This window comes from Ectothiorhodospira variabilis (assembly GCF_022227625.1).
Classification (GTDB): domain Bacteria; phylum Pseudomonadota; class Gammaproteobacteria; order Ectothiorhodospirales; family Ectothiorhodospiraceae; genus Ectothiorhodospira; species Ectothiorhodospira haloalkaliphila.
Genome location: NZ_JAJNAO010000004.1, coordinates 111685 through 169355, shown reverse-complemented (window position 1 = coordinate 169355; position 57671 = coordinate 111685). Strand labels below are relative to the sequence as shown.

Here is a 57671-nt window from a genome sequence, read left to right as displayed (position 1 = left end):
ACAATTCCCATTGTAAAGAATGTGCATGCACGGCTTCATCCAACAGACCTTTGTCGGCCATGCTGCGCACAGCAAATGAACGCTTATACGTTATGTGAATGATGGATTCTGTTAGCTTCATCAACTTGGAAGAGACCGACAAGGATCTCATCCTCTCTTTTGCCCTGGACGAGGGCGATGGTTTAGTCCGTAGCTTGATTCTTCATCGCATGCTGTTTTTTGAGAGCATCTTGCCGGAGGAGGAGCGAGGCACGAAAGTCAGCCTGGAGGGTGAGGATCTGGGCGACGAGCAGGAGTACCTCAACACTTTGGAAGAGTTTCAATTTGATGGTGACGTTCTGAGGATAAAGTCAAGATTTCGGCTTTATGTGGTCGATGCCGGGAGGCTTTCTCCTGAGGATTTCGAGGTCATAAAAAAAGCTCTAGAGCGGCAAAATCATGATGCCCGTTTTCAGGTCAAATTCACATGATCGGGTAAGTCCGAGTGTTTAGACCCACCTCCTCACATCACTTGGCATGCGCGTTCGCACCAAGTGGTTCGTGAGAAGGGAGCACACGACGCCTTCACGCATAACCGTGCGCTTTCATCCATGGATCGCGGATGCTGAGCAAGCCCTGACGTCTCAGCCAGTCATTGGTTATCCCGATCTGGGTGCCGAGGGATCGGGACAAATGCCAGTAGCTTTTGGAGCTCATGCCTGTCCAGATGGCGGCGCGTTTTGGCGTTCCCAGAGCCTTGCGGCCCACTCGGGCCATCAGGATGTCGTGCTGGACCGTGTCGAAGAACTTCGCCAGGTCCAGATCGACGGCGATGCGGTAGCCATCAGCGATATGGGTTTGTATCCGCCTCAGTGCTTCATGGGCGGAGCGTCCGGGTCGGAAGCCGAAGCTCGAATCCGAGAATCATGGATCGAAGATCGGCCCCGGGGCTTGCGCCATGGCCTGTTGAATGACCCGATCCGTCACCGTCGGGATGCCAAGCAGTCGCTCGGCCCCCATCGGGTTTGGGAAGGGTCACTCGTCGCACCGGTTGTGGCCGGTACGTGCCATCACGCAAGGCTTGGCGGATGACCGGCAGGTTCGAACGTGCGAACTCAGGGAAGTCCTCGATGTGCATCCCATCGACACCGGGGGCGCCCCTGTTGGCTTTCACCCGCTTCCATGCCCGTCGCATGTTCTCGCTTGCAAGCACCCGCTCCATCAGGTCGTCGTGCAAGGCTGGCTGCGTGGTATCACGCCGCGACGCGTCTCCCCCGGACGGGTTCGACGACGCGTGCGAGCAATCCACGGCTCCGCCTTGTCTTCTCATGTTCGGCCCTTCACCGCGAGGTCCGTCCACGGGCGTGCGATGACTATGGCCTCGGCTGACCTCTGCTCCGTCACGCCAAACGTTGCCGTTGGACGCGCTGCCCGGGTCGCGGTAGGGTCCGGGGGGATGCCCAGCCCTTTCGGGCTGGCCCTCAGTCCGGCTTCCATGGCGACCACGGCCACGGTAGGGTTCGATGGCGTCTCCAGTCCTTTCGGACTGGGCCTCAGTTCGACTCCCATGGCGGCACGGGCCGCATGCGGAACGGATCTCCCCGGATAAGGACATGAACTTTCAGTGCACAACCGCCGCATTTACCCTATCCCCTGCACCTGATGGGCTTTGTCACCTTGTGCTGACTCGCCCGGGGACTGAGCCTTCTATGCGGTTTACTCACCCCATCCCTGGGGCTCGCCCTTCGGGCCAGCCTGCGGCTGTTCAAAATCGCTCCCGGCGATTTTGTCTGTCCGTCGGCTCGCACCTTTGCGCTCGGGCTTCCTCCAGACAGACCCTCACGGGGCTGCCCTTGCCGTCGGCTAGTAGTTACGTTGGTCCACAGTGTGGACATCACAGGTACTCCTACAGGGGACTTTCACCCCATCAGTTCATGCCATGCCGGGCGTACACAATCGGCTTCACAGCGGCCGATTTTCCGCTGCTTTGCAGCTCCAAACCAGCGCGTGAGCCGGGGTTATGCAGTCATTCTCATGCCTCATTGGCAAGCGTCACGTGACGCAATACGCTTTGTTTCATGATCAAATCCTTTGCCGACAAACGAACCCAAGAACTCTACTCCAAGGGCAAGTCAAAGAAATTTCCTGCGGATGTGGCTCCGAGAGCCGCTAGAAAACTTGAATACGTGGATCTGGCCGTACAGCTAGAGGATTTGAAAGTGCCGCCCGGCAATCGCCTTCACCCGCTTTCGGGAAACCGGCAGGGGCAGCACGCAATTTCAATCAATGATCAGTGGCGTATCTGTTTTCGTTTTGAAGATGGTGATGCGTATGAAGTCGAAGTGTGTGACTATCCCTGAGTGAGGTGATGATATGGCGATTCTTAATACGACCGATATGCAACGCAAACCCACACACCCGGGTGAAATGCTGAGGGAGGATTTTCTTCCAGATTATGGACTGACGGTTTCAGGGTTGGCCGAATCTTTGGGTGTCTCTCGTCAGTCAATTAATGAATTACTGCGCGAGCGTCGTGCTGTCACCCCTGAAATGGCGCTCCGGCTTGCGCGTTTGTTTGGTAATTCGCCGGAATTCTGGCTGAACGCACAACGGTCTGTTGATCTTTGGACTGCCGCGCAGTCGATCAAGGAAGAAGTGGATCGAATCAAGCCGCTACATGCTGTATAACCAAGCCGTGGTCGGTGGGATCTTCTACAATCTTGACATGGCGTATCCATACGGATACGGTATGCGATATGTATACCTTCCACCGCATACCTGAGTTCGACACGTGGCTGAAGAAACTTCGTGATCCGGTAGGAAAAGCACGCATTGTTGCGCGAATTCGGTCTGCAGAGGCCGGCAATTTTGGGGATTGTGAGTCCGTCGGAGGACCTGTACCTGAAATGTGAATACATTACGGTCCTGGATATAGAGTGTACTACGCGCGGGAAGGAGAAGTTATATATTTGCTTTAGTGCGGCGGCGATGGAGCCACTACGAATAATTCACCACGCCACGCGGAGGTTCTCGTGGCAAAAGGATGTGTCCTGTTGTAGCCTCAAGACTTACTTGAGTGCTTTGGTGCGGCGTCCCGGCCATGAACCGGGTCAGGGAGGGGATATGTCGGTAAGGTTATTCAGCTGTGCTTTTGTCCTCGTGGCAGGTCTTATGGTTTCGGGTGTGGCGGAAACCTGCACACGCGTGGTCTATCAGGGCCCGGACGATCGAATCCTCACCGGACGCAGCATGGACTGGAAGCTGCCCATGGTGAGCAACCTGTGGGTATTTCCCCGCGGCATGGAGAGAGAGGGACTGGCTGGGGATCGCTCGGTGACCTGGAACAGCCGCTTTGGCAGCCTGATCACATCCGGCTACGATATTTCCACCGCTGACGGCATGAACGAGGCCGGTCTGGTGGCCAATCTCCTGTGGGAGGTCAACGCCACTTATCCTGACGATGATGGTGAGACGCCGCGCATCTCCGTGGCGATCTTCCCGCAGTATCTGCTCGACCGCTTCGCCACGGTGGAGGAGGCGGTTGCCGACCTGAAATCGAACCCCATTGACGTCGTGACGGGGCCGTTGCCGATGGACACCAGTCGCTTCGCCACGGTGCATGTGTCCCTGTCGGATGCGACGGGCGACAGTGCGGTGATCGAGTTCATCGACGGCGAGATGGTCATCCATCACAGCCGCGAGTATCAGGTGATGACCAACGAGCCGACCTACGACAGGCAGCGGGCGATTCTGGAGTATTGGGAAAACGTGAATCCGCGGGAGTTCCTGCCCGGTACGGTACGTGCCTCCGATCGTTTCGTGCGCGCCCAGTTCTATATCAATGCCGTGGTGCAGAGTGACGACCCGCGGGTTGCCGCTGCCTCGGTGTTCAGCGTCATCCGCCAGACGTCCGTGCCCTGGGGTATCAGCGTCGCGGACGCCCCCAACCTGTCGACCACCCGCTGGCGCGTGGTCGCCGACCACAAGCAGCGGCGCTATTACGCCGAGTCGGTGATCTCGCCCAGCGTGTTCTGGGTCGACCTTGATCAACTGGATTTCAGTGAAGGCGCAGACATCCGCAAACTGGACCTGGGTGTGGACATGGAACGGGTGCTCTCCGGTGAGGTATCGGAGTTGTTTGAAGCGGCCGAGCCGTTTGCCTTCCAGGCAGCCAATCCATAGTGAGGATGTTGGATCCAAGGAAAACTTTTCGGTAGTGAGTCATTCTTACCAGGAAAGACCTCAATCCTTCCATCTCGCGACGTGGGGGGCTCACCGATGAAGGTTCTGGTATTGGGCAGTGGCGTGATTGGTGTGAGCAGCGCCTGGTATCTGGCCAGGGCGGGCCATGAGGTGACGGTGGTGGACCGGCTGGAGGGGCCGGCCATGGAGACCAGTCATGCCAATGCGGGCATGCTGTCGTTCGACCACTCCACCCCCTGGGCTGCGCCGGGCGTTCCCCTCAAGGCCATCCGCTGGCTGCTGCAGGACATGGCACCCCTGTACATCAATCCCAAGGCCCTCGATATGCGGGCGCTGCGCTTTCTGGCCAGGATGGTGGGGCAGTGCACCACCGCCCGGTTCCAGGTGAACAAGGCGCGTATGCTCCGGGTGGCCCGTTACAGTGCCGCGTGCTTTAAGGAACTGCGGGAGGAGCTGCCGCTGCACTACGATGGCCGTTGCCAGGGGACTTTGGAACTGTACCGAACGGAAAAGGATCTGGCGGACGCTGATGCGAATGTGGCCATCCTGAAGCGCTACGACATCCCCCATGCATTGCTGGACGTGGATGCCTGCATCCGCCAGGAGCCGGCGCTTGCCAACGTGCGCGAAAAAATCGCCGGCGGCGTGCTGCTGCCCGGGGATGAGACCGGCGACTGCCACAAGTTTACCTGTGCCCTGGCCGAGGCCTGTGAAACCATGGGCGTGACCTTCCAGATGAACACCCGGGTGGACGCCATCGCCACCGACAACGGAAAGGTCACCGGTGTGAGGACTTCCAACGGCACCCTGACCGCAGACCGCTACGTGATGGCACTGGGCTGTGAGTCTGCCCGTGTGCTGAGTGGGGTCGGGATTCACCTGCCCATTTACCCGCTCAAGGGCTACTCCCTGACCATGCCGGTGCTGGATGAGGACCGGGCCCCCCAGTCCACCTTGATGGACCAGAAGTACAAGGTGGCCATCACCCGCTTCGACCACCGCATTCGGGTGGGTGGGGTCGCGGAGATTGCCGGCAACAACAAGGACCTGCCGCCACAACGCCGCGCGGCCATCGAATACGTCGTGCGCGATCTGTTCCCTGGCGGCGGCGATGTGGAGGCGGCGGAGTTCTGGACCGGACTGCGCCCCATGACCCCGGACAGCGTGCCCATCCTGGGCCATACCCGCTACAACAACCTGTTCCTGAACATCGGTCACGGCACCCTGGGCTGGACCATGTCCCTGGGCTCCTCAAGATTCGTGGCCGACGTGGTCAGCGGACGGACACCGGAGATCGACCCGGAGGGGCTGGGCGCGGATCGATACGCCTGAGCGAGCCGACGTTACCGCCGTCCCGCTATCCGACTCTCCGTGCCATGTATGCGCGATTGAAACCTGGTACGTGGCGGGTTACATTCGCAACATGATTCGAAGCTTCAAGCACAATGGCTTGGCCAGATTTTTCAGTTCCGGCAGCACCGCCGGGATCCAGGCCGCTCATTCGGCGAGGCTTCGGCTGATTCTCGGTAGGCTGAATGCGGCGTCGGACGTCAGGGATATGGATCTGCCGGGTATTCGACTGCATCAGCTTTCGGGGAATCGAGCCGGAATATGGTCAGTAACGGTCAGTGGTCACCGGCGCGTGACCTTCCGGTTCGAGGATGGAGATGCCGAGATCGTGAACTACGAAGATTACCACTGAGGTGTCGCCGATGTTGATGCACAATCCCCCCCATCCTGGTGAAGTGTTGCGTGAGCTTTGCCTGGAGCCCTTGGGCCTTTCTGTAACGGCCGCTGCAGAAGCATTGGGGGTCAGTCGAAAAACCCTGAGTGCTGTGTTGAACGGCAGGGCGGGCATTAGTCCAGAGATGGCCATTCGGCTTTCCATTGCGTTTGGTGCTTCGGCAGAGAGTTGGCTGAATCAGCAGTCACAGTATGAACTCTGGCACGCTGAGCAGCATCGTGAAGAACTCAAGGTCAAGCGGCTTGTGGCCGGCTCAAGCAATACATCATCAGGCCATTCGCCGGATTCGACTAACCAGAACACAGGACAGTGAATGTTTGCAGAATCCACAACAAGGAGGAAGTTGCATGACCGCTGAAACCCAAGCCCCCATCATCATTTTCGAGGACTCCGGCAAGGCCGTCGAGGTGCGGCTGGATACCGACCGCGAGACTGTCTGGCTTAGCCAGGCGCAGATGGTCGTGCTGTTTGGGCGGGATCAGTCGGTGATCTCGCGCCATGTTGGTAATGCTTACCGGGAGGGTGAGTTGGATCGGGAGACCACTATGCAAAAAATGCATAGTGCAAACTCGGACAAGCCAGTGGAGTTCTACAACCTGGATGTGATCATTTCAGTGGGTTACCGCGTCAAGTCTCATCAGGGTACCCGCTTCCGTCAGTGGGCTACCCGCATCCTGCGCGAACACCTCACCCAGGGCTGGACCCTGAACCGCCAGCGCTTCGAGGAAAATGCCCGGGAACTGGAGGCGGCCCTGGCGCTGGTGCGCAAGGCTGCGCAAAGCCCGGCGCTGGACGCGGGCAGCGGTCGTGGTCTGGTGGATATCGTCAGCCGCTACGCCCAGACCTTTCTGCTGCTGCAGCGCTACGACGAGGGCCTGCTGACCGAGCCACGTGCGCAGCCGGGTGGAAGCCTGCCCACACTGGAACAGGCGCGGGCCGCGCTGGACAGTCTGAAATCCGAGCTCATGGCGCGCGGCGAGGCGACCGATCTGTTCGCCCGGGACCGGGGCGACGGTCTGGCCTCGCTGCTGGGCAATCTGGATCAGAGCGTGTTTGGCGAGCCCGCTTACCCCAGCGTCGAGTCCAAGGCCGCGCATCTGCTGTATTTCGTGGTCAAGAACCACCCGTTTTCCGATGGCAACAAGCGCAGCGCGGCCTTCTTGTTCGTGGACTTCCTCCACCGTAATGGCCGTCTGCTGAATGCGGCAGGTGAGCCGGTGATCAACGACGTGGGCCTCGCGGCACTGACCCTGCTGGTGGCCGAGTCCGATGCCGCCAACAAGGAAACCATGATCCGCCTGATCATGAATATGCTGGCTGGAAGGGGAGTACGTGGATGCGTGGCGTGATCGCGGCGGGCCACCCGGATACGGTGGAGGCCGGGGCCATGATCCTGGAGGCGGGGGGGAACGCCTTTGATGCCACCGTGGCCGCCGTGTTCGCGGCCTGTGTGGCCGAACCGGTGCTGGCCTCCCTGGGCGGCGGTGGATTTCTGGTGGGTCAGGAGGGTGAGGGTGAGCCCCTGGCGCTGGATTGTTTCGTGCAGACGCCGCGGCAGCGGCGGCCGCTGGAAGAGCTGGATTTTCATCCCATCACGGCGGATTTCGGCACGACCACCCAGGATTTTCACATTGGTCTCGGGTCCATGGCCACGCCCGGGCTGGTGGCCGGTCTCTTCGGGTTGCATGGCCGATATGGCCGCCTGCCCATGACCGAGGTGCTGGCACCCGCAGTCCAGCTGGCCCGGGAAGGTGTGGAACTCAACCCGCTTCAGGGGTACATCTTCTCCATCGTCGCACCCATCTATGTAGCCACCCCAGGGGCCCGCGACCTGTTCACGTCCGATGGGGCGGCCATGCTCCGCTCGGGGGATCGATACCGTAATCCGGCCCTGTCCGACCTGCTGGACAACCTGGGTCGAGAGGGGCCGGATCTGTTCTATCGGGGCGATGTGGCCCACCAGATTCATGAGGCCAGTCGGGAGCAGGGCGGGCATCTGCACCGGGATGACATGGCGGCCTACCGACCGGTCTGGCGTGAACCCATCGCCCGGATGTACCGGGGGGTGGATCTGCTCATCAATCCGCCCCCATCCTCCGGCGGGCTGCTCCTGGCCTTTGCCCTTCATCTGCTGGAGTCGCAGGATCCGGCCATGGCTGTGCCGGGTTCGTTGTCCCATGTGGAGCGCCTGTCGCGGGTCATGGAACTCACCGAGCGCCTGCGGGCGGACTGGTCAGGCCCCCTGGACGAGAGCGTGCTGGCCCCGGAATCCCTGCAGGCCTACGCGAGTCAGCTCGCCGGCCTGCCGCCGGCCCATCGGGGCACGACCCATGTGAGCGTGCTGGATGCCTCGGGCAACGCGGCGGCCATGAGTCTTTCCAATGGTGAAGGGTGTGGCTGGGTGGTTCCCCATACGGGGGTGATGATGAACAACATGCTGGGGGAGCAGGATCTGAACCCAGAGGGGTTCCACCGGTGGCCCACGGACAGCCGCATGACCTCCATGATGGCCCCCACCGTGGCCCGATGGCCGGATGGCCGCCTGCTGGCCCTGGGCTCCGGTGGGTCCAACCGGTTGCGCAACGCAATCCTGCAGGTGCTGGTGCACTGCATTGATCATGATTTGCCGCTGGACTCGGCCGTGAGCGCGCCTCGCGTGCATTATGAAGCCGGATTGCTGAACCTGGAGGGCGGGCTGGCGCCTTCCGTCTGCAAGGCCCTGGTGGATGGCGGCCGGTCCTGCCAGGTGTGGCAGGACCGTAATCTCTTCTTCGGCGGCACCCACTGCGTGGAGCGTCATGAAGGGGGATTCCGGGGGGCGGGGGACCCCCGGCGTGGTGGTGTTTGCCGCGTCGTCTGAACGGCCGTCCAGGCCATCCGGGTCAGAACCGATACCCATAATTCACCCGATACACGGTCTGGCTGTGGGAGATCCGCGTGCCCTCAAAGGCCGGGCCGGACTGGGTGACGGTGACCTTGGGGGCGTAGGTGAGGGAGGCGTGCAGGGCGCTCTGGGGTGAGAACCGGTAGCTGAAGCCGCCGCTGAAGTGATGCTGCACGATGGCGGGGAACAGCGGGTTGACGGTCTCGTCGGGGATGGGATTGCTGGCGTAGTTGGTGCCGCCGCGCACGGTCCAGCGGTCGTTCACCCGGTAGGCGGCGCCCAGGGCGATCACGGTCTGATCCTTCCAGCGCTGGGTGAGGGATGCGTCCAGTTCGGCCCCGGCAAAGTCGCCGTTCTCGGGTGTGTTGTCGGCGGTGAAGGTCATGTCCAGGCTCTTCATCACGTCGGACCACAGCACGTGGCGAACGTCACCGGCCAGCAGCAGGCGGTCCGTGGCCTGGAAGGCCACGCCCAGGTGATAGCTTTCCGGCCACTGGAAGTCATTGATCCGGATGCGGCCCGAGACGGGCTGGGTCTGGAACTCCGTACTCCCCTGGGGCAGTACCCCGAGGCTCAGTCTGGCGCTGCTGGTGGACAGATCATCCAGCCGGGTGCGGGTGTGGTAGCTGGCGCCCAGGGTGACGCGATCGGTGGCCTGGACCACGATGCCCAGCTTGCCTGCCAGGCCGTCGCCGGTGGCCTCGCCCCGGAAGCGGTCGTCCCGGTTGAAATCGAAGCGGGCATAGCTCACGTCCTGGATCTGCCCCGCCTGGAATGCCGGCTGGAAGCGTTCCGTGATCATGCTGCCGCTGGCCGAGCCCAGGTTGGGCGTGCCGCCCGGTTGCGCCATCATGCCGAAGGTCTGGCCGTCCAGATCCAACTGCAGGTCCAGCGCCGCCCAGACGTAATCCAGCTGCGCCGCCACGGCCACCCGGTCGCTCACCCGGAAGGCCAGGGGGAACATGACGCGGCCCATGCTCAGCTCCGATTTGATGGGCTCGCCCGATAGGGGCACCATCTCCCCCATCATGGATGTTCCACCGGAGAATAGGGATGACCCGGTGCGGTAGTCGGTGCCCATGCCGCCCTGGGCCATCACGGCGGCGCCGAAGCTGAAGCGATCCTGGGTGCGGATGTAGGATACGGATGGCATGTGAAAGCTGCGAGCGCGGCTCTTGTCCTTGCCCGCGTCAGGGTGCTCAGCGGTCACCCGCGGGGCCAGCAGGGCGTAGCCCAACCCTACGGTATTCACCTCGCCACGGCGCATGCCCAGGGTGGCGGGGTTGTTCATCACGGCGGAATTGCCTGTCTCGTGGGCCACGCCGGCTCCGCCCATGCCGCCGGCAATGGCCCCGTAGGCGTCCATGTTCATGGCGTTGGTGGCCTGTGCGGTGGCGGATGCGCCCATGATGCCAGTGATGCACAGGGCGAGCGTGGCACGTTTGAAAAGCACGGTCATGTGGGACTCCCTTGGTGGTGTGTGCCCCTGGTGTCCATGGAAGGCCGCGCCGGGGCTTTATAGTATGTTGTGCAGCCAAACTATCAGACCCTGGAAATCCGTATCCCAAAAGATATCGATACCCACATGATGGGTGTGGATGGCCAACCGTTTCCGCCGCCCCTCATCGTTCCCCAGGAGACCGCGATGTCCCGTTCCACTCGATCCCTCGTCCTTCTGATCTGCCTGGCCTGTGCCGGGCCGCTGCTGGCGGATGCGCCGCCCCATGGGGTGGCCACGCCCCATCCCCTGGCGACCGAGGTGGCCCTGGAGGTGCTGTCCCGGGGCGGGAATGCGTTCGATGCTGCCGTGGCAGTGGGCGCGGCGCTGGCGGTGGTGGAGCCCTATGGGTCCGGTCTGGGCGGGGGTGGCTTCTGGCTATTGCATGAGGCCGCCACCGGGCGTCAGGTCATGGTGGATGCCCGGGAGCGGGCGCCGCTGGCCGCCGATGCAGACATGTTTCTGGATGATGAAGGCGAGGTGGATAGGGATCGGGTAATGAATGGCCCCCTGGCAGCCGCCATTCCCGGCACGCCCGCCGCCCTGGATCATATCGTCCGGGAATATGGGGCGCTGCCTCTGACAACGTTGCTGGAGCCGGCCATCCGTCTGGCCCGGGAAGGGTTCCCGGTGGACCCGGTCTATGAGCGGTTGACCTCCTTCCGGCGCGACACCTTGCGAGCGTGGCCGGCGTCGGCAGCGGTCTTTCTGGATGATGGCGAGGTGCCGGAAGAGGGCTTCGTGATCCATCAGCCGGACCTGGCCCTCACCCTGGAGCGACTGGCGGATTCGGGGCGTGATGGGTTCTACCGGGGGCCCGTGGCCGAGCGGCTCGTCGAGGCCGTGAGCGAGGCCGGGGGGATCTGGACCCAGGAGGATCTGGCAAGCTATCAGGTGGTGGAGCGCGAGCCGATCAGCTTCGATTACCGGGGCATGCGGGTGGTGTCGGCGCCGCCGCCGTCCTCGGGTGGCATCGCCCTGGCCCAGGCCATGCAAATGATGGAACGCTTCGATCTTGAGGCCATGGACGAGGCGGATCGGTTGCATCACGGGGTGGAGGCGATGCGCCTGGCCTATCACGATCGGGCCCGGTATCTGGGGGATGTCGACTTTGTGGAGGTGCCGGTGGAGCGTCTCATCGATCCGCGCTACGCGGCCGGGCTGGCCGCCACGGTGCACCCGGGCCGGGCCCGGCCCAGCGAGCAGTTGCCGGGGCCGGCGGGCCTGCGGGGTGGGGAGGATACCACCCATTTCTCCATCATTGATGCGCAGGGCAACCGGGTGTCGGCCACCCTGTCGCTGAACTATCCCTTTGGCTCAGGGTTCATGCCTGCCGGGACGGGGGTGGTCCTGAACAACCACATGGATGATTTCACGGCCGCACCGGGTACACCCAATGCCTATGGCCTGATCCAGTCGTCGGCCAATCGCATCGAGCCGGGCAAGCGCATGCTGTCGAGCATGTCGCCCACCTTTCTGGAGATGGATGATCGGGTGGCTGCGCTGGGTACGCCGGGCGGCAGTCGGATCATCACCATGGTGCTGTTGTCGGCCCTGGATTTTCATGCCGGTGGTGGTGCCGATCGCCTGGTGTCGTCGCCCCGTCATCACCATCAGTACCTGCCGGACTACATCGAATATGAACCGGATGCCTTCAGTGATGAGCTCAAGGCGCAACTGGAAGCGTATGGGCATGTACTGGAGGCCCGGTCTCGACCCTGGGGCAATCTGCAGGCGGTGGTTGTGGAGACGGATGGCCGTTTCGAGGCGGCGGCAGATCCCCGGGGTGTGGGCACCCACTCAGCAGCAGGCCTCCTCCACCCAGGTGAGTAGGGCCTGGGCATCGTCGTCGCCACACTCCTCGAACAGTTCGCGGATCTGATTGATGTTGGCGTGGATCAGGAACAGGTCGTCGGGCTTGGGGCCGGATTTGGGATTGCGCTTGCCCAGGAAGTAGTCCCAGAAGGGGGATTTCTGGTCGGGGTCGGCGGTGTATTCCTCGATCAGGTTCATGACCAGTTTGGCGTTGCCGTCACAGTCCAGGTCCTTGAAGCTGATGTAGCGGGCGTTGGCGGCGTCGGGGTGGAGGTTGGGGCGGGTCACGAAGGGGCTCCTTGAGTCGGTGTTGTGCCGAATCTTTAGCAAGGAGCGGGCCAGGAGGCCGTGGTTTTCAAGTGCTTGTTTTTTTTATGGATATATTTAAGGGTAGGGGGTGGGTTGCTGAGGATTGTGGGAAAGCTGACAAGGAGGGGAGGGCGCTCGGGCCCTCCCCCTCATACACCTCACAACCGCCGAATCTTCTCCAGCTGCCCTTCCAGTTCCCGCAGGCTGGCGCTCATCTCCGCCACCCGGGTGCGTTCCTTCTCCACCACCTCGGCGGGGGCGCGGTCCACGAAGCTGGGGTTTTCCAGTCGACCCCGGCACTGGGTGAGGTTCTTCTGCACCTTGGCCACTTCCTTTTCAAGTCGGGCGATCTCTGCCTCCTTGTCGATCAGGCCGGCCAGGGGGATGAGCAGGTGCATCTCTCCCACCAAGGCCATGGCCGACTCCGGGGGCTCCTCGCCGTGCAGCCACTGCACCGACTCGGGCTTGCCCAGGAATTCGATGAAGGCGCGGCTGGACTGGAAGCGGGTCTGATCCTCCGGTTGCCAGTTGTGCAGCAGCACGGGCAGGGGCTTGCCGGGGCTGATGTCCATTTCGGCGCGGATGCGGCGCATGCCCAGGATGAAGTTCTTCACCCACTCGATTTCCTTGTCCGCCTGGGCGTCCCGTGCACTCTCGTCCACCTGGGGGTAGGGCTGGTGCATGATGGTGGCACCCTCGCGACCGGCCAGCGGGGCCACCTGACGCCAGATGGCCTCGGTGATGAAGGGCATGATGGGGTGCATCAGCCGCAGCAGGGTCTCCAGTACCTGGACCAGGGTCTGGCGGGTGCCGCGGCGGGCGGCCTCGCTGCTGTCCTCGCCGGTGAGCACCGGCTTGCACAGCTCCAGATACCAGTCGCAGTAGTCGTGCCAGGTGAATTCATACAGGGCACGGGCGGCCAGGTCGAAACGGTATTCACCCAGTTGGCGATGCACCTCGGCAATGGTGACCTGCAGGCGGGAGGTGATCCAGCGGTCGGCCAGGGAGAGCTCCACCTGGCCGCCGTTCACGCCGGTGTCCTGCCCCTCGGTGTTCATGAGCACATAGCGGGCCGCGTTCCACAGCTTGTTGCAGAAGTTGCGGTAGCCCTCGATGCGGCCCAGATCGAACTTGATGTCCCGACCGCTGGAGGCCAGGGCCGCCAGGGTGAAGCGCAGGGCGTCGGTGCCGAAGGCGGGGATGCCATCGGGGAACTGCTTTTTCGTGGCCTTGGCGATGCGCTTTTCCATCTGCGGCTGCATCAGGCCCTGGGTGCGCTTGGCCAGCAGGTCATCCAGGGTGATGCCGTCGATCAGGTCGATGGGGTCGAGCACGTTGCCCTTGGACTTGGACATCTTCTGGCCTTCGGCGTCCCGGATCAGGCCGGTGACATACACCTCCCGGAAGGGCACATCGTCCATGAACTTCAGGCCCATCATGATCATGCGGGCCACCCAGAAGAAGATGATGTCAAAGCCGGTCACCAGCACCGAGGTGGGGTAGAAGGTCTTGAGCTCGGGGGTCTTTTCCGGCCAGCCCAGGGTGGAGAAGGGCCACAGGGCCGAGCTGAACCAGGTGTCCAGCACGTCGGGATCGCGGGTGAGGGTCACATCCGAGCCCAGGCCGTACTTGCTGCGGGCCTCTTCCTCGCTGCGGGCCACGTAGATGTTGCCGGCATCGTCGTACCAGGCGGGGATGCGATGGCCCCACCAGATCTGCCGGGAGATGCACCAGTCCTCGATGTTGCGCATCCATTCGAAGTAGGTCTTGTTCCAGTTTTCCGGCACGAAGCGGATGCGGCCATCCTCCACCGCCTGGATGGCCGGCTCGGCCAGCGGGCCCGCCTTCACGTACCACTGGTCGGTGAGGAAGGGTTCGATGACGGCGCCGCTGCGATCGCCCCGGGGCACCATCAGCTTGTGGTCATCGATGCGCTCCATCAGGCCCTGGGCGTCCAGATCCTGGATCACCCGCTCACGGGCCTCGAAGCGGTCCAGGCCCCGATAGGCCTCGGGGGCCTCGTCGTTGATCTTCGCGTCGATGGTGAAGATGTTGATCATGGGCAGGTCGTGCCGGGTGCCCACGGCATAGTCATTGAAGTCGTGGGCGGGGGTGATCTTCACGCAGCCGGAGCCGAATTCCGGGTCCACGTAGTCATCGGCGATCACCGGGATGCGCCGGCCGGTGAGCGGCAGTTCCACTTCCTTGCCGATCAGGTGCCGGTAGCGCTCGTCCTCCGGGTTAACCGCCACGGCGGTGTCGCCCAGCATGGTCTCGGGTCGGGTGGTGGCCACCACCAGATGGCCGGAGCCGTCGGCCAGGGGGTAGCGCATGTGCCAGAGCTTGCCCTGTTCTTCCTCGGAGAGCACTTCCAGGTCGGAGACGGCGGTGTGCAGGACCGGGTCCCAGTTCACCAGGCGCTTGCCCCGGTAGATCAGGCCCTCGTCGAACAGTTGCACGAAGACTTCCGTCACCGCCTCGGAGAGGCCGTCGTCCATGGTGAAGCGTTCCCGGCTCCAGTCGATGGAGGTGCCCAGGCGACGCATCTGCTGCTGGATCTGGTGGCCGGAGTGCTCGCGCCACTGCCACACCTTGTCCAGGAAGGCGTCGCGGCCCAGGTCGTGACGGGACTGCCCGTCCCGGGCCAGTTGCCGTTCCACCACCATCTGGGTGGCGATGCCGGCGTGGTCGGTGCCGCCCTGCCACAGGGTGTTGTCGCCGCACATCCGGTGGTAGCGGATGAGGGTGTCCATCAGCGTGTCCTGAAAGGCGTGCCCCATGTGCAGGGTGCCGGTCACGTTGGGTGGCGGCAGCATGATGCAGTAGGGGTCCCCCTCGCCACTGGCGGCGAACCAGCCATGGGTTTCCCATTCCTGGTAGACGGTTTGTTCGATGGCGCGGGGGTCGTAGGTCTTTTCCATGGGGCCTGTATCGGATGCGGGGCGAAAGTGACGGATTATATTAATCTTTTTTTGGGGTGCCGGTCACCTGCCCAAGGGGTGGTGATGCAGGTCGCAGCCCTGCTCCCGGTAGTGCCGGAACCGCGTCCGGCCGCTGTCGCGGATGGCGGGGTCCTCGTTGACCACCTCGGCCACGCGCTCGAAGCGCTCGAAGTGCTCAGGCACTTCGGCCGCCAGATTCACCAGCACCTGGGCCGTCTCAGGGGGGTTGGGGCCGATGCTCACGGGCACGCGGACATCATCCGGGTTGATGCCGTGGGGGATGAAGGCATCGTCCTTGAAGGTCCACAGCAGGTCGTCCAGTGCCCGGGCCTCGTTTTGCGAGCGGGTGTGGATATGCACCCGATGCCCAAGGCCGAAGGCCTTGTGCACCAGGCGGCAGACGGTGGTGAGGCGCTGCTGGGCGTGGGTGCCCTTGAGGAGGTAGAAGTCGACCCGGGTCATGCCTCCTTCACCCGGTTGAACAGGAACTGCATCACCAGGGGCACCGGCCGACCCGTCGACCCCTTTTCCTTGCCACTCTTCCAGGCCACCCCGGCGATATCCAGGTGGGCCCACTTGTACTTCTTGGTGAAACGCGACAGGAAGCAGGCGGCGGTGATGGTGCCTGCCGGGCGGCCGCCGATGTTGGCCATGTCGGCAAAATTGCTGTTGAGCTGCTCCTGGTATTCATCCCAGAGGGGCAGCTCCCAGGCGCGGTCCAGGGTCTGGCGGCTGGCGGTGAGCAGGTCGTTGGTGAGGGAAGCGCTGTTGCCCAATACAGCAGTGGCCTGGTGGCCCAGGGCGATGATGCAGGCGCCGGTGAGGGTGGCCATGTCCACCACCACCTCGGGATCGAAACGCTCCACGTAGGTCAGGGCATCGCAGAGCACCAGGCGGCCCTCGGCGTCCGTGTTGAGGACTTCCACGGTCTGGCCCGACATGGTGGTGATGATGTCGCCGGGCTTGGTGGCGCGGCCATCGGGCATGTTCTCGGCGGCGGCGATCACACCGATCACGTTCATGGGCAGCTTGAGCTCGGCGCAGGCCTTCATGGCTCCCATGACGGCCGCGGCGCCGCCCATGTCGTATTTCATCTCGTCCATGGCCTCGCCGGGCTTGAGGGAGATGCCGCCCGTGTCGAAAGTGATGCCCTTGCCCACCAGGACCACGGGCTTGTCATTCTTCTTGCCGCCCCGGTAGTCCATGACGATCAGCCGGGCCGGCTGCTCGGAGCCCCGGGAGACGGACAGCAGGGCGCCCATGCCTTCCTTCTCCATGGCCTCCTCGTCCAGGATGTCCACCTTGAGGTCCTTGTAGGCCTTTTTCAGGCCCTTGGCCTGGTCGGCCAGATACACCGGTGTGCACACATTGCCCGGGCGGTTGCCCAGGTCCCGGGTGAACTGCATGCCGATGGCGGTGGCGGTGGCCCGTTTCAGGATCTGTCCGGCGGTGTCCAGCTCCCCTTCGGCCTCCACGTTGAGCACCATCTCCTTGAGGGCTGTCCGGTCCTTTTTCTTGTTGCTCTTGAGCTCGTCAAAGCGGTAGAGGGCGTCTTCCACCACCAGCACGCTCTGGAAGATCTTCCAGGGCAGGTCGCGGCCCTTGACGGGCACATCGGTGAGGAAATTGTGGGCGGTGGCCGCGCCGCTTTGCTTGAGGGCAGCGATCATGTGGGAGGTGAGCTTGCGGAAGGAGGCTTCGCTCAGGTCCCGCTCCTTGCCGCAGCCCACCAGCAGGATGCGCTCGGCCAGATCGCCCGGCACATGATGCAGCCAGAGGGTCTGGCCCAGTTCGCCATCCATGTCGCCGCGCTTGAGCAGGGCGCTGATGGCGCCATCGGTGGCCTGATCCAGGGCCTTGGCGGCGGTGGACAGCTTGCGACGCTCGAATACACCCGCAACGATGCAGGGGCTGCGCTGTTCCTGGGGTTGACCGCTTGCGACTGAGAATTCCATGCCATTCCTCGAAATAGACTGGGAAAGCCCGATGATGCAGCAATCCGGGCCCTGGGTCACTGGGGTAGGGGGCGGGTGGTTGGCCTACCCGATGCCGGGGCTAGTAGTATAGGGAATCTTCTTCCACCGTTAACGCACCCCGTGCCGGGGTGATTCGAGATGCCGTTGAAGGTCCTGGACCGTTACCTGATCCGCGAGATGCTGCTCACGCAGATGGCGGTGATCCTGGTGCTGCTGCTGATCATCCTGGGCGGCATGCTGGCACGCCTGCTGGGGGAGGTGGCCGAGGGGCGCATTCCCGCCGATGTGTTGCCGGTGATCCTGGCACTGGGGTCTTTCCGGGCCCTGATCCTGTTGTTGCCGGTATCGCTGTTCCTGGCGGTGATGCTCACCCTGGGGCGGTTGTACAAGGACAGCGAGATGGCGGCGCTCAAGGCCTGCGGTGTGGGTTACGGGCGCCTGTTCGTCACCGTGATGGCGATCACCCTGCCGCTGAGCGCGTTGCTGGCGGTGCTGTCGTTGTATGTGGGGCCCTGGACCACCCTGCAGGTGGACGAGATCCGCGCCGAGACCGCGCAGCGTTCGGATCTCATGGGCATCACCCCCGGGCGCTTCCTGCAGGCTGGCAGCGTGGGTGGCACGGTCTTCTTCGTGGAGTCGTTTTCCGATGATCGTGAGGTGATGCACAACGTCTTCATCCAGCGGCGCCAGGGCGAGGACACTGAGGTGGTGGTGGCCCGCAGTGCCGAGCAGCAGGTCGATCCCGGTAGTGGCCAGCGCTTTCTGGTGCTGCGTGATGGCCATCGTTACGAGGGCAGCCCGGGAGATGCGGACTTTCGCATCATTCAGTTTGCCACCCATGGCGTGCGCATGCCCGATCCCAGAGCGGTGACCGTGCGCAGCCGCACGGACAATGTACCCACTGCCGATTTGTGGGGGTCGGACCGCCTGGAGCACCGGGCGGAACTGCAATGGCGCCTGGCCGCACCGTTGTCCATGCTGCTGCTGGCCGTGCTGGCCCTGCCGCTGTCCTACACCTCGCCGCGCCAGGGTCGGTTCGCCAAGCTGGCTGCGGGGGTGGGGATTTATGTGGTCTATGCGCAGATGCAGATGGTCTCCAAGGACTGGTTTGCCGATGGTGACACACCGGCCTGGCTGGGCATGTGGTGGGTGCACCTGGGGCTGGTGGTCCTGGCGCTGGTGCTGCTGTGGCGACAGTACGGCAGCTTCTGGATCTTGCGTGGCTGGCGCCGGGCGAAACTGGCATGAAGATCCTGCGCTTCTACATTGCCCGGCAGGTGATTGGCGGGACCCTGCTGGCCCTGCTGGTGCTCACCGCACTGGACGTGGGTTTCGCCTTCATTGCCGAGATCGACGATGTGGGGGAGGGTGCCTACGGCTGGATTCAGGCCCTGATGTACACGGCGTTGACCGTGCCACGCCGCCTTTACGAACTCTTCCCCACCTCGGTGCTCATCGGCGCCCTGCTCAGCCTGGGCACGGTGGCCGAGAATAGCGAGCTTACGGCCATGCGGGCGGCGGGGGTGTCGGTGTCGCGCATCATCACCTCGGCGTTACAGGCGGGTGTGGTGCTGATGCTGGCGGCGGTGCTGCTGGGCGAGGTGGTGGCCCCGGCCAGCGAGCGCCAGGCCCAGAACATGCGCACCTTTTCCCATTCCGATCAGATTCAGGTAGGTGGGGTTGGTCTATGGGCGCGGGACGGGAACGATTACCTGAATGTGCGGGTGATCATGCCCGGTTTGCGTCTGCATGATCTGCGGGTCTATCGGTTTGACGATGAGCAGCGCATGACCGAGTCCATCCGCATCAGCAGCGCCCGCTATCAGGGTGGCGAATGGCACATGGAAGGCGTGGTACGCAGCCAGGTTTCGGTGGAGGGCGTGGAGGTGGAGCAATCCGACACCGAAACATGGGACCGCCTGCTGGCGCCGGAGCTGTTCGACGTGATCGTGGTGGAGCCGCGGCAGATGTCTGCCTGGACCCTGGCGCGATATATCGGCTACCTGCGCGAGAACAATCTGGAGTCGGCGCCCTATGAGCTGGCCTTCTGGACACGATTCACCACGCCGTTATCCAGCCTGGTGATGCTGCTGCTGGCCATCCCCTTCATCTTTGGCTCGTTGCGCACCGGCGGGGCGGGGCAGCGCCTGTTCATCGGCATCCTGATCGGCGTGGGGTTCCACCTGCTCAACCGGATGCTCAATCACATGGGGCTGGTGTACGGCATGCCGCCACTGTTGGCGGCGGTGCTGCCCATGGCCGTCTTCCTGGTGATCGCCCTGTGGGCCATCCGGCGGGTGCGCTAGACCTGCCCGGCCTTGTGATCCGGCAGCCGGATCAGGCGTGTTCCCGACCAGCGGTCGTGGAGCATGAATTTCTGTGGGTGCATCAGGGTCCAGACCAGGCCGGCCACCACGATCACGGCCACCACCAGGGCCACGGGCCACAGGCCCGTGCGCCAGGCCTGCAGGCCCCCCAGCAGCAGCATCCACTGACTCATGGCCAGCACGAAACGACGCATGGCCTGCACCCAGGTGACGCGATAGCCATCAAACCCCACCAGGCGCACCCGCCAGGTCTGCATGGCCAGGGTGATGCCGCTGTGGGTCCAGAACCAGCCGAAATACAAAAAGGCCACCCCGAGGATGAGCAGAACATAAGCCGGATACAGGGGGTGCTCCACGGTCAGGCCGGTAGCCACGGTCACCAGCAGGGTGGTGAGCATCAGTGCCGACAGGGCCAGCAAGCCGTCGTACATCCAGCAGGCCATGCGGCGCAGCAGTCCAACGGGTTCGTGCGAGTAGGGTTTCGCGGTCTCGGTCATGGTGGAGCCTGGGCAATGCGTGAGGAGCGGCCATTATACTCATCCCCCCTGCAAGTAGAACCGGCCCTTACAAACCGGGTCCGTACTCCTATACTCGTGAGGTGAATGCTGACAGGATCAGCGCAATGGCCACGATGGAGAGGCAATCCATGGTAGAGGAAGAGCAGAACGGAAGACGGCAGTTTCATCGGGTGACTTTCGACGGCGTGGCCTTTCTCACCTTCGACAGTCCTGATGAAATCCGGGTGGAACTGGTGGACCTGTCGCTGCAGGGTGTGCTGGTGCGAACGCCCACCCTGCTGGCGCCCCGCCGAATGGGGGACTACGGTTACCTGCGTGTGCCGCTGGATTCGGAGAACAGTATTCTGGTGATGGTGCAGGTGGTGCGCATGGATGCCCACGATCTGGGGCTTCGGGTCACGCAGATGGACCTGGAAAGCGCCCAGCATCTGCGCCGCCTGGTGGAGTTGAATCTGGGTGATGAGACACTCCTCAGCCGTGACCTAGCGGCCCTGATGGACAGCGGCAAGTAGACAAGTAGACAAGTAGAAAGGAAACCTTGTGCCGCCTCCCATGGTCGAACCCATCAACGCTCCACAGCTCAATGCTCAAAGGCTGGTCCCGGCCCCATGAAACGACTCGCAACGCCCTTTGCCCGCCGAATCCTGCTCTGGTGTCTGCTGCTGTTGGTGGGCGCCGGGCTGGCCCTGTTCAGTCACGCCCAGGAGAACGGCAATGGCAATGAACGGGGGGTGGCCGTGGTGCTGGATGTGGATGGTGCCATCGGCCCCGCCACCAGCGATTACTTTGTGCGCGGGCTGCAATCGGCCCGGGACATGAACGCCGAGATTGTGGTGGTCCGCATGGACACCCCCGGTGGGCTCGACAGCTCCATGCGGGACATGATCAAGGCCATTCTGTCTTCCCCGGTGCCGGTAGCCAGCTACGTGACACCTTCGGGCGCCCGAGCCGCCAGTGCCGGCACCTATATCCTGTATGCCAGCCATGTGGCGGCCATGACCCCGGCCACCAATCTGGGATCGGCCACCCCGGTGCAGATGGGAGGCCCTCCCGGCATGCCGGATGAGGACGAGCCTCGCCGGCCACGCTCCGAGGATCGTCAGGAGGATGACGCCACCGATGAGGACAACGGTTCTGTCGATGCCAATGGTGACGAAGCCAATGGCGAAGCGGCGGAAATCAGAGAAGATGATGCGGAACCTGCGAGCGAGCCACGACGGGGTGGCACCGCCATGGAACGCAAGGTGCTGGAGGATGCCGTGGCCTATATCCGGGGGCTGGCCGAGTTGCGCGGGCGCAACGCCGACTGGGCCGAGGAGGCGGTGCGCGAGGCCGTTAACCTCACGGCAACCGATGCACTCGAGAAGAATGTGATCGACGTGGTGGCCGAGGATATCCGGGATCTGCTGGTGCAGATCGATGGCCGCACGGTGAAGATGGACGTGGGTGAGCGGGTGCTCAACACCGAAAATCTGGAACTGGTGGAGATCGAACCCGACTGGCGTACCCGGCTCCTGTCGGTGATCACCAATCCGAACATCGCCTACATCCTCATGCTGGTGGGCATTTACGGCATCATTTTCGAGCTGGCCAACCCGGGCAGCATCTTCCCGGGCGTGGTGGGTGCCATCAGCCTGGTGCTGGCCTTGTATGCCTTCCAGGTGCTGCCCATCAACTATGCGGGCCTGGCGCTGATCATCCTGGGGATCGCCTTCATGATTGCCGAGGCCTTCCTGCCCAGTTTCGGGATACTGGGCATCGGCGGGGTGGCCGCCTTCGTCTTCGGCTCCATCATCCTGGTGGATGAAACCAACCTGCATATTTCCATCCCCCTGATCGGCGGCACGGCGCTGGTTTCCGCGGTCTTCTTCATCTGGGTGATGAGCAAGCTGATGAATTTGCGAAAAAAGCAGGTGACAACCGGTCGGGAGGAGCTGATCGGGGCCCAGGGGCAGGCCCTGAAGGACTTCTCCAAGGGGGCTGGTCGGGTCTGGGTGCACAGTGAATCGTGGCTGGCCCAATCCCGGGTGGCCATCTCCAAGGGCGATGCGGTCCGGGTGACCGGCATGGATGGCCTCACGCTGACCGTGGAGCCCGTGTCTGATCAAGAAACCTCAACAGGAGTTGCATCATGATGACAGCCCTTCTGGCTCCGCTGGCCCTGATCCTGGGCCTGCTGATCCTGTCGATCCGGATCCTGCCCGAGTACGAACGTGGCGTGATCTTCTTCCTGGGGCGCTTCCAGTCAGTGAAGGGTCCCGGTCTGATCATCGTGATCCCGGGGATTCAACAGATGGTCCGTGTGGACCTTCGCGTGATCACCCTGGATGTGCCCAGTCAGGATGTGATTTCCCAGGATAACGTGACGGTACGGGTGAATGCGGTGCTGTACTACCGGGTGGTGGATCCGGAAAAGGCCATCATTCAGGTGGAAGACTTCAACAACGCCACCAGTCAGCTGGCCCAGACCACCCTGCGTTCGGTGCTGGGCAAGCATGATCTGGATGAGATGCTCTCGGAGCGGGACAAGCTCAACGACGACATTCAGAGCATACTGGACAAGCAGACGGACAACTGGGGTATCAAGGTGGCCAACGTGGAGATCAAGCATGTGGATCTCAACGAGAGCATGATCCGCGCCATTGCCCGTCAGGCCGAGGCGGAGCGTGAGCGGCGCGCCAAGGTCATCCACGCCCAGGGTGAACTGCAGGCGGCGGTCAAGCTCACCGAGGCGGCGGATATCATGTCGGGCAACCCCCAGGCCCTGCAGCTCCGTTATCTTCAGACCATGAGCGACATGGCCACCGATAACGCCTCGACCATCGTCTTCCCGTTCCCCTTCGACATGCTCAAGGCGTTCATGGGTGGCGACGATTCGGGCCCGGGGGGCGACAATGACAAGGCCCGCCGGCCTGCCAAGACGTTGGAAGAGGCCGCCCAGACCACGGTGGAGGCCGATGAGGGTGCGGCAGAGGACAGTGTGCTTCCGCGTCGCTCCAAGGGCGATAAATGATCAAGATTGATGCATGACACAGGCGTCGTCGCTGATCGATCGGTTTCTGGACGCCATGTGGATGGAGCATGGTCTGAGTGACCACACGCTGTCTGCCTACCGGGCGGATCTGTCGGGCCTGGAACGCTGGCTGGATGGACAGGGTGGTGATCTTGCCGGGGCGGACCGCCACCAGCTGCTGCGCTATCTGGCCCAGCGTCTGGAGGGCGGTGCCCGGCCCCGGAGCATGGCCCGCCTGCTGTCGACCCTGCGACGATTCTATGGCCACCTGCTGCAGGTCGGTCAGATCCGTGAAGACCCCACGGTGCGCATCGACGCGCCACGGCTGGGGCGCCCCCTGCCGGATACGCTGACGGAAACGGAGGTGGATGCCCTGCTGGCGGCCCCGGATACGGAGGACACCAACGGCCTGCGGGATCGGGCCATGCTGGAGGTGCTGTATGCCACCGGGCTGCGGGTCTCCGAACTGGTGGGATTGCGGCTTGGCCAGGTGAGTCTGCGCCATGGTGTGGTGCGCACCCAGGGCAAGGGAGGCAAGGAGCGCCTGGTGCCCCTTGGGGAAGAGGCCATGGACTGGCTGGAGCGCTACCTGACCGAAGCCCGTCCGGGGTTGATGCAGGGTCACGGACAGTGCGAGGCCCTGTTCGTGACCCGCCGTGGCGCGGGCATGACCCGTCAGGCCTTCTGGTACATGATCCGTCGCCACGCCCGGACGGCGGGTATCACCAAGCATCTTTCGCCCCACACCCTGCGTCACGCCTTCGCCACGCATCTGCTCAACCATGGCGCAGACCTGCGTGTGGTGCAGATGTTGCTGGGTCATTCCAGTCTCTCCACCACGCAGATCTACACCCATGTGGCCAGGGAACGACTCAAGACGCTGCACGCCGAGCACCATCCACGGGGCTGAACCCAGAGCCCCTGGCATGGTCTTTTAATCAGTCCCCCGGGTAATATGTTCCGCGTTTCAATCCGGCGACACCGCGATCGCGGCCCAACCCATTCCAAGAGTTGAACCATGCCCAGCTACCGCATTGTCCTTGTCATGATCCTCCTGCTGGCCCTGCCGGGCCTTTCCCATGCTGACGCTCCCGGTGAGTTGCGAGAGCGCATTGAGGCTCTGGTGCCCAATGCCCAGGTCAGCAGCATTCGCGAAACTCCCATCCAGGATCTTTACGAGGTGCGTTTCGGCGCGCAGGTCCTCTACATGAGCGGGGATGGCCGCTATGTGCTGGAGGGGGACCTGGTGGAACTGGACACCCGACGGAGTCTCACTGCTGCGGCCCGTTCCGAAGGTCGGCAGGAGATCCTGGGAGGGCTCAGCGAGACCAGCATGGTGATCTACCCTGCCGAGGGCGAGTCCCGTCACACCATTACCGTCTTCACCGATGTGGACTGCCCCTACTGCCGGCGTTTGCATGATGAGGTGGCCAAACTCAATGAGGACGGCATTACCGTGCGTTACCTGATGTTCCCTCGCTCCGGTGAAGGCACGCCCACTTACGAGAAAATGGTGTCCATCTGGTGTTCCGATGACCGCGCCGAGGCCATGGACCAGGTGAAGGCGGGGCGCTCCATTTCCGAGAATCCGTGCGATACGCCAGTGCGCGATCATCTGCGGGCGGGCCAGATGATGGGCGTGAACGGCACGCCGGCCATCCTGCTGGAGACCGGCGACATGATCCCCGGTTATCGTCCGGCGGGTGAGATTGCCCAGATGATCGACCATGTGTCGGGCGGACGTTGATCCAGTCAACCTCTTGAAACCTGAGTCTTTACCCCGAGAATAGAGGGTCACCCATCGGCCCCCCGGGCTGGGACTCACGCAACTTCAGTACAAGGCCAATTCATGAGCACTTCCGACCACATCGTCGATATCACTCAGGAGAATTTCCACGCCCTCGTTATCGAAGGTTCGCAGCAGCGCCCGGTGCTGGTGGACTTCTGGGCAGACTGGTGTCAGCCCTGTCAGATGCTCATGCCCATCCTGGCCAAGCTGGCCGAGGAGTACGCCGGTGGTTTCCTGCTGGCGAAGGTGAACAGTGATCAGCAGCAGGACCTGGCGCTCCAGTATGGGGTGCGCAGCCTGCCCACGGTGCTGGTCTTCCGTGACGGCGAGCCGGTGGACCAGTTCATGGGCGTGCAGCCGGAATCCACCATCCGACAGATGCTGGACAAGCACCTGCCCGGCCCGGGTTCCGAATCGCGCCGGGCAGCCCGGGAGGCGCTGGAAGCGGGCGATGCCGAGACGGCCCTGGCTCATCTGGAGGTCGCCCGCCAGGCCAACCCGGAAGACGAAGAACTCAAGATCGATCAGGCCGGGGCCCTGTTGATGCTGGGTCGCGTGGACGAGGCTGAGGCGGTGATGAAGACGGTGCCCGTGCATCTCCATCAGGAGGATGCGGGCCGCCGCGTGGACGCCCAGCTACGGCTGGCCCGGGCGCGTGGCGATCTGGCAGCAATCCCGGCACTGGAAGAGCGCCTCGACGGGAATCCGGATGATCCCGAAGCGCTGCACCGGGTGGGCGCCGCCAGAATCCTCGCGGGCGAACATGAGGCGGGGTTGGCCATGCTCATGCAGCTCATGAAAAAGCATCGCACGTATGGCGAGGATGCCGGACACAAGGGTCTGCTGGCGGCCTTCGAATTGCTGGGTGCCCGGCATCCGCTGGTCAATGACTATCGTCGCAAGATGATGGCGCTGATGTTCTGAGCCGGGTGTTTTCATCCTCGGGCGGCGGGCTTGCGGGGGCTTTGGGCTTGCCACCCACGATGATGTCCCATACAGTACCCGCGCCCTGGCAGACGACGATTGCACGCGCATGAGCGCCTCATCTTCCTATACCTCATCCGATATCGAAGTCCTCTCCGGACTCGACCCGGTGCGCAAGCGCCCCGGAATGTACACCGATACCTCCCGGCCCAACCACATGGCCCAGGAGGTCATCGACAACTCCGTGGACGAGGCCATCGCGGGCCATGCTGACCGCATGGACGTGGTGCTGCATGCCGACGGTTCCGTATCGGTGACCGATAACGGCCGCGGCATGCCCGTGGATCTGCATCCCAAGGAAAAACGCCCCGGGGTGGAGGTGATCCTGGGTACGCTGCATGCCGGCGGCAAGTTTTCCAACAAGAGTTATCGCTTTTCGGGGGGCCTGCACGGCGTGGGCGTCTCGGTGGTGAATGCGCTGTCGGAAAAGCTGGAGGTGACCATCCGGCGCGACGGCAAGGAACACCACATGAGCTTTGCCGACGGGCACAAGGTCACCGACCTGAAGGTGGTGGGCGAGGTGGGCAAGCGCAATACGGGCACCTGCCTGCGCTTCTGGCCCAATGCCGGTTATTTCGATACCCCCAGGTTTTCCGTACCCCGTCTCAAGCACATCCTGCGTGCCAAGGCGGTGTTGTGCCCCGGGCTGGCGGTGTCCTTTTATGATGAAATCACCGGCGAGCGCTGCGACTGGTGCTATGAGGCCGGACTCAGGGACTATCTGGTGGAATCCCTGGACGGTGCCGAACGGGTGCCTGATGAGCCCTTCATGGGCAGCATGAGTGGCGAGACCGATGCGGTGGACTGGGCCGTGGTATGGCTGCCCGAAGGCGGTGAAGGCGTGGCCGAGAGCTATGTGAACCTGATCCCCACCGCCCAGGGCGGCACTCATGTGAATGGTCTGCGTACCGGTCTGACGGATGCGGTGCGGGAATTCTGCGAATTCCGCAACCTGGTGCCGCGGGGCGTGAAACTGGCCCCGGAGGATGTCTGGGAGAATGTGGCCTACATCCTCTCCTTCAAGATGCTCGACCCCCAGTTTGCGGGCCAGACCAAGGAGCGTCTGTCGTCCCGCGAGGCGGCCCCCTTCATCTCGGGCGTGGTGAAGGACAGCTTCAGCCTCTGGCTCAATCAGCATCCGGGCGCCGGAGAGCGCATCGCCGAGCTGGCCATCAACAGCGCCCAGAAGCGCATGCGGGCCGGCAAGAAGGTGGTTCGCAAGAAGGTGACCCAGGGCCCGACCCTGCCGGGCAAGCTGGCCGACTGCGCCGCCCAGGATCTGGGTCGCACCGAACTGTTCCTGGTGGAAGGGGATTCCGCCGGCGGCTCCGCCAAGCAGGCCCGGGACCGGGAGTTCCAGGCCATCATGCCGCTGCGGGGCAAGATCCTGAATGCCTGGGAGGTGGATCCGGATCAGATCCTGGCCTCCCAGGAGATCCACGACATCAGTGTGGCCATCGGCGTGAACCCCGGTGCGGAGGATCTCAAGGATCTGCGCTATGGCAAGATCTGCATCCTGGCGGATGCGGACTCGGACGGCCTGCATATCGCCACCCTGCTGTGCGCCCTGTTCGTCCGGCATTTCCGCCCGCTGGTGGAGCAGGGGCGGGTGTACGTGGCGATGCCGCCGCTGTTCCGTGTGGATGTGGGCAAGGAGATTTTCTATGCCCTGGATGAGGACGAGAAACAGGGCATCCTGCAGCGCATCGCGGCCGAGAAGAAAAAGGGAAAAGTGGCGGTGACCCGCTTCAAGGGGCTGGGAGAGATGAATCCGCTGCAACTGCGCGAGACCACCATGGCCCCGGATACCCGCCGCCTGGTGCAACTGACCCTGGACGCCGGCGACGAGACCATGGGTTTGCTGGACATGCTGCTGGCCAAGAAGCGTGCCTCCGATCGCCGGGGCTGGCTGGAGTCCAAGGGACATCTGGCAGAAGTGGATTGAGCGGGGCCAGAAGCCCCTCTCCCCTCACCCCAACCCCCCTCCCCGGAGGGGAGAGGGGCTGAACTCCCTTCTTACCTGCGGTGAGAATGTCTTCGGAGATGAGGGGTTAAACTCCCTTCTCCCCCGCGGGGAGAAGGGCGGGGATGAGGGGCACGGCGGGCACTGTGCCGGGGTTTTTCCCTCACCCCAACCCCCTTTCCTCGAACGAGGAGAGGGGCTTAACTTCAGGAATCAACAGGTGTACACGTGGCAAAACCAATGGTTGGATTCGGAACACGCCTGGGGCTGATCCTGCTCAGCTTCGCGGGCATCATCATCGCCATGACCGGTATCCTGGAGCTGGCCACCGGTGGCGTGGGCAGCTTCTATCCCCCTGAATGGCGATTCCCGGGTTACTCCGTGGTGATGATCATCGGCGGGTATCTCATGATGGCCCCCATGGGCTGGCTTTACATGCGGGATGCCAAGACCGATGACTGAGTCCCGCTGAGCCATGAGCAATCTCGAACTGAACCTGGATGGTGTTGAACAGCAACCGCTGCACACCTTCACGGAAAAGGCGTACCTGGACTATTCCATGTACGTCATCCTGGACCGCGCACTACCCCATGTTGGGGATGGCCTCAAGCCCGTACAGCGGCGCCTGATCTACGCCATGAGTGAGCTGGGCCTGTCGGCCCTGTCCAAGCACAAGAAGTCCGCCCGTACCGTGGGCGATGTGCTGGGCAAATACCATCCCCATGGGGATTCGGCCTGTTACGAGGCCATGGTGCTGCTGGCTCAGCCCTTCTCCTCCCGTTATCCGTTCGTGGACGGGCAGGGCAACTGGGGCTCTCCGGACGATCCCAAGTCCTTTGCCGCCATGCGCTACACCGAGGCGCGCCTGTCCCCCTATGCCCAATTGCTCCTGTCGGAACTGGGGCAGGGCACGGCGGATTGGGTGCCCAACTTCGATGGCACCATGGAAGAGCCCAAGGTGCTGCCCGCCCGGTTGCCCAACGTGTTGTTGAATGGTGGTTCGGGGATCGCTGTGGGCATGGCCACCGATATACCGCCCCATAACCTTCGTGAGGTGGCCCGCGCCTGCATCTGTCTGCTTGAGGACCCGGATGCAGGGCTGGAACAGATCTGCGAGCACATCCAGGGCCCGGATTTCCCCACCGATGCGGAGATCATCACCCCGCGTCAGGATCTCATGGCCCTGTACCGCACGGGTCATGGCAGTTTGCGCATGCGCGCCCGCTTTGAACGGGAGAATGGCGACATCATCATCACCGCCCTGCCGTTTCAGGTGTCCGGGGCCAAGGTGCTTGAGCAGATTGCCTCACAGATGAACGCCAAGAAGCTGCCCATGGTGGAGGACCTGCGGGATGAGTCGGACCATGAGCATCCGACCCGCTTGGTGATCACCCCCCGTTCCAATCGCGTCGATCCGGAAGGCCTCATGGCCCACCTGTTCGCCACCACCGATCTGGAACGCAGCTACCGGGTGAACATGAACCTGATCGGCCTGGACGGGCGGCCACAGGTGAAAAGCCTGCCGGCGCTGCTGGCCGAGTGGCTGGAGTTCAGGGTGGAGACGGTGCGCCGCCGCCTGCAATGGCGCCTGGACAAGGTGCTCAAGCGCCTGCACATCCTGGAAGGCCTGCTGATTGCCTACCCGAACATCGACGAGGTGATCCGCATCATCCGTGAAAACGACGAGCCCAAGCCCGTGCTGATGGAACGTTTTGGGCTCACGGACACTCAGGCTGAAGCCATCCTGGAACTCAAGTTGCGCCACCTGGCCCGCCTGGAGGAGATGAAGATCCGCGGCGAGCAGGATGAACTGGAGCAGGAACGGGATCACCTGCAGACCGTGCTGGGTTCCGATGTCAGGCTGCGTGGTCTGGTGCGTGACGAGATCGAGGCGGATGCCGAGAAGTTTGGCGATGATCGACGCTCACCCATTGTTGCGCGCGCCGCCGCCCAGGCCCTGGACGAATCCGCCCTGGTGCCGGCCGAGCCCCTTACCGTGGTGCTCTCGAAGATGGGCTGGGTGCGGGCCGCCAAGGGCCACGAGGTGGATGCCCAAGGGCTGAATTACAAGTCTGGCGATGCCTATCAGTCCGACGCCCAGGGACGCAGCAACCAGCAGGCGGTGTTCCTGGATTCCACGGGCCGCACCTATGCCCTGGCCGCCCATACCCTGCCGTCGGCCCGAGGGCAGGGGGAGCCGATCTCGGGGCGCCTGTCGCCACCCGATGGGGCGCGCTTTGTGGGCGTGATGATGGGGGCAGGGGAGGATCTGTACCTGATGTCCACTGATCACGGCTATGGCTTCATCTGCCGCATGGAGGACATGATCTCCCGCAACCGTGCCGGCAAGGCGGTGCTCACGGTGCCCCAGGGCGCCTGCGTGCGCCATCCGATGCGGGTGCGTGATCCCCGGCAACAGTACCTGGCGGCCGCCACCACCGACGGTTACCTGCTTCTGATCCCTCTCTCGGAACTGCCCTGCATGCCCCGGGGCAAGGGCAACAAGATCATCAATATCCCCTCCGCCCGCCTCAAGGCTGGCGAAGAGTCTCTGGCGGACCTGACTTTGCTTGACGGAAGTGACAGCCTCACCGTGGTGGCGGGCAAGAAGTTCAAGACCCTCAAGCCGGATGAATGGCGGGAGTACCTGGGAGAACGCGGCAAACGCGGCACAAAACTCCCCCGAGGTTTCCAGAAGGTGGACACCCTGAGGCCCCAATGATCCTCCTCTTGGAAGCGAAAGGAATCTGTCCCGGTTTTTGAGGTTTTTGGGTGGGAGCGGGCCTGCCCGCGAACGGGGTGTGGAATCACCACCGTGGCCCTTCCCTGCATGGGCTTCGCGGCCGGGGGCCGCTCCCACAGGGGACTCAAGAGGACCCATTCAATGGGACTATCCTTGTTGCCGAGCTTGAATTTTTAACGGTAAACCCCATCTAATACGCCGGACAAAGTCGGCAATCTTCTCATCGACGGAGAGAACATGAAGCGTATCGCCCTTTTTCTGGCCACCAACCTGGCCATCATTGTGGTGCTCAGTATCACCCTGCGGATTCTGGGCGTTGAACGGATCCTGGACGAGACCGGGACCGGACTGAATCTCAACAACCTGCTGGTGTTCGCGCTGGTATTCGGTTTCGGTGGCTCGTTCATCTCCCTGGCCATTTCCAAATGGATGGCCAAGAAGACCATGGGTGTCAAGGTGATTGAACAGCCTGGCAACCCCACCGAACAGTGGCTGGTGGACACCGTGCGGCGGCAGGCCAAGCAGGCCGGCATTGGCATGCCTGAGGTGGGAATCTTCAACTCCCCCGATCCCAACGCCTTCGCCACCGGTATGTCCAGGAACAACGCCCTCGTTGCGGTGAGTACCGGCCTGATGCAGAACATGGGGCAGGATGAGGTGGAGGCTGTGCTGGGTCACGAGGTGAGTCACGTGGCCAACGGCGACATGGTGACGCTGGCCCTGATCCAGGGGGTGGTGAATACCTTCGTGATCTTCCTGGCCCGCGTGATCGGGCACTTTGTGGACCGGGTGGTGTTCAAGAACGAGCAGGGTCATGGCCCGGCCTTCTGGATTACCACCATCGTGGCGGAGATCATCCTGGCCATCCTGGCCTCCATCATCGTGATGTGGTTCTCCCGTCAGCGGGAATTCCGGGCCGACACCGGTGGTGCCGAACTGTCCAGCCGGGAGAAGATGATTTCGGCTCTGGAGCGCTTGCGTGCCGCTCAGGGACAGCCTTCACAGATGCCTGATCAAATGCAGGCCTTCGGTATCCGCGGCGGTGGTGTCACCCAGGGCCTCAAGCGCCTGTTCATGACGCACCCGCCCCTGGAAGAGCGGATCATGGCGCTGAAGTCGGGGCGTTGATGGTTGTATGGCTGCTCGGGATGAGGGGCAGGTATTGCCCCTCATCCCATTGTTGAAAAGTCGTATTCCAAACCTTCCGACGGGGGCTGCAGGAAGTTGCCCTGGATGTAATTGATCCCCAGCCCCCAGAGGATGGAGAGGCTGTTGGCATCTTCCACCTGCTGGGCCAGAATCAGGCGGTTCTGCGAATGGGCCGTGTCCGTGATCTGGCGCATGGCCTTCTGGTTCTCTTCGCTGCTGGGCAGGTTTCGGGTAAACGAGGCATCCACCTTGAGATAGTCCGCGGGGAAGTGATTGAGCACCTGGAACGGATTCAGGCCGTTGCCGAAGTCCTCCAGGGCCAGTTGGCAGTGGACACTCTTCAGGGCCTTGGCAAATTCCTTGGCCTGCTTCAGATAGGCCACCACGGTATTCTCCTTGAGCTCGAAGACCACGCATTCCGCCGGGATGCGGTGCTCTTTCAGGCGTTCCATGATCCAGGGCAGCATGCCCGGATCGTGCAGTGAGCCCGCGGTGATCTTGATGAAGAAGATGGTGTCGTGGCCGGCCTTGCGTTGTGTGGCCAGTCGCTGCACCGCGTGATCGATCACCCAGCGATCCAGGGCCTTGGCCATGTTGGTGCGTTCCGCGCTGGGCATGAATTCAGCTGGGCTGATGGCTTCGCCGTCCTCATCCAGCAGCCGCATGAACACCTCGTAACGCTCACCGCTCTCGCCGTGCAGGCTCACCACCGGCTGATAGAGGAGGTGGAGCCGGTTGTCCCGAATCGCTTCGCTGATGCGGGCGGTCCAGGTCTCGTCCAGTTGCTTTTGGGTCATCTCCCGTTCCTTGGGGCGATAGATGACCACGCGGTGACCGTTGCCTTCCCGGGCTGCCTGCTGGCAGGCCTTCTGGGCGCGGGAAAGCAGCTCGTTCATGTCCGGGGCGTTCTCGTCGATCCGGGCAACGCCCATGGAGGCGGTGCAGGTCAGCGAGCGGCCCTCCACGTCACAGATGTGATTGGAGATGGTTTCCAGGATGCCCTGAGTGAAACGCTCCAGGGTTTCGCTTTCCCATTGGCGGGTGAGAATGGCGAAGGCCTCGCCATCAAAGCGCGCGACGATATCTTCCTCTGCGCAGACCTCCTCCAGCAGCTTGCCGATATCCCCCAGCACCAGGTCACCGCCGGCCACCCCCACCGTCTCGCGGATGTTGGAGAATCGGTCGATGCGAAGTTCGATCAGTGAGGCGTTGCCGTTGCCCTGAGTGGCCGTGCTGAATGCATCCTGCAAGCGCTCCATGAAGTACTGGCGGTTGTACAGACCCGTGATCAGATCACGCTGGGCCAGGTAATTGAGCTGCTTTTCCAGTTCCCGGGTATTGCTGGTGCGGTTTCGGATCAGGATCTGTGTGCAGGGCTCCCCTTCGATGGTCGCCGGGCTGAATTCCATCTGCACGGCCAGTGCTTCGCCGCCGGCGGTGCGGATCTGAAGGTCCAGGGGCTCGGAGTCGGATGCGTCCTGGTCCTGGCCCCGATTGCGTTCATAGGCGCGCAGGAAATCCTTGAGTTTTTGCTGGTCGTCCCGGGACACCATGTCCATGAGGGGGATGCCCTCGATGTCGTCCAGGTGGGAATAACCGAACAGTTCCAGGTAGGAGGTGTTGGCGTAGGTGTGCATGCCCTCATGCACGTAGGCAATGGCATCACGGGAACTGTCCAGGAGGGTCTTGCAGCGCCTTTCCGTGTCCCTGAGGCCGGATTCGAAGGTCTTGAGGCGGCGCCATTGCCGCTGGAACTCGGCGGCCCGGGTCACTACGTGGCGCAGGTGATCCAGGCGGTTTTTCTGCACCATGTCGTGGGCGCCCAGTTCCATGCAGTCCACCACGTCCACGTCCGGGGAGGTGGCTACGGCCACGATGGGGGCGTGGCGCCCCATGTGCTGGTTGGCCTCCACCACCTTTTCCAGTGACAGTTCAGGGTGATTCAAGGTGCAGATGACCACATCCGGGGTGTGGCTGCGGAGCTTTTCGTGGAGTTCTTCTTCGTCTTCGGCGCGCTCTGGTCTGACCGCAAATCCAGCGGACTTGAGGGTGCTGACCATCATCTCGGCGTCGTTGAGATCATCGTCGATGATCAGAAGGCGGATGATATTTTCCATGCGATCCGGGCCTGCTCGGGCGGGAACCATGATCGGCTGTCAAGCCGATCACCCATACTGCCGGCGATTATACAGACAATGCCGGGGCGGTCACCAACGAGCGGACCTGGGGTGCTACAGGATGTCGGGCCAGAGCGGAGTGTTCTTATGCGATGTTTCGCCTTCAGGGGCCGCAGTGGACTGCGCTGGGCGGAACTGGAATTGAGTGAACAGGCTGGACTGGGTTTCGATGGCGGAGAGAGCAACGATGAGTGTGCGACCCGCGAGGGTGACGGCCACCTGCTCGCCCGCCTCGAACAGGCCGGCCCGACATGCCAGGGTGGCGTGTTGCTCCAGCACCTTGATCCGCGGCAGCAGCAGCCCCGGAACCCTGCGCCCCATGGGGCGTCCATGCCGCACCGGACTGATGTCCACCGGCATGGCCTTGGGAGCCAGCATCTTGACGCCGACTTCCAGGCCGGAGTTGCTGGGGCTGCGTATCCAGCGGACCATGCCCAGGCGCCAATGCTCGCGTCCAGAGGTGGCATCCCGCAGGGCGATCAGTTCACCCACTTGGGCCCGAACGCTCACATCGCCCCGCCAGCGCAGCCGAAACCCTCCGGCGCTGGTGTCGAGGATTTCCCAGGAGGTGGGAACGGGTGCCTCTTTGCCGGGATGCAACGCCCTCGATTGATCCTCAGTGGTGCGGTCGGTGACCAGGTTGCCCTTGGCGATGGTGTCCCAGGCGTTGGACGTCACATCCTGGGGCATGTCTGCCAGGTAGCGCACGGTAATGCCCTCACTTTCGTAGCGTGGGGAATCGGACATGCGTTCCAGGGAAAGTTCTTCGAAGGCCCTGTCCCGCTCCTGGGCCTTGCCGATCATGCTGGCTTGGGGGGCAGGGTTGACGGCCTGGCGGATCATGTCGTGGGCGGCAGTGATGCCCAGCACGACGTCGACGTGACCGTCGTTGGACATGCGACTGAAGCGACGACGGGCATTGTTGGTCCACGCCTGCAGGACGCGGGCCGCTATGTCCCTGTGGAGCGGGCCCGGGGCGTCCTGGGCGTTGGCGCGCAGCTCCTCGCGTATCTGGCGGATCAGGGGGAACAGGTTCAGGTAACGGACGGCCTCATGCCGGCCAGCCTCTGAACCATGAACGTAGGCGGGTGGCTCATCGGTGCTCAGGTCGAGCACGTACAGGTAATCAGCGTTGTCTGCCACGGGGGAGGTGGTGATGGCGCACGCTTGGGCAGAACCTTCCAGGTAGCGGGTCAGGGCATCGGTATCCCCCTGGTGCAGGGTAAGCGGGTCAGCCAGGCTGTAGAGACTCATCTGCTTGTAGGTATGCGCCACGGTGCTGCGCCGCTGACCGTTCAGTTCCGTATCCTTGATCTCCTGGGCGACCAACTGCCTCTGTTCGGCCAGATGGTAAAGCCAGTGGGCCTGCTCCCAAAGCCCGTCGGGCGTGGGCTGATAGAGGCGCCCGGCGTGAAAGTGGCGTTCTGCCAGGGCGCGCATGGCCCGGTGAATGCCCAGGGCCAGGTGTCGAGGCGCCAGGCTGTTGGCTCCGGAACTGCCTTCGCGCACCACCTGGAGGTAACCCATGGCGACCTCGTACAGCAAATCGGTGTTGATGTCGGCAATGCGCTGGCTTCGGGCAGGCAGGGGCAGGGAGCGGCTGACAAAGTGTCGGCTCAGTTGATCGAGGATCAATCTCCGGGTGGGGCGCAGAAGCTCGAGGATTTCCAGGCGATCGTAAGCGGGCATCCGCAACCGATTGAGTTCGGTCAGGCCCTGGTAGAGCAGCCGGGTGGTCTCGCCGGTGTTGGCCAGGGGCAGTTCCTTCAACCAGCGCTTCACCTTGCGGGGCTGAGTGGGGAATGGCTCGGTTTCCAGGTGCATCGACGGGGTCCCGACCAGCATGGCGGAGTGCTCCAGCGTGTCTCTCAAATACGGGGTGAGACATTAAAAAGTGTGACGGAGTTCACTATATTTTATAGCGCACCTCTACCTGGGTAACAAATGATTTTTTGACGCATGGTTCGTACAGGGTGGCATAAGCGCATCCCGGGCTTGCCGTTTTCAGGTGTGATATCCGGCCTCGGTCAGCGAGGATTTGCCCGGTGCGCCTGGGATCTCTCTGACCAGTCTGGGCAGGAGGTAACCTGGCTGCTGAGCCGCCAATGCCTTCATGATGGCGAGCGCCGGCGCTTCTTTCACCGCGAAATGCGCGGCCCCGCTCACCGGGTCCAGCAAGTGCAGGTAATAGGGCTGCACACCCGATTCGAACAAAGCCTCGCCAAGATCACCCAGGGCGGCGACGCTGTCATTGACGCCACGCAGGAGAACGGCCTGATTGAACAGGCGCACGCCGGCCCGGTCCAGGGCGGCGAGGGCACTGCAGGTGGAGGCGTCCAGTTCCTGGGCATGGTTGGCGTGGATCACCATGACCGGGCGCAGACGGGTGCCCGTGAGCCAGTCAATCAGATCCTGTCCGAGACGTTCCGGAAGGATCACCGGTAGCCGGGTATGCACGCGCAGGGTGCGCAGGTGGTCGATGCGGGCAAGATCCCGTGTCATGGCGGCCAGTTCGCCATCTGTCAGCATCAGGGGGTCGCCGCCGCTGAGAATGACCTCATGGATATCCGGTCGCGAGCGCAGCCAGGCCAGCGTTTCTGGCCAGCGGCTGCGTCCGGCCGAGGCCTGCCCGTAGGGATAATGACGACGAAAGCAGTAACGGCAGTGAATGGCGCAGGCGCCGGTGGTGATCAGCAGGGCTCGGCCGGCGTATTTCTGGATGACGCCAGGGGCCGCCATGGCATCCAGATCCCTCACCGGGTCTTCCACGAACCCGGGGGCTGCTTCGAACTCGCCCTGCAGTGGCAGCACCTGGCGCAGCAGGGGGTCGTGCGGGTCACCCGGGTGCATTCGTGACACGTAACTTTCCGGCACCTGCAGGCGAAACCGCTGTGCTGCCAGCCGGGCCGCGGGCAGCAGTCCCGGATCCAGGTTCAGGCGGCGAATCAGGGCCTCCGGATCGGTGATGGCTTCTGCCAGTGCCGTCTGCCAGGCACAAGCCTGACGGTCGGCGGTCAATCGCGTTATCATTGGCGGTTTTACCCAGAGGGTGGACACGGGGCGACCGGGCATTTTGCCGCGTTTCCCGGGCCCGGTGCCAGTGTTTCGCCCCGGATGCGCCCGGCATCCACGGTTTTCCCTTACCCCAATGCGAGCCGAGGGGCTCGACCCGGAGAACTTTGAGCATGGCAACCTACAGCACCAACGAATTCAAGAGCGGACTCAAGATCCTGATGGACGGCGATCCTTGCACCATCGTGGAAAATGAGTTCGTCAAGCCTGGCAAGGGTCAGGCGTTCAGCCGCGTGAAGATCCGCAATCTCAAGACCGGTCGGGTACTGGACAAGACCTTCAAGTCTGGCGAGTCGGTAGAGGCCGCCGACGTCATGGATACGGAGATGCAGTATCTCTACAACGACGGCGAGTTCTGGCATTTCATGGTGCCCGATAACTTCGAGCAGTATGCCGCCGGCGAGACCGCCGTGGCAGATGCCATGAAGTGGCTCAAGGAACAGGACACCTGCGTGGTGACCCTGTGGAACAATTCTCCGTTGTCGGTGGCACCGCCCAACTTCGTGGAGCTCACCATCACCCAGTGCGACCCGGGTATTCGCGGTGATACCGCCACCGGCGGCACCAAGCCGGCCACCCTGGAAACCGGTGCCGTGGTCAAGGTGCCCCTGTTCGTCAACGAGGGGGACGTGATCCGCGTGGACACCCGTAGCGGCGAGTACGTGTCGCGGGCATGACCTGGAAGCCGGCTGCCGCGTTCGGGCGGTTACGCCAACGGGCGCGCCTGCTGGCAGACATTCGCGCTTTCTTTGCCGGCCGTGGGGTGCTGGAGGTGGAAACCCCGTACCTGTCCATGGCCGGGGCCACCGATCCTGCCATCCAGAGCCTTTCCGTGCCTCTGGGGGGCGGCAGGCGCTGGCTCCACAGCTCCCCCGAATTCCCCATGAAACGGCTGTTGGCGGCGGGCAGTGGGGATATCTACCAGATTGCCCGCGTGTTTCGGGGTGAGGAGGCCGGGCGCCACCATAATCCGGAGTTCACCCTGCTGGAATGGTATCGGGTGGGCTTTGATCATCATGCGCTCATGGCCGAAGTGGAGGCGCTGATTCGCCAGGTGGCTGGTGATCGGCTGGCGGCTGGCGCGCAAGTGCTGACTTATCGCGAGGCCATGCTCCGTCACGCCGGGGTGGATCCGTTTCAGGCCAGTGAGATGGAGCTGTCCCGGCGTGCCCGGTCTCTGGGGCTGGATGTGCAAGGCAGCCTGGATCGGGATGGCTGGCTGGATCTGCTCATGTCCACCGTGGTCTGCCAGGCCTTTCAGGCCGACAGCCTGACCCTCATTCACGACTATCCGCCCAGTCAGGCGGCCCTGGCCCGGGTCCGTCCCGGAGAGCCGCCGCTGGCGGAGCGTTTCGAGGTCTATTGGGGGGCGATGGAGCTGGCCAACGGCTTTCACGAACTGGGGGATGCCGCGGAACAGCGCCGTCGCTTTGAGGCGGATCAGGATCGCCGCGCGCGCCAGGGGTTATCGCCCATGCCCCTGGACGAGCGGCTTCTCAAGGCCCTGGAAGCTGGCTTGCCCGGCTGTGCCGGGGTGGCCCTGGGTGTGGATCGGTTGCTCATGTGCCTGGGCGGCGTGGACGATATCCGGGACGTGCTGGCCTTCGACTGGGAGCGGGCATAGGCTTCCCAAGGTATTCCTAACGCATCGATACCGGCTTCATCCACCCCAGGGCCTCACCCATCTTGAGCTTGCGCCCGCTGGTCAGCTCGCTGGACCATTCCACCGCCCCCTCGGGCAGCAGCAGGATCACCGTGGAGCCCAGGTTGAAACGGCCCATCTCATCGCCCCGGGACAGGCTCACCGGTTCGGATTGATGAGCCTTGACCTCCATCTCTCGTGGCAGGCGTGGCGTGATCTCGCCGGACCAGACGGTTTCGATGGAGGCCACGTTGATGGCGCCCACCAGCACCATGGCCATGGGGCCCATGTCGGTGTCGAAGAGGCAGACCAGGCGCTCGTTGCGGGCGAATAGCCGGGGAATGGTACGCGTGGTGAAGGGCGCTACCGAGAACAGCCTGCCGGGCACGTAGACCGTTTCCCGGAGCACGCCATCCCAGGGCATGTGCACCCGGTGATAGTCGCTGGGAGACAGGTACTGGGTGATGAAGTCGCCGTTTGCGAACGGCGCCGCGCGCTGCGGGCAGCCTCCCAGGAGTTCCTGGGCCGAATAATCACGCCCCTTGGCCTGGATGATCCGCCCATCGTGCAGTTTGCCGAACTGGCTTACACGGCTGTCGGCGGGGCTGAGCAGGGCGTCCGGATGGGTGTCCAGCGGGCGGGCCTCTGGATGCAGGGCTCGGGTGAACAGGGCATTGAAACTGGCGTAGTGGGCGGGCTCCGGGTCCAGCGCCTCGGCCATGTTGAGCCCGTATTGACGAATGAACCAGCGTGCCACCGGGTCCTTCAGGCTGGTCTCCCAGCGTGACAACCGGTACACCACGCGCGAGATGGCGTGGTGGGGCAGCAGATACAGGGGCAGGGCCTTGAGCCAGTCCCGCCAGTTGGCCTCTTGATCGCTCATGAGGGTATTATCCCACAGCCCTCCATCACCCGCATGAATCTCATGGACATCGCTTCTGACACCGACGATCTGGTCACGGTGCGTGATTACATCCGCTTCGGCATGAGCCGGTTCAGTGCCGCCGGCCTGACCTTCGGCCATGGCACCGATAATGCCCTGGACGAGGCCGCCTGGCTGGTCTTTCAGGCCCTGCACCTGCCGCATGACTTCTCCGGCGCCTGGCTGGATTGTCGCCTCACCCGGGACGAACGCCGCCGGGTGCTGGATTTGCTGCACCAACGGGTGGAGACCCGCAAGCCGGCCGCCTATCTTACCGGTCGAGCCTATTTCATGGGCATGGAGTTCAAGGTGGACGAGCGTGTGCTGGTGCCGCGTTCACCCCTGGCAGAGTTGATTGGCCAGGGCTTTGCCCCCTGGATCGAGCCCGAACAGGTGGAGCGGGTGCTGGATCTGTGCACCGGCAGCGGCTGCATCGGCATTGCCTGCGCCCATGTGTTCCCGGATGCCCGGGTGGACCTGACCGATATCTCCCGGGATGCCCTGGACGTGGCACGGGAGAACATCAGCCTGCACGGGCTTGAGGATCGGGTAGAGGCCCTGGAGTCGGATCTGCTGGCGGAACTGGGTTCCAGGCAGTACGACATCATCGTCAGCAACCCGCCCTATGTGGATGCCGCCGACATGGCCGCACTGACCCCGGAGTTTCGCCATGAACCGGAGCTGGGGCTCTCGTCCGGCCCCGATGGCCTGGAGGCCACGGTGCGCATCCTCAAGGACGCCGGCCGACACCTGAAGCCCGGTGGCATCCTGGTGGTGGAGGTGGGCAATAGTGCCCCGGCCCTGGAGGCCCGCCTGCCGGATGTGCCCTTCACCTGGCTGGAGTTCGAGCACGGGGGGCAGGGGGTGTTCCTGCTCACCTTCGAGCAGGTACAGTCGCTTTGAGGTGATGCCGGGTGCAGGGGTGCTCGAGTGGCGCTCACATGGCCCCAACATGGCACAAGTCACGCAAATGGCCGTTCAGGCGTGCCAATCCGGTTCGGCATGTTTATGATGAGCGGTTACAATAGATGATCAACACTTTATCCCCGGGTACCTAGCCGCCATGAGCTTGTCGCAGAGCATTGATTTCGATCTGGACCTGATCAACCGTTACAATACGGCGGGTCCTCGATACACATCCTATCCCACGGCGGTGCAGTTCCACGAAGGTTTCGGGGCGGAGCGCTACGCGGAGATCGCCCGGGAGACCAATGCCAGCGGGCGTCCGCTGTCGCTGTATTTCCACATCCCCTTCTGCGACACGGTGTGCTTCTACTGCGCCTGTAACAAGGTGGTCACCAAGGACCGCACCAAGGCCAAGCCCTATCTGGACCGTCTCTACAAGGAAATGGCCATGCAGGGCGCGCTGTTCGACAAGAACCGTCCGGTGACCCAGCTGCACTGGGGCGGCGGCACGCCCACCTTCATCTCCCACGACGAGATGACCGAGCTGATGGGCAAGACCGCCGAGCACTTCGGGCTGCTGGATGACGACACCGGCGAGTATTCCATCGAGATCGACCCGCGGGAAGTGGACGACAGCACCCTGGGTCTGCTGCGCAAGCTGGGTTTCAACCGCATCAGCCTGGGCGTGCAGGACTTCGACGAGAAGGTGCAGAAATCCGTCAACCGGGTGCAGAGTGAGTCGCTGGTGCTGGGTGTGCTGGAAGAGGCCAGAAGCCTGGGCTTCCGCTCCACCAGTGTGGACCTGATCTACGGCCTGCCCCATCAGGATCGCAAGACCTTCGGCGATACCATCGAGAAGATCATCAAGGTGGATCCGGCCCGGATCTCGGTGTTCAACTACGCTCACCTGCCGGACCGCTTCAAGCCCCAGCGCCGCATTGAAGAAGAGGCACTGCCCAGCCCCGGCGAGAAGCTGGCCATGCTGCAGCAGACCATCCAGCAGCTCACCGAGGCCGGTTATGTGTATATCGGCATGGACCACTTCGCCAAGCCCGATGACGAACTGGCCGTGGCCCAGCGAGACCACACCCTCTACCGTAACTTCCAGGGGTATTCCACCCACTCCAACTGTGATCTGGTGGGCCTGGGTTCCACCAGTGTGGGCGTGGTGGGCAACAGCTACAGCCAGAACCATCATGACCTGGAGAAGTACTTCCAGTGCATCGATGACGGCAAGCTGGCGGTCTTCCGCGGGGTGGAACTGGATGCCGACGATGTACTGCGCCGCGATGTGATCACCCGTCTGATCTGCCACTTCGAACTGGCCTTCGAGGACGTGGAAAAGGTGCACGGCATCAAGTTCACGGACTACTTCGCCCGTGAACTCAAGGAACTCAAGCCAATGGAAGACGATGGTCTGCTCAAGGTCTCCGGTAACACCATCACCGTGCAGCCCGCCGGTCGTCTGCTGATCCGCAACATCTGCATGACCTTTGACCGTTATCTGCGTGAGGCCACGGAACAGCGCTTCTCCCGCGTGATCTGATTCCGCAGTCCGTCCGCCCTTACCCCAAACCCTCTCCCGCCCGGCGGGTGAGGGGCCATCCTTCGGGGCCCTGCATCCATGTCCGGAAACACCATAGGCAAGCTGTTTACTGTGACCAGCTTTGGCGAGAGCCACGGCCCGGCCATCGGCTGCATCGTCGATGGCTGTCCCCCTGGCCTGGCGTTGAGCGAGGCCGATCTGCAGGGCGACCTGGACCGGCGCCGCCCGGGGACCTCCCGGCACACCACCCAGCGTCGTGAACCGGATCAGGTGAAGATCCTCTCCGGGGTCTTCGAAGGCGTGACCACCGGGACGCCCATCGGGCTGTTGATCGAGAATGCCGACCAGCGCTCCAAGGACTATTCGGAGATCGCCGAGCGCTTCCGGCCCGGTCATGCGGATTACACCTACTTCAGGAAATATGGCCTGCGGGACTACCGGGGCGGGGGTCGCAGTTCGGCCCGGGAGACCGCCATGCGAGTGGCCGCCGGCGGCATTGCCAAGAAATATCTGCGCGAGCACTTCGGGGTGCAGGTGCGGGGTTATCTGGCCCAGTTGGGGCCCATCCGCATCGATGCCGTGGACTGGTCCGTGGTGGACACCAACCCCTTCTTCTGTCCCGATGCCGCCAAGGTGCCGGAGCTGGAGGCCTATATGGACGCCCTGCGCAAGGAAGGGGACTCCATCGGTGCTCGCATCAACGTGGAGGCCACGGGTCTGCCCGCCGGCTGGGGTGAGCCGGTATTTGACCGGCTGGACGCCGACATCGCCCACGCCATGATGGGCATCAATGCCGTCAAGGCCGTGGAAGTCGGTGATGGCTTCGCCTGTGTGGAGCAAAAGGGTACCCAGCACCGTGACGAAATGACCTCCGAGGGGTTTGTCTCCAACCACGCCGGGGGGCTGCTGGGAGGGATCTCCTCGGGGCAGGATATCCGCGTGAGCATGGCCTTGAAGCCCACCTCGAGCATCCGCTTGCCGGGGCGATCCCTGGATGTGCATGGCGAGCCGGTGGAAGTGATCACCACCGGGCGCCATGATCCCTGCGTGGGCATCCGCGCCACGCCCATTGCCGAGGCCATGCTGGCCATCGTGCTGATGGATCATGCGTTGCGGCATCGGGGGCAGGTGGGGGGGCGTTAGGGGCTCCAGCTGCCCCCTCTGATCAACAGCGACTCTCCATTCTCCCCTCAGGGGAGAAGGGCCGGGGAGGAGGGGGCGGCGGGCATGACGCCCTGTTCGCCACCCTCGCCCCAACCGCCTTGATTCCGGAAACTTCATGCCTGCTTCCTACTGGAAACTCTCCAGCTTCTATTTTTTCTATTTCGCCAGCATCGGCGCCTTCATGCCCTACTGGGGGCTGTACCTGAAGGAACAGGGTTTTGCCGCCGGGCAGATCGGCGAGCTGATGGCCATTGTTCTGGCCACCAAGATCATTGCCCCCAATGTGTGGGGCTGGTTGGCGGACCACACCGGCAAGCGCACCCTGGTGGTGCGCATCGCTGCGGGCATGGCCATGATCTGCTTTGCCGGGCTGCTGTTCCACTCCGGTTACTGGTGGGTGGCGGTCACCATGGCCCTGTTCAGCTTCTTCTGGAACGCGGCGTTGCCCCAGTTTGAAGCCACCACCATGAACCACCTGGGCAAGAGCACCCATGCCTACAGCCGGATCCGGCTGTGGGGATCCATCGGCTTCGTGCTCTCGGTGGGCAGCCTTGGGGCCGTGTTCGAGACCGTGGACGTGGCCTGGTTGCCCTGGATCGTGCTGGTCCTGCTGGGTGCCCTGTGGCTCAGTACCCTGCGGGTGCGGGACGGGGGCGGGGTGCAGCCCGGCCCCGAGCCGGAATCCCTCTGGACCACCCTGAAGATCCCGGCGGTGATCCTGCTGCTGATCGCCTGTTTCCTGATGCAGGCCAGTCACGGTCCCTACTATGCGTTCTTCACCCTGTACCTGGAGGAGCATGACTACACCCGCACGGTGGCCGGCTACCTCTGGGCGCTGGGGGTGCTGGCTGAGGTGGGGGTTTTCCTCATGATGCATCGCTGGCTGCCGCGTTTTGGTGCCTGGCGCCTGCTTGCCCTGGCTCTGCTGATCACCGCGGTGCGCTGGGGGTTGCTGGCGGGGTTCGTGGACAGTCTGCCGATGCTGGTGGTCATCCAGTTGATGCACGCGGCCAGCTATGGCCTGTACCACGCGGCGGCCATCTCGCTGATCCATCAGTTCTTCGTCGGGCGCCAGCAGGGGCGGGGACAGGCTCTGTACTCCTCCCTGAGCTTTGGTCTGGGCGGCGCCATGGGGGCCCTGGCCAGTGGTTACATCTGGGATGGCGTGGGGCCCATGTGGGTGTATGTGATGGCCTCGGGCCTGGCCACGGCGGGCTTTGTGGCGGCCCTGCTGGGTAGCGGTTCGCGGCAGTATTCCGTGAGGCCGGATTCGGTGAATCAATAAGCGCGCCCTGATCGTGACGTCTTCAAGCAGGGTCTGAAGGCGCATCGGCCCCCTCCAGCATGGCCAGCAGCACCGATGCGGCGTTGGACCGGGTGCGGTCCCGGTGAGTCACCCAGCCCAGTTCCCGGTGCATGGTCAGACCGGGCAACTCCAGGTGATGCAGTTCCGCACCCATGGAGAGGGGGAGCACACCCCAGCCCAGACCGATACTGATCATCATCTGCAGGGTTTCCAGGTAGTGGGTTTCCAGCACCCGTGTCGGCGTAATGTCCTGGGTGGAGAAGGCGGCATTCACCAGGCGGCGGGTGAAGGTGCCTTCCGGGGGCAGGATGGCCGGGTAGCCGTTCAGGTCTTCAGGAATGCAGGTCCGGCTGGCCAGGGGATGATCCTTGGCCACCATGGCGGCCAGTGGGTCGTCCCAGATGCGCTGCCAGGTCAGCAGGGGCGAAGGCTGCTCCGGCAGGGTGACCACGGCCAGGTCCACCTGCCCCAGTTCGGCCGCCCGACAGGCCTCTTCCGATTCCATGAAGCGGATGTCCAGTTCCACCGCCGGGTAACGCCGCGCGAAGGCCTCGAGCACGGGCGGCAGCCTGCGCAGACCCACGTGATGGGAGGTGGCCAGGATGAGGGGGCCCTCCACGCGATCCGAGAGGTTGTCCAGCAGCCGTCGCGTTTCCGCCAGGTCCTCCAGGATGAGCCTGGCCCGGGGCAGCAATACCCGGCCGGCCTCCGTCACGCTGATGCGGCGGCCAATACGGTCGAACAGGCGCTGGCCCAGTTCCGACTCCAGGGCCGCCACACGCTTGCTCACCGCCGGCTGGGTGAGGTGCAGGGTCTGTGCTGCTTCGGAGAAGGAGCCGGTGTTTGCCACCGCCAGGAAGGCCTTGAGGTTTTCCGGGAGCATGAGGCTTCTCGCAAGGGGTGTGGGTTTGGAATTCTCGCCAGGAATACTTTACATGAATAAGATGAATTGGCGTTATCCAACTCCGGTCTCTATCCTTATCACCAGAGGCAATCGAGGTATTCACCCATGACCGGAAAGACACTCTACGACAAACTCTGGGACGCCCACGTGGTTCGCCGCGAGGACGACGACACGGCCCTGCTCTACATCGATCGGCACCTGGTGCACGAGGTGACGTCACCCCAGGCCTTCGAGGGCCTGCGTCTGGCGGGACGTCAGCCCTGGCGTACCAACACGGTGCTGGCCGTACCGGATCACAACGTGCCCACCACGGACCGTGACAAGGGGATCGCAGATCCCGTCTCCCGTACCCAGGTGGAAACGCTCCAGCAGAACGTCACCAGCCTGGGCATCACCTTTTTCCCCATGGGCGATGTGCGTCAGGGCATCGTGCATGTGATCGGGCCGGAGCAGGGGGCCACGCTGCCGGGCATGACCGTGGTGTGCGGTGACTCCCACACCTCCACCCATGGGGCCTTCGGGGCCCTGTCCGTGGGGATTGGTACCTCGGAGGTGGAGCACGTGCTGGCCACCCAGTGCCTGTTGCAGAAGAAGATGAAGAACATGCTGGTCTCCGTGGACGGCAAGGTGGGCCCCGGGGTCACCGCCAAGGACATCGTCCTGGCCATCATTGGCGAGATCGGCACGGCTGGCGGCACCGGTTGCGCCATCGAGTTTGGCGGTGAGGCCATTCGTGATCTGTCCATGGAAGGTCGCATGACCGTGTGCAACATGGCCATCGAGGCGGGCGCCCGGGCCGGCATGGTGGCCGTGGACCAGACCACCATCGACTACGTGAAGGAGCGACCCTATGCGCCCCGTGGTGAGCACTGGGAGCAGGCCGTGGCGGTCTGGCAGGAACTCAAGTCCGATCCCGACGCGAAGTTTGATCATGTGGTGCACATCGATGCCGCCAGCATCCAGCCTCAGGTGAGCTGGGGGACCTCTCCGGAGATGGTGGCGCCGATCGGTGGTCGGGTACCCGATCCGGCCACCGCCGGTGATGCGGTCAAGACCCGGGGCATGGAGCGGGCGCTGGAATACATGGGCCTCAAGGCGGGCATGGCCGTGACCGACATCCCGGTGGACAAGGTCTTCATCGGTTCCTGCACCAACGGTCGCCTGGAGGATATCCGGGCTGCCGCCGAGGTGGTGAAGGGTCGCCGGGTGGCCGAGAGCGTCAAGCTCGCCATGGTGGTGCCGGGCTCGGGCCTGGTGAAGCAGCAGGCTGAACAGGAAGGCCTGGACAAGGTGTTCCTGGACGCCGGATTTGAATGGCGCGATCCGGGTTGCTCCATGTGCCTGGCCATGAACGCCGACCGCCTGGAGCCGGGTGAACGCTGCGCCTCAACCTCCAACCGTAACTTCGAGGGTCGTCAGGGCCTGGGTGGGCGTACCCACCTGGTGAGCCCCGCCATGGCAGCCGCCGCGGCCGTGGCCGGGCATTTCGTCGATGTCCGGGAAATGAACTGAGTGAGGTGACCCCATGGAAAAATTTCAAAGACTGACCGCCAAGGTGGCGCCGCTGGATCGCTCCAATGTGGACACCGACGCCATCATTCCCAAGCAGTATCTGAAGTCCGTCAAGCGCACGGGGTTTGGCCCCACGCTGTTCGATGACTGGCGTTATCTCGACCCGGGCGAGCCGGGCATGGATCACAGCCAGCGTCGCCAGAACCCGGATTTCGTGCTGAACGATGCACGTTATCAGGGCGCGCAGATCCTCCTGGCCCGCAAGAACTTTGGCTGTGGCTCCTCCCGCGAACATGCGGTGTGGGCCCTGACCGATTACGGTTTCCGGGCCGTGATTGCCCCGAGCTATGCGGACATCTTCTTCAGCAACAGCTTCAAGAATGGACTGCTGCCGCTGGTGCTGGACGAGGCCATCGTCGATCAGCTCTTCAATGAAGTGCTGGCCGAGCCCGGCTATCAGTTGACCGTGGACCTGGAGGCGCAGACGGTGGAAACCCCCTCGGGGCAGAGCTTCTCCTTTGAGGTGGACCCGTTCCGACGTCATTGCCTGCTCAACGGGCTGGACGACATCGGCCTCACCCTGCAGCATGCCGATGATATCCGCGCCTACGAGGAGAAACGCCGCGCCGAGGCGCCCTGGCTGTTTCCGGCCTGATAAAAGAATCATGCACACCGACGGACCGCCTCCCCGGAGGCGGTCACGGCTGTCACACTGATCCCATTACACCTGTTGTCATTCCGAGTATCCCATGACCCACAAAATCCTTGTCATGCCCGGTGACGGCATCGGCCCCGAGATCGTCTCCGAGGCCACCCGTCTGTTGAACGCCCTGCGTGATCGTTTCGGCCTGGATGCCGAACTGGAAGAGGCCCCCATCGGCGGGGCCGGCTACGATGCGGCCGGTGAGCCCCTGCCGGCACACACCCTGAAACGGGCCCGGGAGGCCGATGCCGTGCTCCTGGGCGCCGTGGGCGGGCCGCGTTACGACGAACTGCCCTGGGAAAAACGCCCGGAGCGTGGCCTGCTGGCCATCCGTTCGGAACTGGGCCTGTTCTCCAACCTTCGCCCGGCCATCCTCTACCCTCAACTCGCGTCCGCCTCCGCCCTCAAACCGGAGATCGTCGGCGGCCTGGACATCATGATCCTGCGCGAGCTCACCGGTGGGGCCTATTTCGGCAAGCCCCGCGGCATCGATACCCGCGAGGATGGCGTACGCCAGGGTTACAACACCATCATCTATTCCGAACCGGAGATCGAGCGCATCGCCCGCAGCGGTTTCGAGATCGCCATGAAGCGGGATCGGCGCCTGTGCTCGGTGGACAAGGCCAATGTGCTCGAGGTCTCACAACTGTGGCGTGAAGTGGTGGAACGGGTGGCCAAGGAGTACCCGGACGTGGCACTGTCCCACATGTACGTGGACAATGCCGCCATGCAGCTGGTGCGCGCGCCCAAGCAATTCGACGTGATCGTGACCGAGAACATGTTCGGCGACATCCTCTCGGATGCGGCCGCCATGCTCACCGGTTCCATCGGCATGCTGCCGTCCGCTTCCCTGGATGCCGCCGGCAAGGGCATGTACGAACCCATTCATGGCTCGGCGCCGGACATCGCGGGCCAGGGCCTGGCCAATCCGCTGGCCACGTTGCTGTCGGTGGCCATGATGCTGCGCTACAGTCTCGACGAAGAGGCCCAGGCGGCACGCGTGGAGGCTGCGGTGGGTCAGGTGCTGGACAATGGTCTGCGCACGCCGGACATCTGGACCCATGGCTGCGACAAGGTAGGCACCCAGGAGATGGGGCAGGCGGTGGTGGCCGCTCTGTCCGACTGATCGAACCTCGCCCGCGCACCCATAATCAGTACTCGATTCAAGGATTCATAAAGATGAGCAAAACCTATGATGTGGCCGTTGTCGGCGCGACCGGCGCCGTTGGCGAGACCATGCTCTCCATCCTGGCCGAACGGAAGTTCCCCGTCGGGCAGGTGTATGCCGTGGCCAGCAGTCGTTCCGCCGGTTCCCGGGTGAGCTTCGGTGACCGTCAACTGGTGGTTCAGGACCTGGCCGAGTTCGATTTCTCCAAGGTGCAGATCGGTCTGTTCTCGCCCGGCGCCTCCGTCTCCAAGGAATATGCCCCCAAGGCGGCTGCTGCCGGCTGTGTGGTGATCGACAACACCTCGCAGTTCCGCTACGACGACGATATCCCGCTGGTGGTGCCGGAGGTGAACCCCCATGCGGTGGCTCAGCACACCAACCGGGGCATCATCGCCAACCCCAATTGCTCCACCATCCAGATGCTGGTGGCCCTCAAGCCCCTGCACGACGCCGTGGGTATCGAACGCATCAACGTGGCCACCTACCAGGCGGTGTCGGGCACCGGCAAGGACGCCATCGAGGAACTGGCCGGCCAGTCGGCACGGCTGCTCAATGGCCAGCCGGTGGAATGCCAGGTCTATCCCAAGCAGATCGCCTTCAACTGCCTGCCGCATATCGACGTCTTCCTGGAGAACGGCTACACCAAGGAAGAGATGAAGATGGTTTGGGAGACCCGCAAGATCTTTGAGGATGAGGCGATTCAGGTGAATCCCACCACGGTGCGTGTGCCGGTGTTCTACGGTCACTCCGAGGCCGTGCACATCGAGACCCGGGACAAGATCAGCGCCGAGAAGGCCCGCGAACTGCTGGCCGCCGCGCCGGGTGTGGAAGTGCTGGACGAGCGTGCCGACGGCGGTTATCCCACGGCGGTCACCGAGGGCGCGAATCGCGATCCTGTCTTTGTGGGTCGTATCCGGGAGGATATCTCCCATCCCCGGGGCCTGAATATGTGGGTGGTGGCGGATAACGTGCGCAAAGGGGCCGCCCTCAACAGTATCCAAATTGCCGAAGTTTTGATAAAAGATTACCTATAACGTGAGCTTGTCCTGAGTCAGCGGACCGGATGCCGCGTCCGGTCCGCTGCATGATGAGGCTCAACCGGGGGAACGGCGACCGGGCCGGATAAGCAGGACGGTCCCCGGGTCGTGTCAAAGAGGGGATTACGCTGTGCGCAGACTGGCTTTGGGAACGGCCGTATTGGCCCTGATCGTACCGGGGGCGAGCCTGGGGCTGGGGCTGGGAGAAATCGAACCCCGTTCCGCGCTCAATCAGCCCCTCCGCGCGGAGATCGAACTGGTCTCCGTGGAGCCAGGCGAGATGGACGATCTGGTGGTTCGGCTGGCCCCCGACGCCCTGTTCACGCGCATGGGCATCGACCGGGATCACCGCTTGACCGAGCTCGAGTTCGAGCCCATGACCACACGGGACGGTCGCCATGTGATTCGGGTGACCTCCCGCGACCCCATCCGCGAACCCTTCCTCAACTTCCTTATCGAAGCCAGCTGGCCCAGCGGTCGCCTGGTGCGCGAATACACCATCCTGCTGGATCCGCCCACCCGCTTCGAACAGACCCGCCAGCCCACCCCGGCCCCCTCGGCACCGGCTCCCGGGCGGGAGACCGCCCCCCCAGGCGTGACCCGCGCCGAAGCCCCTCGCGACACCGCTCCCACCACTTACCGGGTCAGCCGTGGCGACACCATGTGGCAGCTGGGTGAACGTCTGCGGCCCGACACCGGTGTGAGCGTGGAGCAGATGATGCTCGCGCTGCTCAGAGCCAATCCCGAGGCCTTCGAGGACGACAATATCAATAACCTGCGCAGCGGCCATGTGCTGCGCGTGCCGGCCCGCGATGAGATCACCCGCCTGGCGCCCCGCGAAGCGCGCCAGGAAGTGGTGCGTCAGAATCGACTCTGGCGGGAATACCGGGAGCGGGCCACGGAGCAGCCTGAACCCCAGGTGGCCGTTGCCGATGAGCCGGCACCGCCGCGTGATCCGGCCCCGGACGAAGCCAGGGAGCCGGCACCCCCCGCGCCGGTGGACGACGATGCCCGCCTGGAGATTGTTGGCGATGGTCTCACCGATGACGAGGCCCAGCGGTTGCAGCGGGAACTGGCCCTGTTGCGGGAAACCACCGAGTCCCGTCGCCAGGAGGCGGAGGAACTGCGTAATCGCGTGGAAGAGCTGGAAGGATTGCTGGAAAGGCAGTCCCGTCTGCTGACCCTCACCAACCAGCAGCTGGCAGATCTGCAGAACCAGCTGGCCCGCTTGGAGGGGCGCGACCCCGACCACCTGCCTCTGGCCTTGCCAACCGAGCCTTTGCCAGCACCCCCCGAGACGGTCGCCCCGGCGCCGGACCCGGATGCTGCTCCGACCCCCGAAGTGGCCCCAGCGCCTCCTGCGCCGGCCGCACCTGCCGAACCGGAGCCGCGACCCACCGCGCTGACCCAGTTGCTGAACAATCCCTCCCTGCTGATGGGGGCCGGTTTTGGTCTGCTGCTGATCCTGGCCCTGCTATGGCTGATGATCCGTCGCCTGCGCGATCGCGAGGATGTGGAGGATGCCGCAAACCTCCAGGCTGATGCCTCGGTGGGCCAGGAGGCCGGTACTCAGGGCAAGGGAACCGCCGCCGCCGTGGCTGCCGGCGCGGCCGCCGGCGGTGTTGCTGCCGCCCGGGATGATGCGGATCGGGAGCGGCCCACCTTTGGTGTCGAGTCCGACTCCAAAGAGGACCTGTCCACGGCGATGATGGACACCATGGAAACGCAGTTGCCCTCCCCGAAAGGGCCCATGGGGGATTCTGCGGAGTTGACCGATACCATGGAGCTCTCGCTCCCCGGCGGTGATGCCGCCGAACCCGAGGATGGCGGCCCACGCCATCGGGACGAAGTATCGAATGACGATACCGTGGCCGAAGCGGATGTCTACCTGGCCTATGGGCTGTACCAGCAGGCGGAGGATCTGCTTGAAAATGCCGTGAAGCAGGATCCGGATCGCGTGGATTATCGTTTCAAGCTGGCAGAAACCTATTTCGCCAGCAAGAATCGGGAGGCCTTTGAGGGTGTGGCGGCAGACATGCGCCAGTCCCTGGGTGAGCGTCCTGCCAGGCTGTGGGACCGGGTGGTGCTCATGGGGCAGGAGATCAGCCCTGATAACCCCCTTTTCCGCGGTGCAGCCGCCTCGGGTCAGGGCACCCATGAGCGCCCTGATACCAGCGACTTCGATCTGGATACCACGGAACTGGAAGGCTCGCTCTCCGAGGTGGACTTCGAGATCCGTGATGACATGGATGACATGGGGCTGGGAGAAGATCCAGCCTCCGGGGATCAGACAGAAATCTCCAAAATCGGTGAGCTGGACCTGGATCTGCCCGAGGATATCGGTGCCGATGTGCCCGAGGATTCAAGAAAGGCGGCGCCGGAAGATGCGCCCACCATGCAGGTGGAAGAAACCCCGGGCATGGATGACGAGGCCCCCACCCGGGTTCATCCTCCGGCGCAGACGGCCACATCCGCCCCGGACAAGCCTGAGGAGCGCGCCCGTACCCAGGACGCCGATGATGCCACACTGGAATTCGATCTGGACGACAGTGACTTCCTGGACGAGGACTGGGCGAAAGACGTGGGTGAGGGTGCGTCCAGGCCGGACCTGGACGAGGGCGCTGATATCGATGCGGATGAGCCGACCCGGCGCGCCGGGTCGGGGGACGATACCGCCACGCTGCAGACGGACGAGCCCTTCCCTGATCTGGATGAACCCCCGGCACTGGATCGTGGTGTCGAACCCCCCACGACTGCGGGTACGGGCGAGCAGGACGATACCCTGCAGCTGGATGCGGACGATCTGAACTTTGATCTGGACGACATGGAGTCCATGGGCAAGGATGAGCCTGCCACGCCCAGGGCGCTGGGTGAGGATCTGGACTCCGATGCCGATACCCGATGGCTGGATGACACCTTTGACGCGGATGATGCCGCCCGTGCCTCGGACGAACTGGACAGCGCCGAGGATGATGACTTCAGTCTCGGCGACGAGATCAGTACCAAGCTGGATCTGGCCCGGGCCTACATCGAGATGGGGGATGCGGAAGGCGCCCGTGCCACCCTGGAGGAGGTGATCAGCGATGGTGACGACGTGCAGCGCCGCGAGGCCGAGGAGCTGATGCGTCAGATCCAGTAAGCCGCCGGTTACCCGGCGCCTCTTCCAGCCCTGGAAGACCACCCACCGGATGGCGCTGATCATCCAGTGGGTGGTCTTCATCGTGATTCATGCACCCAGCCACCAAGATACTCGGCGTTATCCTGTTCATTCTCTGCGTCGCTCGGGCCAACCCGGCGGTGATTGCCGGTGGATGTTGCTGGGTGGCGCTGGGTCTTTGGCATGTGGGCAGGGAGGGGGTCGACCGCTTTCTGACCATGGTGGGGCGGCTGAAATGGTTTTTCCTGTCCATCATCCTGGTGTTTGGGTGGTTTACTCCCGGGACGCCGCTGCTCGCCCTGGCCCCGGAGTTGTCCCCCAGCCGGGAGGGCCTGTTGCTGGGGCTGCAACGCAGCCTGGTTCTGGTGCTGGCCGTGGGAGCGGTGGTCTGGCTGCTGGAGACCACCCGACGGGATGACCTGGTGAAGGGCCTGCTCTGGCTCACCCGGCCCCTGGCGATCCTGGGGTTTCCACGCGAGCGGTTCGCGGTACGCCTGGTCCTGACCCTTGAGGCGCTTCCCCGCGTCGGACTGCTGGCCCGGGAGGCGCGGGATCGTCCCCGCGAGGCGCCCCGGGGGGTGGCGGAGCGCTTGCAAGGTCTGGGCGAACGGGCCGCGGGCCTGTTTCAGGGCGTTCTTCATCAGGCGCAACAGGCGCCGCTGGAACCCATTCATCTGGCCCCCGTGGCGGCACCGGGATGGCGGGACTGGCTCGGCATGGCATTGGTCATCCTGCCCTTGATGGCCCTGGCCGTCGGGCCCTGAAGGGCCCGAACGCCCCGAACACCCCCGATTCTTCCGAACGACTGACACACATGACTGAAACCCTCCATCGCCTGGCCATAGGCATCGAATACGACGGTTCCGGATTTCGCGGTTGGCAGACCCAGAAAGAGGCCCGCACCCTGCAGGTTCAGGTGGAGAAGGCCCTTTCCCGGGTGGCGGACGAGCCCATCAGCGTGACCTGCGCCGGGCGCACGGACGCGGGTGTGCATGCCACCGGTCAGATCATTCATTTCGACACCAGCGCGGTGCGCGATCCGCGGGCCTGGTTGCTGGGGGGCAACAGCCATCTGTCCCCGGAACTGAGTTTTCAGTGGGTGCGGCCCATGCCCGATGACTTTCATGCCCGCTTCTCTGCGCGGTGGCGTCGTTACCGCTACATTTTTCTCAACCGCCTCACCCGACCGGCCATCCTGCGCCGTCGAGTCACCTGGATTCATCGACCCCTGGATGCGGCGCTGATGGCCGAGGCTGTGCCGCATCTGCTGGGGGAGCACGATTTCTCCAGTTTTCGCGCCAAGGGCTGCCAGGCCCGCACCCCCATACGCACGGTGCAGGCGGTATCGGTGCACCGGCGGGGTGATTTCATTCATCTGGATATCCGCGCCAATGCCTTTTTGCATCACATGGTCCGTAATATCGCCGGTGTCTTGATGGCCATTGGTCGCGGCGAATATCCTCCCGAGTGGATGGCCGAGGTGCTCACGGCGCGAGACCGTTCCCAGGCGGGTGTTACAGCTCCACCGGATGGTCTGTATCTGGTGCAGGTGGGTTATGAGGATCGTTTCGACCTGCATCCGCCGGCAGTCGTCCCCGAGTACGCCTGACGCCCCGCGCAGGCTGATCCTGGGGCCGAATTTCTGTTAACCTTACCGATCCTGTTCAGCAACCCGGGCGGCCATGCGTACCCGTATCAAGATCTGCGGCATTACCAGCGCCGAGGACGCCGGGGAGGCGGCCCGTGCCGGCTGCGACGCCATCGGTCTGGTCTTCTACGATCGAAGCCCCAGGGCAGTGGACATGGAGCAGGCACTGGCCGTGGCCCGCGCCGTGCCACCATTCGTGACGCGAGTGGGCTTGTTCATGGACGCGGAGGCGGAACGAGTACGCCAGGTGATGGCACGGGTGCCCCTGGAGGTGCTGCAGTTTCATGGTGGCGAGCCGCCGGACTACTGCGAATCCTTTGGTCGCACCTATCTCAAGGCGGTTCCCATGGCCGGTTCTGACACGCCGGAAGCCTTCATGGCCCGCTATGCCGGGGCCCAGGGCTTCCTGCTGGACAGTCATGCTGCAGGTCAGGCCGGGGGTACCGGGCAGACATTCGATTGGGGCAGATGGCCCACGGGCAGCCCGCAGTCGTTGGTTCTGGCGGGTGGGCTGCATCCCGATAATGTGGCCGAGGCGGTCAGGCAGACGCGCCCCTGGGCCGTGGATGTGAGCAGTGGCGTGGAGTCGTCGCCGGGCGTGAAGGACCCCCGACGCATGATCCGATTCATCAGCGAGGTACGACGTGTCGACCGTGAGCAAACCCCAACAGACGCCTGACTGGAGCGCCTTCCCGGATGCCCGCGGGCATTTCGGACCCTATGGTGGCCAGTTCGTCTCCGAAACCCTGATGGAACCCCTGGAAGAGTTACGGGAGGCCTACCATCGCTACCTCAAGGATCCCGACTTCCTGGCCGAACTGGACCTGGATCTGGCCCGGTACGTGGGTCGCCCCAGTCCCCTGTACCTGGCGGAGCGACTCACCCGCGAACTGGGGGGCGCCCGGGTGTACCTCAAACGCGAGGACCTGAACCACACCGGTGCCCACAAGGTGAACAACACCATCGGTCAGGCGCTGCTGGCCAAGCGCATGGGCAAGACCCGCATCATTGCCGAGACCGGCGCTGGACAGCACGGCGTGGCGACCGCCACCGTGGCTGCGCGCCTGGGGCTGGAATGCGTGGTCTACATGGGCGCGGATGACATCCAGCGCCAGTCGCCCAACGTGTATCGCATGCGTCTGCTGGGCGCCCGGGTGGTGCCCGTGTCCTCCGGGTCGCGCACCCTCAAGGATGCCCTCAACGAGGCCATGCGCGACTGGGTGACCAATGTGGACAACACCTTCTACATCATCGGCACCGTGGCCGGCCCGCATCCCTATCCCGCCATGGTCAGGGACTTCCAGTCGGTGATCGGTCGCGAGGCCCGGGCTCAGTACCTGGAAGAGAACGGCGAACTGCCCGATGCCCTGGTGGCCTGCGTGGGTGGTGGCTCCAATGCCATCGGTCTGTTCCATCCCTTCCTGGACGATGCCGACGTGGCCATGTACGGGGCCGAGGCGGCCGGGGATGGCATCGACAGCGGCCGCCACTCTGCTCCCCTGTGCGCCGGAAAGCCCGGCGTGCTGCATGGCAATCGCACCTATCTCATGGAGGATGCCGACGGCCAGATTACCGAGACCCATTCCGTCTCTGCCGGCCTGGACTATCCCGGGGTGGGCCCCGAGCATGCCTGGCTCAAGGACGCCGGGCGCGTGCAATACGTGCCGGTCACGGATGAAGAGGCATTGTCCGCCTTCCATCGCCTCACCCGCACCGAGGGCATCATCCCGGCGCTGGAAACCAGCCACGCCATTGCCCAGGTGATCAAGCTGGCACCTCAGCTTCGCTCCGACGGCGGGATCATCGTCAATCTGTCCGGTCGTGGTGACAAGGACATCAACACCGTGGCCCGTATGGAGGGCATCGAGCTGTGAGCCGCATAGCCGCCCGTTTCGAATATCTCAGGTCGCAGGGTCGCAAGGCCCTGATCCCCTATGTGACCGCCGGTGACCCGGAGCCCGCCAATACCGTGCCGCTGATGCACGAGTTGGTGAACGCCGGAGCCGACATCGTTGAACTGGGGGTACCGTTCTCCGACCCCATGGCCGATGGCCCGGTGATTCAGCAGGCCTGCGAGCGTGCCCTGAAGCACCACGTGAGCCTGCGGGACGTGCTGGGCATGGTGCGCGAGTTCCGCCGCGACAACACCACCACGCCGGTGGTGTTGATGGGCTATCTCAATCCCGTGGAAATCATGGGCTACGAGACCTTTGCCCGGGAGGCGGCCGAGGCGGGTGTGGACGGGCTGCTGACCGTGGACCTCCCCCCCGAGGAGGGCGCTGACCTGGTGCAGACCCTGACCACGAACGGCATTGATCCCATCTTCCTGTTGGCGCCCACCAGCCACGAGGGCCGTATCAAGGCCATTTGTGCAGCCGCGTCCGGTTTTGTGTACTACGTCTCCCTCAAGGGGGTGACCGGTGCCGCCACCCTGGATGTGGATGCCGTGGCGGAGAAGCTTGCCCTGATCCGCCAGCACACGGACCTGCCTGTGGGTGTGGGTTTTGGCATCAGCGATGCCCCCACCGCCGCTCGCGTGGGCCGTGTGGCCGATGCCGTGGTGGTGGGCAGTGCGCTGGTCAAGCTGCTGGCCGCCAACACCCAGGATCTGCCGGCTGGCCGTGCCGCAGCAGCAGATCTGCTGGGAGAGATGCGCCAGGCCATGGATGCCGCCCCCAAGGCCTGACGGGATACGCCATTGTCTTCAAGGTCGGCCACGTGCCCGTGCCGATCATCGATCCAACAGGATGACCGACGCCCATGAGCTGGTTTGAAAAACTCGTCCCTTCCCGGATCCGCACCGACGCCACCAACAAGCGTGCCGTGCCCGAGGGCCTGTGGCTGCGCTGTGATGGCTGTTCGGCCACCCTGTATCGCCCCGAGGTGGAGCGCAGCCTGGACGTGTGCCCCAAGTGCGGCTTTCACATGCGCATGAATGCCCGGCGTCGCCTGGAAACCTTCCTGGACGCCG

General features: G+C 63.6%; 51 protein-coding genes (1 of these 51 running past the window's edge). 39 read left to right on the top strand and 12 right to left on the bottom strand.

Annotated features, from left to right (window positions below; all coding sequences use genetic code 11):
- Positions 1 to 98 precede the first annotated feature (98 nt).
- On the top strand, positions 99 to 470 hold the full coding sequence (locus tag LPW30_RS07155; RefSeq protein WP_239680424.1) for a hypothetical protein: 372 nt from the start codon (positions 99 to 101) through the stop codon (positions 468 to 470).
- 94 nt (positions 471 to 564) lie between these two features.
- On the opposite strand, the gene LPW30_RS07150 is transcribed toward LPW30_RS07155, so the two are convergent.
- Positions 565 to 843 carry a hypothetical protein gene (locus LPW30_RS07150; protein WP_239680438.1) on the bottom strand — a complete coding sequence of 93 codons (279 nt, stop codon included), beginning with the start codon at positions 841 to 843 and terminating at the stop codon, positions 565 to 567.
- A 1214-nt stretch (positions 844 to 2057) separates the two neighbouring features.
- On the opposite strand from LPW30_RS07150, the gene LPW30_RS07145 reads away from it, so the two are divergent.
- From LPW30_RS07145 to LPW30_RS07110, 8 genes are all read left to right on the top strand, one after another.
- The gene (locus LPW30_RS07145; RefSeq protein WP_239680423.1) at positions 2058 to 2339 is read left to right on the top strand and encodes a type II toxin-antitoxin system RelE/ParE family toxin; all 282 of its coding nucleotides are present in this window, start codon (positions 2058 to 2060) and stop codon (positions 2337 to 2339) included.
- 13 nt (positions 2340 to 2352) lie between these two features.
- Positions 2353 to 2667: a HigA family addiction module antitoxin gene (locus tag LPW30_RS07140; RefSeq protein WP_239680422.1), complete on the top strand. Its 315-nt coding sequence runs from the start codon at positions 2353 to 2355 to the stop codon at positions 2665 to 2667.
- A gap of 495 nt (positions 2668 to 3162) precedes the next feature.
- Positions 3163 to 4161 carry a linear amide C-N hydrolase gene (locus LPW30_RS07135; RefSeq protein WP_239680421.1) on the top strand — a complete coding sequence of 333 codons (999 nt, stop codon included), beginning with the start codon at positions 3163 to 3165 and terminating at the stop codon, positions 4159 to 4161.
- Between the two features lie 96 nt (positions 4162 to 4257).
- On the top strand, positions 4258 to 5514 hold the full coding sequence (locus tag LPW30_RS07130) for a D-amino acid dehydrogenase (protein WP_239680420.1): 1257 nt from the start codon (positions 4258 to 4260) through the stop codon (positions 5512 to 5514).
- 91 nt (positions 5515 to 5605) lie between these two features.
- A complete protein-coding gene (locus tag LPW30_RS07125) occupies positions 5606 to 5884 on the top strand; it encodes a type II toxin-antitoxin system RelE/ParE family toxin (protein ID WP_239680419.1) in 279 nt (92 codons plus the stop codon).
- A 10-nt stretch (positions 5885 to 5894) separates the two neighbouring features.
- On the top strand, positions 5895 to 6239 hold the full coding sequence (locus tag LPW30_RS07120; RefSeq protein ID WP_239680418.1) for a HigA family addiction module antitoxin: 345 nt from the start codon (positions 5895 to 5897) through the stop codon (positions 6237 to 6239).
- A 34-nt stretch (positions 6240 to 6273) separates the two neighbouring features.
- Positions 6274 to 7275, top strand: a complete 1002-nt coding sequence (locus LPW30_RS07115; RefSeq protein WP_239680417.1) for a virulence RhuM family protein/type II toxin-antitoxin system death-on-curing family toxin — start codon at positions 6274 to 6276, stop codon at positions 7273 to 7275.
- A complete protein-coding gene (locus LPW30_RS07110) occupies positions 7263 to 8786 on the top strand; it encodes a gamma-glutamyltransferase family protein (RefSeq protein WP_239680416.1) in 1524 nt (507 codons plus the stop codon). Before LPW30_RS07115 ends, LPW30_RS07110 begins: the two co-directional genes overlap by 13 nt.
- A gap of 22 nt (positions 8787 to 8808) precedes the next feature.
- Here LPW30_RS07110 and LPW30_RS07105 read toward each other — a convergent pair whose 3' ends face one another.
- On the bottom strand, positions 8809 to 10269 hold the full coding sequence (locus LPW30_RS07105) for an OmpP1/FadL family transporter (protein WP_035369581.1): 1461 nt from the start codon (positions 10267 to 10269) through the stop codon (positions 8809 to 8811).
- Between the two features lie 186 nt (positions 10270 to 10455).
- Between LPW30_RS07105 and ggt the strand changes: the two genes are divergently transcribed.
- Entirely contained in the window at positions 10456 to 12141 is a 1686-nt protein-coding gene (ggt, locus tag LPW30_RS07100) for a gamma-glutamyltransferase (RefSeq protein WP_239680415.1), read from the top strand.
- Here the strand turns inward: ggt and cowN are convergent.
- The 4 genes from cowN to LPW30_RS07080 all read right to left on the bottom strand — a co-directional run bounded on the left by cowN (position 12109) and on the right by LPW30_RS07080 (position 17329).
- Positions 12109 to 12411, bottom strand: coding sequence for a N(2)-fixation sustaining protein CowN (gene cowN / locus LPW30_RS07095; protein WP_025281150.1), 303 nt, complete (start codon positions 12409 to 12411; stop codon positions 12109 to 12111). The genes ggt and cowN overlap by 33 nt on opposite strands.
- Positions 12412 to 12590: 179 nt before the next feature.
- Positions 12591 to 15353, bottom strand: a complete 2763-nt coding sequence (locus LPW30_RS07090) for a valine--tRNA ligase (protein WP_239680414.1) — start codon at positions 15351 to 15353, stop codon at positions 12591 to 12593.
- 63 nt (positions 15354 to 15416) lie between these two features.
- Entirely contained in the window at positions 15417 to 15836 is a 420-nt protein-coding gene (locus LPW30_RS07085) for a DNA polymerase III subunit chi (protein WP_239680413.1), read from the bottom strand.
- Complete coding sequence (locus LPW30_RS07080) at positions 15833 to 17329, bottom strand: leucyl aminopeptidase (protein ID WP_239680412.1); 1497 nt, start codon at positions 17327 to 17329, stop codon at positions 15833 to 15835. The genes LPW30_RS07085 and LPW30_RS07080 overlap by 4 nt, the downstream gene beginning before the upstream one ends.
- A gap of 159 nt (positions 17330 to 17488) precedes the next feature.
- Between LPW30_RS07080 and lptF the strand changes: the two genes are divergently transcribed.
- Together lptF and lptG are read left to right on the top strand one after the other, a co-directional pair.
- Positions 17489 to 18598, top strand: coding sequence for an LPS export ABC transporter permease LptF (gene lptF, locus LPW30_RS07075; RefSeq protein ID WP_025281153.1), 1110 nt, complete (start codon positions 17489 to 17491; stop codon positions 18596 to 18598).
- Positions 18595 to 19656 (top strand): LPS export ABC transporter permease LptG, encoded by a 1062-nt coding sequence (gene lptG, locus LPW30_RS07070; RefSeq protein ID WP_239680411.1) that lies wholly within the window; start codon positions 18595 to 18597, stop codon positions 19654 to 19656. Before lptF ends, lptG begins: the two co-directional genes overlap by 4 nt.
- Here lptG and LPW30_RS07065 read toward each other — a convergent pair.
- Entirely contained in the window at positions 19653 to 20174 is a 522-nt protein-coding gene (locus tag LPW30_RS07065) for an RDD family protein (protein WP_025281155.1), read from the bottom strand. The genes lptG and LPW30_RS07065 overlap by 4 nt on opposite strands.
- A 149-nt stretch (positions 20175 to 20323) precedes the next feature.
- Between LPW30_RS07065 and LPW30_RS07060 the strand changes: the two genes are divergently transcribed.
- From LPW30_RS07060 to htpX, 10 genes are all read left to right on the top strand, one after another.
- Positions 20324 to 20707 (top strand): PilZ domain-containing protein, encoded by a 384-nt coding sequence (locus LPW30_RS07060; RefSeq protein WP_025281156.1) that lies wholly within the window; start codon positions 20324 to 20326, stop codon positions 20705 to 20707.
- Positions 20708 to 20803: 96 nt separating this feature from the next.
- Positions 20804 to 22330, top strand: a complete 1527-nt coding sequence (locus LPW30_RS07055) for an NfeD family protein (RefSeq protein WP_238624205.1) — start codon at positions 20804 to 20806, stop codon at positions 22328 to 22330.
- Positions 22327 to 23208, top strand: coding sequence for a slipin family protein (locus tag LPW30_RS07050; RefSeq protein WP_025281158.1), 882 nt, complete (start codon positions 22327 to 22329; stop codon positions 23206 to 23208). Before LPW30_RS07055 ends, LPW30_RS07050 begins: the two co-directional genes overlap by 4 nt.
- 13 nt (positions 23209 to 23221) lie before the next feature.
- Complete coding sequence (gene xerD / locus LPW30_RS07045) at positions 23222 to 24118, top strand: site-specific tyrosine recombinase XerD (protein WP_025281159.1); 897 nt, start codon at positions 23222 to 23224, stop codon at positions 24116 to 24118.
- Positions 24119 to 24226: 108 nt separating this feature from the next.
- Positions 24227 to 24955 carry a DsbC family protein gene (locus LPW30_RS07040; RefSeq protein ID WP_238624206.1) on the top strand — a complete coding sequence of 243 codons (729 nt, stop codon included), beginning with the start codon at positions 24227 to 24229 and terminating at the stop codon, positions 24953 to 24955.
- A 102-nt stretch (positions 24956 to 25057) separates the two neighbouring features.
- Positions 25058 to 25921: a thioredoxin gene (gene trxA, locus LPW30_RS07035; protein WP_239680410.1), complete on the top strand. Its 864-nt coding sequence runs from the start codon at positions 25058 to 25060 to the stop codon at positions 25919 to 25921.
- Positions 25922 to 26030: 109 nt separating this feature from the next.
- Positions 26031 to 27926, top strand: coding sequence for a DNA topoisomerase IV subunit B (gene parE, locus LPW30_RS07030; RefSeq protein ID WP_238624208.1), 1896 nt, complete (start codon positions 26031 to 26033; stop codon positions 27924 to 27926).
- A gap of 246 nt (positions 27927 to 28172) precedes the next feature.
- Positions 28173 to 28406 carry a hypothetical protein gene (locus LPW30_RS07025; protein ID WP_128571872.1) on the top strand — a complete coding sequence of 78 codons (234 nt, stop codon included), beginning with the start codon at positions 28173 to 28175 and terminating at the stop codon, positions 28404 to 28406.
- Positions 28407 to 28419: 13 nt separating this feature from the next.
- Entirely contained in the window at positions 28420 to 30666 is a 2247-nt protein-coding gene (parC, locus tag LPW30_RS07020) for a DNA topoisomerase IV subunit A (protein ID WP_239680409.1), read from the top strand.
- A gap of 258 nt (positions 30667 to 30924) precedes the next feature.
- Positions 30925 to 31815 carry a protease HtpX gene (gene htpX, locus LPW30_RS07015; protein WP_025281165.1) on the top strand — a complete coding sequence of 297 codons (891 nt, stop codon included), beginning with the start codon at positions 30925 to 30927 and terminating at the stop codon, positions 31813 to 31815.
- A 41-nt stretch (positions 31816 to 31856) separates the two neighbouring features.
- Here the strand turns inward: htpX and LPW30_RS07010 are convergent, their stop codons facing one another.
- The 3 genes from LPW30_RS07010 to epmB form a co-directional block, all read right to left on the bottom strand.
- A complete protein-coding gene (locus LPW30_RS07010; RefSeq protein ID WP_238624210.1) occupies positions 31857 to 33953 on the bottom strand; it encodes a GGDEF domain-containing response regulator in 2097 nt (698 codons plus the stop codon).
- A gap of 114 nt (positions 33954 to 34067) precedes the next feature.
- The gene (locus LPW30_RS07005; protein ID WP_239680408.1) at positions 34068 to 35858 is read right to left on the bottom strand and encodes a hypothetical protein; all 1791 of its coding nucleotides are present in this window, start codon (positions 35856 to 35858) and stop codon (positions 34068 to 34070) included.
- A gap of 159 nt (positions 35859 to 36017) precedes the next feature.
- Positions 36018 to 37043, bottom strand: coding sequence for an EF-P beta-lysylation protein EpmB (gene epmB / locus LPW30_RS07000; RefSeq protein ID WP_238624212.1), 1026 nt, complete (start codon positions 37041 to 37043; stop codon positions 36018 to 36020).
- Positions 37044 to 37198: 155 nt separating this feature from the next.
- On the opposite strand from epmB, the gene efp reads away from it, so the two are divergent.
- Positions 37199 to 37762 (top strand): elongation factor P, encoded by a 564-nt coding sequence (efp, locus tag LPW30_RS06995; protein ID WP_025281169.1) that lies wholly within the window; start codon positions 37199 to 37201, stop codon positions 37760 to 37762.
- Entirely contained in the window at positions 37759 to 38709 is a 951-nt protein-coding gene (epmA, locus tag LPW30_RS06990; RefSeq protein ID WP_239680407.1) for an EF-P lysine aminoacylase EpmA, read from the top strand. Before efp ends, epmA begins: the two co-directional genes overlap by 4 nt.
- Before the next feature lie 16 nt (positions 38710 to 38725).
- Here the strand turns inward: epmA and asd are convergent, their stop codons facing one another.
- A complete protein-coding gene (gene asd, locus LPW30_RS06985) occupies positions 38726 to 39610 on the bottom strand; it encodes an archaetidylserine decarboxylase (RefSeq protein ID WP_025281171.1) in 885 nt (294 codons plus the stop codon).
- A 42-nt stretch (positions 39611 to 39652) separates the two neighbouring features.
- Between asd and prmB the strand changes: the two genes are divergently transcribed.
- The 4 genes from prmB (at position 39653) to LPW30_RS06965 (ending at position 44550) form a co-directional block, all read left to right on the top strand.
- A complete protein-coding gene (gene prmB / locus LPW30_RS06980; RefSeq protein WP_025281172.1) occupies positions 39653 to 40552 on the top strand; it encodes a 50S ribosomal protein L3 N(5)-glutamine methyltransferase in 900 nt (299 codons plus the stop codon).
- Between the two features lie 160 nt (positions 40553 to 40712).
- Positions 40713 to 42101: an oxygen-independent coproporphyrinogen III oxidase gene (hemN, locus tag LPW30_RS06975; RefSeq protein ID WP_029762321.1), complete on the top strand. Its 1389-nt coding sequence runs from the start codon at positions 40713 to 40715 to the stop codon at positions 42099 to 42101.
- Positions 42102 to 42179: 78 nt separating this feature from the next.
- Complete coding sequence (gene aroC / locus LPW30_RS06970) at positions 42180 to 43244, top strand: chorismate synthase (protein WP_239680406.1); 1065 nt, start codon at positions 42180 to 42182, stop codon at positions 43242 to 43244.
- A 136-nt stretch (positions 43245 to 43380) separates the two neighbouring features.
- Positions 43381 to 44550 (top strand): MFS transporter, encoded by a 1170-nt coding sequence (locus tag LPW30_RS06965; RefSeq protein WP_239680405.1) that lies wholly within the window; start codon positions 43381 to 43383, stop codon positions 44548 to 44550.
- Between the two features lie 22 nt (positions 44551 to 44572).
- Here LPW30_RS06965 and LPW30_RS06960 read toward each other — a convergent pair whose 3' ends face one another.
- Positions 44573 to 45454, bottom strand: coding sequence for a LysR family transcriptional regulator (locus tag LPW30_RS06960; protein ID WP_238624217.1), 882 nt, complete (start codon positions 45452 to 45454; stop codon positions 44573 to 44575).
- Positions 45455 to 45580: 126 nt separating this feature from the next.
- On the opposite strand from LPW30_RS06960, the gene leuC reads away from it, so the two are divergent.
- The 11 genes from leuC to accD form a co-directional block, all read left to right on the top strand.
- Positions 45581 to 46987, top strand: coding sequence for a 3-isopropylmalate dehydratase large subunit (gene leuC, locus LPW30_RS06955; protein WP_238624218.1), 1407 nt, complete (start codon positions 45581 to 45583; stop codon positions 46985 to 46987).
- A gap of 13 nt (positions 46988 to 47000) precedes the next feature.
- Positions 47001 to 47642: a 3-isopropylmalate dehydratase small subunit gene (gene leuD, locus LPW30_RS06950; protein ID WP_025281178.1), complete on the top strand. Its 642-nt coding sequence runs from the start codon at positions 47001 to 47003 to the stop codon at positions 47640 to 47642.
- Positions 47643 to 47736: 94 nt separating this feature from the next.
- The gene (leuB, locus tag LPW30_RS06945) at positions 47737 to 48816 is read left to right on the top strand and encodes a 3-isopropylmalate dehydrogenase (protein WP_239680404.1); all 1080 of its coding nucleotides are present in this window, start codon (positions 47737 to 47739) and stop codon (positions 48814 to 48816) included.
- Positions 48817 to 48869: 53 nt separating this feature from the next.
- The gene (locus LPW30_RS06940) at positions 48870 to 49892 is read left to right on the top strand and encodes an aspartate-semialdehyde dehydrogenase (RefSeq protein ID WP_025281180.1); all 1023 of its coding nucleotides are present in this window, start codon (positions 48870 to 48872) and stop codon (positions 49890 to 49892) included.
- Positions 49893 to 50055: 163 nt separating this feature from the next.
- Positions 50056 to 53034, top strand: a complete 2979-nt coding sequence (locus tag LPW30_RS06935; protein WP_239680403.1) for a FimV/HubP family polar landmark protein — start codon at positions 50056 to 50058, stop codon at positions 53032 to 53034.
- A gap of 89 nt (positions 53035 to 53123) precedes the next feature.
- Complete coding sequence (locus tag LPW30_RS06930; protein ID WP_239680402.1) at positions 53124 to 53816, top strand: energy-coupling factor transporter transmembrane protein EcfT; 693 nt, start codon at positions 53124 to 53126, stop codon at positions 53814 to 53816.
- A gap of 50 nt (positions 53817 to 53866) precedes the next feature.
- On the top strand, positions 53867 to 54661 hold the full coding sequence (gene truA / locus LPW30_RS06925; RefSeq protein WP_239680401.1) for a tRNA pseudouridine(38-40) synthase TruA: 795 nt from the start codon (positions 53867 to 53869) through the stop codon (positions 54659 to 54661).
- A gap of 73 nt (positions 54662 to 54734) precedes the next feature.
- Positions 54735 to 55379, top strand: a complete 645-nt coding sequence (locus LPW30_RS06920) for a phosphoribosylanthranilate isomerase (protein ID WP_239680400.1) — start codon at positions 54735 to 54737, stop codon at positions 55377 to 55379.
- Positions 55354 to 56574: a tryptophan synthase subunit beta gene (trpB, locus tag LPW30_RS06915; protein WP_239680399.1), complete on the top strand. Its 1221-nt coding sequence runs from the start codon at positions 55354 to 55356 to the stop codon at positions 56572 to 56574. Before LPW30_RS06920 ends, trpB begins: the two co-directional genes overlap by 26 nt.
- Positions 56571 to 57386, top strand: coding sequence for a tryptophan synthase subunit alpha (trpA, locus tag LPW30_RS06910; protein WP_025281186.1), 816 nt, complete (start codon positions 56571 to 56573; stop codon positions 57384 to 57386). The genes trpB and trpA overlap by 4 nt, the downstream gene beginning before the upstream one ends.
- Positions 57387 to 57460: 74 nt before the next feature.
- Positions 57461 to 57671: the beginning of an acetyl-CoA carboxylase, carboxyltransferase subunit beta gene (gene accD / locus LPW30_RS06905; RefSeq protein ID WP_238624225.1), read on the top strand. The gene runs 773 nt beyond the window's last position; the window shows 211 of its 984 coding nt (coding positions 1-211); the start codon lies at positions 57461 to 57463; its stop codon lies beyond the right edge, outside the window.

Coding starts and splice junctions, on each gene's coding strand:
- truA (WP_239680401.1), top strand. CDS start 53,867: ATGACTGAAACCCTCCATCGCCTGGCCATAGGCATCGAATACGACGGT.
- LPW30_RS06965 (WP_239680405.1), top strand. CDS start 43,381: ATGCCTGCTTCCTACTGGAAACTCTCCAGCTTCTATTTTTTCTATTTC.
- LPW30_RS07065 (WP_025281155.1), bottom strand. CDS start 20,174: ATGACCGAGACCGCGAAACCCTACTCGCACGAACCCGTTGGACTGCTG.
- lptF (WP_025281153.1), top strand. CDS start 17,489: ATGCCGTTGAAGGTCCTGGACCGTTACCTGATCCGCGAGATGCTGCTC.
- asd (WP_025281171.1), bottom strand. CDS start 39,610: ATGAGCGATCAAGAGGCCAACTGGCGGGACTGGCTCAAGGCCCTGCCC.
- LPW30_RS07125 (WP_239680419.1), top strand. CDS start 5,606: ATGATTCGAAGCTTCAAGCACAATGGCTTGGCCAGATTTTTCAGTTCC.
- xerD (WP_025281159.1), top strand. CDS start 23,222: ATGACACAGGCGTCGTCGCTGATCGATCGGTTTCTGGACGCCATGTGG.
- LPW30_RS07090 (WP_239680414.1), bottom strand. CDS start 15,353: ATGGAAAAGACCTACGACCCCCGCGCCATCGAACAAACCGTCTACCAG.
- epmB (WP_238624212.1), bottom strand. CDS start 37,043: ATGATAACGCGATTGACCGCCGACCGTCAGGCTTGTGCCTGGCAGACG.
- LPW30_RS07060 (WP_025281156.1), top strand. CDS start 20,324: ATGGTAGAGGAAGAGCAGAACGGAAGACGGCAGTTTCATCGGGTGACT.
- LPW30_RS07050 (WP_025281158.1), top strand. CDS start 22,327: ATGATGACAGCCCTTCTGGCTCCGCTGGCCCTGATCCTGGGCCTGCTG.
- LPW30_RS07130 (WP_239680420.1), top strand. CDS start 4,258: ATGAAGGTTCTGGTATTGGGCAGTGGCGTGATTGGTGTGAGCAGCGCC.
- LPW30_RS07115 (WP_239680417.1), top strand. CDS start 6,274: ATGACCGCTGAAACCCAAGCCCCCATCATCATTTTCGAGGACTCCGGC.
- trxA (WP_239680410.1), top strand. CDS start 25,058: ATGAGCACTTCCGACCACATCGTCGATATCACTCAGGAGAATTTCCAC.
- LPW30_RS06920 (WP_239680400.1), top strand. CDS start 54,735: ATGCGTACCCGTATCAAGATCTGCGGCATTACCAGCGCCGAGGACGCC.
- LPW30_RS07110 (WP_239680416.1), top strand. CDS start 7,263: ATGCGTGGCGTGATCGCGGCGGGCCACCCGGATACGGTGGAGGCCGGG.
- LPW30_RS07005 (WP_239680408.1), bottom strand. CDS start 35,858: ATGCTGGTCGGGACCCCGTCGATGCACCTGGAAACCGAGCCATTCCCC.
- LPW30_RS07105 (WP_035369581.1), bottom strand. CDS start 10,269: ATGACCGTGCTTTTCAAACGTGCCACGCTCGCCCTGTGCATCACTGGC.
- prmB (WP_025281172.1), top strand. CDS start 39,653: ATGGACATCGCTTCTGACACCGACGATCTGGTCACGGTGCGTGATTAC.
- aroC (WP_239680406.1), top strand. CDS start 42,180: ATGTCCGGAAACACCATAGGCAAGCTGTTTACTGTGACCAGCTTTGGC.
- LPW30_RS07155 (WP_239680424.1), top strand. CDS start 99: ATGATGGATTCTGTTAGCTTCATCAACTTGGAAGAGACCGACAAGGAT.
- LPW30_RS07145 (WP_239680423.1), top strand. CDS start 2,058: ATGATCAAATCCTTTGCCGACAAACGAACCCAAGAACTCTACTCCAAG.
- LPW30_RS06960 (WP_238624217.1), bottom strand. CDS start 45,454: ATGCTCCCGGAAAACCTCAAGGCCTTCCTGGCGGTGGCAAACACCGGC.
- LPW30_RS07120 (WP_239680418.1), top strand. CDS start 5,895: ATGTTGATGCACAATCCCCCCCATCCTGGTGAAGTGTTGCGTGAGCTT.
- LPW30_RS07010 (WP_238624210.1), bottom strand. CDS start 33,953: ATGGAAAATATCATCCGCCTTCTGATCATCGACGATGATCTCAACGAC.
- ggt (WP_239680415.1), top strand. CDS start 10,456: ATGTCCCGTTCCACTCGATCCCTCGTCCTTCTGATCTGCCTGGCCTGT.
- leuD (WP_025281178.1), top strand. CDS start 47,001: ATGGAAAAATTTCAAAGACTGACCGCCAAGGTGGCGCCGCTGGATCGC.
- LPW30_RS07085 (WP_239680413.1), bottom strand. CDS start 15,836: ATGACCCGGGTCGACTTCTACCTCCTCAAGGGCACCCACGCCCAGCAG.
- LPW30_RS07055 (WP_238624205.1), top strand. CDS start 20,804: ATGAAACGACTCGCAACGCCCTTTGCCCGCCGAATCCTGCTCTGGTGT.
- LPW30_RS07040 (WP_238624206.1), top strand. CDS start 24,227: ATGCCCAGCTACCGCATTGTCCTTGTCATGATCCTCCTGCTGGCCCTG.
- parE (WP_238624208.1), top strand. CDS start 26,031: ATGAGCGCCTCATCTTCCTATACCTCATCCGATATCGAAGTCCTCTCC.
- parC (WP_239680409.1), top strand. CDS start 28,420: ATGAGCAATCTCGAACTGAACCTGGATGGTGTTGAACAGCAACCGCTG.
- epmA (WP_239680407.1), top strand. CDS start 37,759: ATGACCTGGAAGCCGGCTGCCGCGTTCGGGCGGTTACGCCAACGGGCG.
- leuC (WP_238624218.1), top strand. CDS start 45,581: ATGACCGGAAAGACACTCTACGACAAACTCTGGGACGCCCACGTGGTT.
- LPW30_RS07080 (WP_239680412.1), bottom strand. CDS start 17,329: ATGGAATTCTCAGTCGCAAGCGGTCAACCCCAGGAACAGCGCAGCCCC.
- htpX (WP_025281165.1), top strand. CDS start 30,925: ATGAAGCGTATCGCCCTTTTTCTGGCCACCAACCTGGCCATCATTGTG.
- efp (WP_025281169.1), top strand. CDS start 37,199: ATGGCAACCTACAGCACCAACGAATTCAAGAGCGGACTCAAGATCCTG.
- LPW30_RS07140 (WP_239680422.1), top strand. CDS start 2,353: ATGGCGATTCTTAATACGACCGATATGCAACGCAAACCCACACACCCG.
- hemN (WP_029762321.1), top strand. CDS start 40,713: ATGAGCTTGTCGCAGAGCATTGATTTCGATCTGGACCTGATCAACCGT.
- leuB (WP_239680404.1), top strand. CDS start 47,737: ATGACCCACAAAATCCTTGTCATGCCCGGTGACGGCATCGGCCCCGAG.
- lptG (WP_239680411.1), top strand. CDS start 18,595: ATGAAGATCCTGCGCTTCTACATTGCCCGGCAGGTGATTGGCGGGACC.
- LPW30_RS06930 (WP_239680402.1), top strand. CDS start 53,124: ATGCACCCAGCCACCAAGATACTCGGCGTTATCCTGTTCATTCTCTGC.
- LPW30_RS06940 (WP_025281180.1), top strand. CDS start 48,870: ATGAGCAAAACCTATGATGTGGCCGTTGTCGGCGCGACCGGCGCCGTT.